Raw genomic sequence first — 57,671 nt, 5'->3', positions numbered from 1 at the left:
GGCATGATCTTTATGCCAGAAAGCCCGCGCTGGCACGTGATGCGCGGTAACAACAACGAAGCGCGCAAAGTGCTGGAGAAAACCCGCGCGGCGGATGACGTCGATTGGGAGCTGGAAGAGATCGAAGAAACCATCGAAGAGAACCGGCAACAGGGCAAAGGCCGCTTGCGCGATCTGCGTACGCCGTGGCTGCGCAAAGTGTTCCTTCTTGGCATCGGCATTGCGGCGATTCAGCAGCTGACCGGCGTCAACACCATCATGTATTACGCGCCGACCATGCTGACGGCGACCGGCTTGAGCAACGATGCCGCGCTGTTCGCCACCATCGCTAACGGCGTGATTTCGGTGCTGATGACGCTGGTCGGGATCTGGATGATCGGCAAAATCGGCCGTCGTCCGCTGGTGTTGGTTGGACAGATGGGTTGCACCGCGTGCCTGTTCTTTATCGCGGCGGTGTGCTTCTTTATGCCGGAATATCATTCGGCAGGCGACGTCAATCTGCTGCGCGCCTATCTGGTGCTGGCGGGCATGTTGATGTTCCTGTGCTTCCAGCAAGGCGCGCTGTCGCCGGTTACCTGGCTGTTGCTTTCTGAGATCTTCCCGGCGCGTATGCGCGGCATTTGTATGGGCGGCGCGGTGTTTGCGCTGTGGATGGCGAACTTCGCCATTTCGATGGCGTTCCCGCTACTGCTGGCGGCATTTGGCCTGGCCGGAGCCTTCTTAACCTTTGCGGTGATTGGTATTGGTGGATCGATGTTCGTGTTGCGCACCATCCCGGAAACCAAAGGGCGCAGCCTGGAGCAGGTCGAGCACTACTTCCATGAGTTGTATAAATGATGTTGCGTTGATGTAAATCAATCAAAGTTCTGGCAGAGCAGCAAAACGACATCGCTTACTATCGCAAGATATCGACGCGTCACAACAAAACAGAAAGTAAATAATATTACTCTTTCAGGATAGAACACACCATGACCTACAAAATAAGCCATGACCGACTCTGCGTTAATCGTAAAATTGCGCCCAACCTCAGCATCGAGCGTTTTTTCTCGCTGGTTGAAAAGTTAGGGTTAAATAAAGTCGAAATCCGCAATGATATGAAAAGTGGCAGCGTGACTGATCATTTATCCGGTGAACAAGTTCGTGAGCTGGCTAAACAACATGCGTTCACCATCGAGACTATTAATGCGGTTTATCCGTTTAACCAATTAACCGATGAGGTGCTGGAAAAAACGCGCGCTTTATTAAACGATGCGCGTGAAACCGGTGCCAAAGCGTTAGTACTTTGCCCACTGAATGACGGCACGGTTATTTCCCAGCAGCAAACTGTCGATGCGTTAAAAACGCTCGTGCCACTGTTCGCCGAATATGGCATCGCTGGTCTGGTTGAGCCGCTCGGGTTCCCGCAAAGCTCGCTGCGTTCTGCTGCTCTGGCACAGCAGCTTATCAAGCAGGCGGGCGCGCCGTTCAAAATCGTACTGGATACTTTTCACCACCACTTGTACGAAGGCGCTGAGCAAGACTTTGCCGGCGACGTCGATGTCAGCAACATCGGGCTGGTGCATCTCTCTGGCGTGACCGACACGCGTCCAACCCATCAGTTAACCGACGAAGAGCGCATCATGCTGAGCGCCGACGATCTGCTGAAATCGAAACAACAAGTGCAGCGTCTGGAAGAGATGGGCTATCGCGGTATCTACGCCTTTGAACCGTTTTCTTCCGTAATGGATGGCTGGAGCGAAGAACAGATTGCCCAGGAAATCCAATCCAGCATTGCTTATCTGAATAATTAAGGAACACGCTATGACGCTCAATATTGGTGTAATTGGCACGGGCGCGATCGGTCGCGAACACATTCGTCGCTGTAGCCAGGTGCTGCAACATTCGCGCGTAGTGGCGCTGAATGACATTAACCGCAGCAACTGCGAACAGATCATTCAAGATCTGGGGATTCAGGCGGAGATCTATGACAACGCACATGACCTGATTAATGCGCCCGAAGTGCAGGCGATTCTGGTCACTTCGTGGGGCCCAACTCACGAAGAGTTCGTGTTGGCGTCAATCAAAGCGGGCAAAGCGGTGTTCTGTGAAAAACCGCTGGCGGTCACCGCGCAGGGTTGCATGAACATCGTTGAGGCGGAAATCGCCGCCGGTAAGAAACTGGTGCAGGTTGGCTTTATGCGTCCTTACGACGCCGGTTACCGTGCGCTGAAAGCGGTGATTGAGAACGGTGACATCGGTGAGCCGCTGATGCTGCACTGCGCGCACCGCAATCCCGAAGTCGGCGATTCTTACACCACCAATATGGCTATCACCGACACGCTGGTTCATGAGCTCGATGTGCTGCGCTGGTTGCTAAAAGATGATTACGTCAGCGCGCAGGTGATCTATCCACGCTCAACGAGTAAAGCGGCTGCGCATCTGAAAGATCCGCAAATCGTGCTGCTGGAAACTGCCAAAGGCGTGCGCATCGACGTGGAAATCTTCGTTAACTGCGCTTACGGCTACGATATTCAGTGCGAAGTGGTGGGCGAAAGCGGTATCGCACGTTTGCCTGAGCCGATGTCGGTGCAGACGCGCAGCGCGGCCAAACTTTCCACCAGTATTCTTACCGACTGGAAAAAGCGTTTCATCGATGCCTATGACGTGGAGCTGCAGGATTTCATCAACAGCGTGTTATCAGGTGAGATGACCGGCCCATCCGCTTGGGATGGTTACGCGGCGCAGGTCGCGGCTGATGCCTGCGTTGCGGCGCAAAACTCCGGTGACATCGTGCCGATCACCATGCCGGCGAAACCTGCGTTCTATGAATAAGTTCTTTTCCGTTCCATAAACGCGCGTCTTGATGGCGTAATGCTCGTCAGTTAAGCGTCGTTCGGTCACCATAAATGGCGACCCTACAAAGGATTGGCGCTTTTTTCGTAGGGTGCGCATTAACGCGCACCTGCATAATGCCGCGCGTTTTATCTCGTATCACACTCTCATCTCAGCGTTTTCCCGTGTATCATCGCCGACTTTAAGCAGTTTTGTAGGGAATAAGTGATGACGGAGATGACATTGTCCCGCCGCCAGCCTTCCGTATGGTGGGGCGCGATGATTATTTGCGGCACCGTGGTGGGCGCAGGGATGTTTACGCTGCCGGTGGTGATGGCGGGCGCGTGGTTTGGCTGGGCGATGGTGTTACTGCTGATCAGCTGGGGCGGCATGTTGCTGTCCGGCTTGTTGTTTATGCGCGTCAGCCTCAAGTATCCGCCTGGCGCGGGTTACGACACCTTAACCAAAGATTTGCTCGGACGCGGCTGGGCGGCGCTTAATGGACTCAGCATCTTATTTGTTCTCGGCATCCTCACCTACGCCTACATTTCGGCCAGCGGCCCGGTGTATCAGCACTCCATCAGTCAGTTGGGATTACCGATCTCTACCGCAGAAGCCAAAATATTGCTCACGCTGTGCGTTGCTTTGGTGGTGTGGCTCGGCACCACCGGCGTCAGCCGTTTGATGACCTTCTGCGTGCTGGCGAAAATCCTGCTACTGATCGTGCTGTTTGGCGGCTTACTAACGCAGGTGAACGTGCCGTCGTTAATGAGCGGACCCGCAGCAGGCGAACATTACTGGCCTTATGCTCTTGGCGTGCTGCCGTTTTGTCTCGCGTCGTTTGGTTATCACGGCAACATCACCGGTCTGGTGAGTTATTACGAAGGTAATAAGCAGAACATTACGCGCGCGTTGGTATTGGGTACCTTGCTGTCGCTGGCGCTGTATCTGTTTTGGTTGACCAGCACCATGGGAAATCTTCCGCGCGATGCCTTTCCTGAGATTGTGAAGCAGGGCGGTGATATCGCGGCACTGATGTCGGCGCTGCGTGATCATCTGCATGTAAATGCGCTGGCGCTGATGATGTCGATCTTCTCGCATTTCGCGGTGATCGCTTCATTCCTCGGCGTTACCGCTGGTCTGTTTGATTTCATCGCCGATCGTCTGGGATTCGGGAATTCACCGGGCGCGCGTCTGAAAACCGCCAGCCTGACTTTCCTGCCGCCGTTACTCGCCTCGATTTGCTGGCCGAATGGCTTTGTCGCGGCGATTGGTTTTGCCGGACTGTTTGCCACTTTATGGGCGGTGTTAATCCCGGCCATGCTGGCGTGGAAATCACAGCAACGCTGTTCAGTGGCGGTGGTTTTACTGTTTGTCTTTGGTGCGATGAATATACTGGCCTGGCTGCTGAGCTGGTTTGGGGTGTTGCCGGAATTTGGCGGTCGTTAAAGAGAGAACAAGACAACGTCTTGCAGACGTTGTCTTGAATTTAATGCGTAGAACCGGCTAATACGTTAAGTGCATGCGAGAAGAAGTCGCGCCGACCAAAATTACCCGATTTAAGTGCCAGCGCTAGCGGCTGCTCGCTCATAGCAAAGAGGGCGGGCACGCCCGGATCGATTTCGCGGCCAACCTGCAGTGAACCCAAATTCAGCGCGCTGACCACGGCGCCCGAGGTTTCTCCGCCGCCAACCACTAAACGCTGTATGCCCTCCTCGCGCACTAACTTACGTGCCGTATCACCAAACAGCCGATCAAGGCGTTGCGAGATATTGTGCTGGCCAAACTGCTGCTGCATTTGCTTTACGGTTGCGGGATCGCCCGAGGAATAGATTAGCGGGCAACTGTCCTGATGTGTGAGGATATATTCCACGAGATCATCAGCATTAATGTGTTCCGCCATTACATCCTCAATCTCTATCGCCAGCACCGCATGCTGTTTTTGGTGCTCCTCGATTTGTCCACGCGTCGCGCCTGAACAACTGCCGACCAAAATAGCGCTGGAACCGTTAATGGCAGGAAACTCACTGTTATTACCTTGTGCTTGACCGGCGCTGATGAAGTTGTGCGGTAGGGCAAGCGCGATGCCCGATCCACCACTGATTAGCTTCTCACCCGCAGCGGCGATGCCGATCAGCGTTAAATCGTGATCGCTGATGGCATCCACGACCACCAATTGCGCTTCCTCATCTGCGCGGGCATTTAGAATCTCGCGCAGTGCTTCACTGCCTTGCACCACTTGCTGCCAGCCAATATGACTAACGCGTGTTTTCGCCTGGCGCGCCAGCAAACGGCGGATGTCCGCATCCTTCATGGGCGTCAAAGGATGATGCTCCATTCCGGATTCATTCAGCGGCCGGTCGTGTACAAACAAATTGCCCTGATAAACCGTACGGCCCATCGTGGGAAACGCCGGGCAGACAATCACACTGCGCGCGGCTAATCGCTGAGCCAGCGCGTCGAGTACCGGACCAATGTTGCCAGAGTCGGTCGAGTCAAAGGTCGAGCAATATTTAAATACGATCTGCGTACAGCCTTGCTGCAATAGCCATTCACAGGCAGCTAGCGATTGTTGAACAGCTTCCTCTGCTGGCAGAGAGCGAGATTTCAAGGCAATAACGCCAGCTTGCACCTGTTCATCTGCAGATTGATGCGGTACGCCAAGATACTGCGTCGTGCGCAAACCGCCTTCGCCCACCAATCCTTTCGACAGCGTGACGGCGATATCGCTGGCACCAGTAAAATCATCGGCGATGACCCCAATCAGCATGATGAACCTCCAATCGCTGACTGCATTTTTTTCACCGCCGCATGCGGGGCCGTTAACACTGGAATCGAAACTTTCTCCCGCACGGCGTCGGCGGCGCGCGAGGTAGAGAAGTGCGCCAGCATAATTACATCGCAGTGACTCAACTGCGGCGCGAACTCTGCGACCAGACGATTGTGGTTGCCGACATCGCCTTTACGCAGCAGGTCTATGGCATCCGGAACCAGCACGGTTTCCAGTGTCGCGGATGAACCTATTTGTTCGGCATAGTGATAAAACTCATCGCACATCGTCACGAGTGAAGGACCAAAGGTGGCCAGCATGCCGATGCGTTTGCCTTGCTGCAGTGCAGCCTCGAACATCGCTTCGTTCGGTTTCAACACCGGCACCGGCAAGGCCGCAGAGAGCTCATCAATCGCTGGACCAAAGGCTGAGCAGGTCACCAGAATACCTTGCGCATTCATTGCGTAACCGTAGCGGCCAAAAGTAACGAAGCGATCAATCAACTGCCGCGAAAGCTGTTCTTCTTTTGCGCGATCCACTGTCAAACCATCATCCAGCAAATTCACCACTTCAGCCTCTGGCCAAAGATCGTTAAAAGCTTCATGAATAGGAGACATCGCCACCGGCGTGGCATGCAGTAAAACTATGCGTTGGCTCATCATTTTCTCCGACACCAGCGATAAACAAGTGAATTACAGCACACCATATCTGAGGCAGAATTAAAATGTAAGGGCTTACATTTGTCTTAATATGGTGATGTTCGTCACATAAAAAAACTGCGCATCTGTCAGGATGTAAGTGAATGCATTCGTCTGAATGCCTAATTTGAAATCGCTTACTTTTGGCTAACCCTGAGAACGCACTATGACCATTCGTGGAGAAACCACCGCTATTAACGTTAACGTGACACCCGAAGCGCAGGTGCGCCCTGCGAATACGGTGCCACGCCATTTTCGAGATTTGCTGGCGCTGGAAGATTTTGAACGCCATGCGCGTAAGCGGTTACCGAATATGATTTATCTGTACGTAAAAGGCGGCGTGGAAACCGGCAGAGGACTTGCTGCCGCGCATGAGGCTTATCAGCAATATGTATTTGTGCCGCGTATGTTCCGCGATGTTTCTGGCCGGGATCAGCGTGTGAATTTATTGGGCCATGATTGGGCGCATCCATTCGGTGTTGCTCCGCTTGGCGGCGCGTCGTTTGTCAGTTACCGGGCTGACTTAATGCTGGCGAAGGCCGCACGGGCAATGAATGTGCCAATGATCCTCAGCGCCTCGTCGCTGATTCCGTTAGAAGAGGTGATCGCCGCTAATCCCGACGCCTGGTTTCAGGCCTATCTGGCGGGCGACCAACCGCGTATCGATCGCCTGGTCGACCGCGTTGAACACGCCGGTTATAAAACGCTGGTGGTGACCGGTGATACACCGATGCTGGGTAATCGGGAACATAACACCCGCAGTGGCTTCAGCATGCCGATAAAAATCACCCCGAAAGTGATGTGGCAAAGCGCCATGAGTCCGCGTTGGCTATTGGGCACGGTGGCGCAAACCTTTCTGCGTCATGGTGCGCCACACTTCGAAAATACCGATGCTGAACGCGGCCCGCCGATGATGTCGAGCAAAGTACGTAACACCAATGCACGCGACAAACTGAGCTGGAAGCACGTTGAAGCGATCCGCAAAAAATGGAAAGGCAATCTGGTGATTAAAGGGCTGATGTCGCCGGATGATGCCTTCATTGCCCGTGATCTTGGCGCCGATGCGGTGATTCTCTCCAATCACGGCGGCCGTCAGCTGGATCACACGGTGCCACCGCTGCATACGCTCGCTGAAATAGCGGCGGCGAAGGGCAATATGAAGGTGATTATTGATAGCGGCATCCGTCGCGGCACCGATGTGATGAAAGCGATGGCGCTGGGCGCGGACTTCGTGTTTCTTGGTCGTCCATTCCTGTATGGCGCGGTGATTGGCGCACAGGCGGGTGTAGAACATGCCATGCATATCCTGCGTGATGAAATCGATCGCGATTTAGCACTGATAGGCGTGACGCGACCTGAGCAACTCAATGCTGCGCTGCTTCGTCGAGCACCCTTTTTCGCCCGCGAGGATTAATCATGGAATTAACGATTTATAGCGCGCTCGCACTGAGTGCGCCGTTTAACACACTGGTTGCGCAATGGCAGTCGCAAAACCCCGATATACCGCTGGCGATACGCTGGCATCCCAGCACCATCATCGAAAAAGAGCTCAACGCCGGCGCCGAAGCGGATGTGGTGATCGCTACGGTTGAGACGCTGGACCGCCTAACACAATCGGGTTTGGCGGATGCGGGCACGCGTATCGAACTGGTTGATTCTCCCATCGGAATTGCAGTGCGGGCGGGCGCTGCACAGCCCGATATCAGCAATCGCGAAACGTTTATTCAGACTTTGTTAGCTGCGCGTTCGGTGGCCTGGTCAGAAGCCGGAGCCAGCGGTGTCTGGTTCTCGCAATTGCTGAAACAACTCAACATTGATACGGAGCTACGCGCGCGTGGCACGGTGATTCCTGCTGGTTTCACCGCCGAGCAACTGGTGAAGGGCAATGCTGACCTGGCCGTTCAGCAGATCAGCGAACTGCTAATGGTGGAGGGCATTGAGGTCGTCGGACCGCTGCCAGCGGGCACACAGCAGGCGATTTCACTCTCGGCTGCTGTGTTAAGCCACGCCCGTCAACCGGAGCGGGCGCAGAGTTTCCTGACATGGTTGAAAACGCCGTCAGTCACGGACGTGTTTAACCGTTTCGGCATGGATAGACGCGATTAGCGTTCCTGACGGGGCACCGAGCCGCTGCTGCCCCGGACAATCAACTCGGTACTTATCTGCGTCTGCATTGGTGCGGGTAAGTTATTCAGCGAGTTCAACAAATAGTGCGCTGCGTGTTCACCAATCGACGCTAAATCCACACGCATGGTGGTCAGCGGATGCTCCAGATGTTCAGCGTACTCATAGTCGTTGAAGCCAACGATGGAGATATCATTCGGAATGCGCAGATAACGCTCGCTCGCCGCACGCATGGCACCAAACGCCAGCAGATCGTTACCGCAGATGATGGCGGTTGGCGGCTGCGGCGCATCGAGTAAACGAAACACTGCTCTGCGCGCATCATTCATGGTGAAGGCATTATCAATCAAATGCGTATCCGGCAGCGTCAATCCATGCTGCTGCAGGGCGCGGCGTGTACCATTCAGACGTTCTGAAATACGATCGTTCGAAGGCGGCGTGCCGACAATCACCGCAAAACGCTGATGCCCTAATCCCAGCAAATGCTGCGCCAGGGTTTCAGCCGCACCTTCGCTGTCATAACCGACACAGGGTCTTTCGCTGTCTTGCGAAAAGGTCTGCACGCAGGCGATATCTTGCTGAACGATGCGCTCCCAAAGTTTGGGATGATGAGTATTGCCCACCAGCATCAAACCGTCGATGCCGTACTCAATCAGCTTGTTAACTTCTTTCAGCTCGGTTTCAGGATCGAAGTTGGAGTTGGCTAATAGCAGCGTGTAGCCGGCTTCATGAATCAGTTGCTGAAAGGCCGCAAGCGGGCGCGAAAAGGTTTCCGTCGCCAGCGTGGGTACTACCGCGCCAATCGTCATGCTGCGGCGTGAGGCGAGGGTGCGCGCGGCGCGGTTAATCACATATCCCAATTCCTCACAGGCCTTTTCCACCGCTTCACGGCGTGACGCTTTGACCGTGGTGCTGCCGTTTAATACGCGTGAAACCGTCGCCGTTGAAACACCAGAGAGACGCGCTACATCATCCAGTGATACGCGGCCAGATCCATTTTGCTTCTCACTCATCAAGTCACTCCTGCAGAAAGAGTGAGCTTGTCCACAAAAATTGCAGACACCTCACAGGTAATTTTGAAAGCGCTTACTTTTGGCTTGACTGAATTTTGTAATCGCTTACTTTTGACATCATGTTATCAGGTTGGGTGTGCCTGCTCACGTTTTTTAACACGATCATGAACTGTCACCCCCAAATTTAACCACAACGCTGACTGCAGCCGCCCTAAGGCCGCAGAACCTGTGTTAACCCTATATAAATCATAAAGGAATTCACCATGCGCAGATATCCACGAATTCGCTGGCTGATGATCGTGTTCTGCTTTTTCGCCATCGCAATCAATTACATCGATCGTATCAACCTCGCGATCGCCGCACCGCACATCAAAGCAGATTTAGGCCTCGATGACACCAGCATGGGGCTGATTCTGGGCGCCTTCTTCTGGACGTATGCGCTGATGCAAATTCCGGCTGGACGTTTACTCGATCGTCTCGGTGCACGTGCCGGACTGGCCATCGCCGTCGGCTGGTGGTCGTTGTTTACGGTGTTTACTTCGTTTGGTAAAGGATTCACTTCTCTTTTTGCGGCGCGCTTAGCATTAGGTCTGGGTGAGGCGGGGGGAAATCCTGGCTGTGTCAAAGTGGTTTACAGTTGGTTCCCGAAAAAGCAGCGTGCAACGGCAAGCGGGATCTTTGATGCCGGTCCGCGTGCCGGTAGCGCGCTGGCGCTGCCTCTGGTTGCCTGGCTGATCAGCGTATGGGATTGGGAAACGTCCTTCATCGTGACTGGCGCGTTAGGGCTGATTTGGGTGGTGATCTGGTTAGTCTTCTATCGTGAGCCTGAAGAGATGAAAGGCCTCGATGAAACAGAGCGTCAGAATCTGCTGGAAGATCGTGCTTTGCCCACTACGCAGGCTGACGCAAAAGTTGAATTGTGGTCACTGTTCCGTCATCGCAACGTGTGGGGAATGATGATTGGCTTCTTCTGCATGAACTTCGCCACCTATTTCTTTGTGACCTGGTTCCCAACTTATCTGACAGTGGCACATGGTTTTTCATTGAAAGAGCTGGGGACGCTCGGTGCGATCCCTGCACTGATGGGGATTCCGGGAAGTCTGCTCGGCGGGATTGTGTCAGATACCCTTTACCGCAAAGGATTCAGCCTGACGGCTGCACGTAAAACCTGTCTTATCAGCGGGATGTTGCTCTCCAGCGTGATTGCTTTCGCCGCATTCACCGACAGCATTACGGTGATCCTGACACTGTTCTCCATCACTTACGCCGGTTTAGCTTTCACTGCCGCCAATATCTGGACGCTGCCAGCCGATGTTGCGCCTGCCAGTAATTACGTGGCCACGCTGGGCGGCATCCAGAACTTTGCGGGCAACCTGGCCGGGATTGTTACTGCCTCGTTTACCGGCCTGATGCTGAGTCTTAGCCACGGTTCATTTGTGGTGCCGTTGCTGGTGGCGGGCGGAATCTGTGTGCTGGGTGCGCTGACCTTTATGTTTGTGCTCGGCAAACTAGAGCCATTACCGATCAGCCCTAAACCTGATGCCAACGTCATAGCTACCGCCAATCAATAAGAGGAGAAACTACATGCAAAACGAACAGTTCTTACGCGAAGAGATTTGTCAGGTGGGAGCTGATCTGTTTAACCGCGGCTATACCACCGGCACCGCAGGAAACATTAGCGCTCGGCTAGAGGATGGCTGGCTGATTACGCCAACCGATGCTTGTCTCGGACATCTCGAGCCAGGCCGTATTGCTAAGGTCAATCGCGCGGGTGAATGGGTTTCGGGCGACAAGCCGTCGAAGACTTTGCTGTTACATCGCCAGATTTATGATCGCAACCCGGAGGCGCAAGGCGTGGTACACACCCATTCCACGCATCTGGTGCAACTGACGTTAGCGGGCGTGTGGCAGAGCGACAGCATTTTGCCGCCCCTGACGCCGTATCAGGTGATGAAAGTCGGGCGGATTCCGTTAATCGCCTATCGACGCCCTGGCCATGCCGATGTAGCTGCGCAGGTTGCTGAGTTGGCTAATGACGTTCGTGGCGTGATGCTGGAGAGACTTGGCCCGGTGATGTGGGGTAAATCCGTTTCAACGGTGAGCTTTGCGTTGGAAGAGTTGGAGGAAACCGCGCGACTTTGGCTGAACTGCGTGGATAAGCCCGCCGCGCTGCCAGAACAAGCCGTATTGGAGCTGTGCGAACACTTTAATACGCGCTGGTAACACCCGCAATTTTCCCTACAAAAACGAGAACCAAAGATGAAAAAGACGGTAATAGCCGCAGGCATGATGCTCTTTGCATCAACAGTATTGGCGCAGGAAAAATCCTTTGTCTACGTATCCAATGGCGACAGCGGAACGGTGACGGCTTACGAGCTGCAAAAGGCGCAGCGCCAGCTGAAACCGATTGGTGAATACCCCAGTGGCCTGAAAAGTATGCCGATGGTGGTATCGCAGGATAAGAAGACACTTTATGTTTCCGTTCGCAGTAAGCCTTACCATGTTTCGGCCTGGCATATTCAACCTGACGGCTCGCTGCAGCATTTTGCGGATACGCCGCTGCCAGAGGCGATGGCGTATGTCGCGCTGGATAAGAGCGGGAAATTTCTGCTTTCATCTTCTTACGGCGGCGATCTGTTTAGTATCAATCGCATTGCTGCGGATGGCAAAGTTGAGAGTGCGCCGGTGCAGGTGGTGCATACCGGCAAGCGTGCACATTCAATTCAGACCGATCCCAGCAACCAGTTTCTCTATGTACCGCTGCTGGGTGCCGATCAACTGCTGCAGTACCGTTTCGATAGCCACAGCGGAACCGTCACGGCAAATACGCCTGCCTTTGTGAATATTCAACGTGAGGCGGCAACCGGGCCGCGTCATTTCACCTTTGCACCGCAGCGGGATGAGAAGGGTGAGCAGAATCTCTATGTGCTGACCGAAATGGCCGGCAACATCTCCCGCCTGACTTTGAACAAAGATGGCACCCTAACGGAACATGAAGCGACACTGTCACTCGATCCGGCCATTGCCGCCAACATGCAGCGTGGTGAAGCGCGACCACTGACAGGCGATGATGATTTGCCAAAATCCGCCAAACCGCGGTTATGGCAAGCCGATATTCATATCACGCCGAATGGACGTTTCCTTTATTCCACCGAACGCACCAGCAGTCATATTACTGCATTTCATGTTTCACCGAGCGATGGTCGATTGACGTTGATTAATAGCACGCCAACAGAAGCTCAGCCGCGTGGATTTGCTATTGATAATTCCGGACGTTATTTAATTGAGTCCGGTCAGAAGTCGACCCAGATTTCACTTTATTCCATCGATCAAGCATCCGGAAAACTGACATTAATTGAGCGCGTGCCTACCGGTAAGGGCGCTAATTGGGTCACCATCGTTGAGTAAATTTCTGCTCTAGTTAATTCATTCGTAAGAAAAGGAGTGTTTATGTCGACTATTCGCAAAACATTATTCAGCACATTATTGTGCTCGACGTTGTTAAGCGCAGGATTACCGACACAAGCGGCTGAAAAAGGGGTTGCCACCGATCTGGAACCACTGCACCACGTCATTCTGGAAAATAAATACGTTACGGTAATGCGCGTATTAATTCAACCCGGACAATCGACGCTATTTCATGAGCAGCATCTGGATTATGTTAATACGCACATTGAAGGGAGCCCGGTCAAAATAGAGTATCCCGACAAGCCGGTAAACATGACCGAAATGAAAAGCGGCAATGTTAAATTCGGTGAGCATCAAGGGAAATCGGATACGGATAAGGTCACCAATACCGGAAATAACGTCAATCATCAGGTGGCGTTCGAAATTAACATACCAGGCCCGCAACATTTTGGTAACGCTTCGCGGCCTAACAATGCCGCATTTAGTCAGGTGCTGGATAAGAAAACAGTGAGAGGCTGGAAGGTCACGCTGAAGCCTGGCGCCAGTACCGGCGAATATACGCAACACGGGCCTGGCGTGCGCGTGTTCTTTACCGAAGGGCGGGTACTGATTGCCGATCAAACTCATACCAATCGGGTAAAAGAAGTTTGGGTACATCCCGGCGATGCCTTTTTAACCGAGCCAGGTAAAGTCGATATAACGGCGGCAAGTGGCGAAAATATCATCTTCAATGATTATGAATTGTTATAGCACTGTTTGTATTTTGTGAATTGACGTTGTCAGATAATGTGCACTTCTGTGGGTTGCCACAGAAGTGCATTATTGTTTTTACCATACTAATAATTATTTACCGGAAGCAATTACAATGAAAGCAAGAAAGGTGAGACAGTGTTGTCTGCCTTTCGCGTTGAGCATTCTGATGTCTGCCACATTTTCAGCTCACGCTGAAGATGCTGCTGAGTCTGCGGCTCTTATTGCGAAAGGCAAGTATCTGGCTATTGCTGCGGACTGTGGAGCTTGCCACACCGCACCGAATCAGGGCAAGGAAATGTCGGGTGGCTATATTATCTCCTCGCCGTTGGGGAATATTGTTGCAAGTAATATCACGCCATCAAAAACCGCCGGCATTGGCGATTATAGCGAACAAGATTTTGTTAAAGCCGTGCGAAGTGGCATTAATAAACAGGGGCAGCATCTTTATCCGGCGATGCCTTACACCTCATACGCAAAAATTTCTGATGCCGATATGCACGCGCTGTATGTTTATTTTATGCACGATGTAAAAGCAGACGATAATGTACCGCCAGCAACGGATTTGCCTTTCCCATTTAATATTCGTTCAAGTATGTTCTTCTGGAATATGCTATTTGCCGATAATAAGCCGTTTATTCCGGCAAAAGATAAATCTGATGTTGTTAATCGCGGTGATTATCTGGTCAATGCATTGGCGCACTGCGATACCTGCCATACGCCACGTAACGCGCTGATGGGGCAAAACAACGATCAGGCTCTCAGCGGCGGCAGCCTGGGCAGTTGGTACGCGCCGAATATCACTCCCGATCAACAAGCTGGCATTGGCAACTGGAGCGATGCGCAAATCGCGCAATATCTCAAAACGGGCCATGTTGCAGGCAAAGCCCAGGCAGCAGGCCCGATGGCGGAAGCTGTTGAGCACAGCTTACAGCATCTGTCTGATGACGATATCAATGCGATAGTGGCTTATCTGCGGCAGATCCCCGCGGTGACTCAGGCCACGAACTCGCCGCGCGACGCGCTTGGCAAACCCGCAACAGATGAAGCGGCGCTGCGAGCGGTTAAAAATCCAGATGCAGGCTGGCAGGTTTACGCCAGTTCTTGCGCTAACTGCCATCAGGCGGATGGTGCTGGCAATCACTTCTATCCTTCGCTGTTCCACAACACCGCCACCGGCGCACCGCAGGCCGATAACCTCATTGCCACTATTGTCTACGGCGTACATCGTCAGGTTGATGGAAAAGATGTCGTCATGCCAGCTTTTGGCCCGGATGGGTTATTAACCGATCGATTAAGCGACCAGCAAATTTCCGACGTCAGCAACTACGTGCTGAAAAACTTTGGTAATGCTCAGCTGAACGTAACGCCTGAACAGGTGAAAACCGTGCGTGAAGGCGGCAAGCGCCCACTGATTGCTCGCCTGGCGCAGCCTGCTGTGTGGGGCGGTGGCGCGGTAGTTATCATTATTTTACTGGTGCTGCTGGTTTCAATTTCGCGTAAGGGGAAAAAACATGGCGCATAACCTTTCCCGACGTCGTTTGCTGCAAGGCATGGGCATTTTGTCACTCGGCGCGATGTGTAATTCCCTGTTCCCGGCGCGCGTGCTGGCTGCAGATCAGATGGCTGAAAATGGTTTTCTGACCGTTTCGCAGTTTTTGGTCAGTCGCCCGGTCGGCCCGATGCTGGGACAGCGCTACTACGATGCCTTGAATCGCCATAATGCCGAATTCACGCACCAGCTCAGCAGCCTACAGGCATTGTTGCAGCAGCATAATTTTGCCCATGTCGACGATTTCCTTGCTGCATTTGGTGCAGATAATCCTGACTGGAAAACGGCAAAACGCATCATTTCAGCGTGGTACACCGGCGTTGTCGGCGACGGCAGCGATCTGGAGTTGATCGCTTATGCCGATGCGATGATGTACCTGCCCACCAAAGATATTCTGGTGGTCCCAACCTATGGCGGCGGGCCGTTCTACTGGGCAGTAACGCAAGATGGCAAAGTGGCAACCACAGGAGAAGGCGCATGAGTGCACAAAAAGTCGATGCCGATGTGATCATCATTGGCTCGGGCGTGATGGGCGGGTTGATCGCCTGCCAGATGGCAAAAGCGGGTAAATCGGTGATCATCCTTGAAGCGGGCCCGCGAGTTTCTCGTCAGGAAATCGTCGAACGTTTCCGTAATTCCCCGTTCAAGATGTCGTTAACCAATATCAAATTACAGGGCGTGGGTTCGCCTTATCCCAATCCGCCACATATTCCGTCCACCTACGGTGACTATTTGCAGCAGGTTGGGCCGGTTAAATATCCCACCAAATACCTGCGCGTTGTCGGTGGTACAACCTGGCACTTTGGCTCTGCACTGTGGCGTATGATCCCCAACGATTTCAAACTCAACACCCTTTATGGTCGGGGCCGCGATTGGCCCTTTGGCTACGAAGAGCTGGAGGCGTGGTATGGCAAAGCCGAGTATGAGCTGGGCGTTTCAGGCGTCGATGGACAAGACGAAAGTGGGCAGGGCGGCAAAGCCTGGCCACCGCGATCTACGCCATTCCCGATGCCGGGTTTGCCAACCAGTTATCTGTTTGATCGCCTAACTGAGATGCTGGGTAAAGGCGGTTATAACCCGGTGCTGGAACCGAACGGTCGCGCGACTAAGCCGTGGGGCAAGCGCCCAATGTGTGGCGGCAATAATAACTGCAATCCGGTTTGCCCGATCGCCGCCAAATATGATGGCTCGATGCATATTGATGAAGCGGAACGTTTGGGAGCAAAACTGCTGGATAACGCGGTGGTGTACCGCATAGAGGCAGCGGATGATGGCAAAATTACCGGCATTTGGTATAAAAAGCCGGATGGTTCCGAGCACCATTTAACCGCCAACTACTTTGTGCTGGCGGCCTACGGTATTGAATCGCCGAAGCTGCTGTTGATGTCGACGTCTGAGAAATATCCCAATGGCATCGCAAACTCTTCCGATCAGGTTGGCCGCAATTTGATGGGCCACACCGGCATCAGTATGAACGTGATGATGTCGGAAGATGTGTGGCCAGGTCAGGGGCCGACCGAATTGCTGGTGTATCTGAACAACCGCGATGGCGTATTCCGCAAGGATTTCCCCAGCTACAAGATCAAAGTGCGTAACACGGTGCCAACCGCCGATTATGCTGCATCGCTGATTGAGAAAGGCGTGCTGGGCTCCAAACTGGATGCTGAGATCCGCCGCCAGTCGGCACGCTCGCTGAACTTTGCTATCGATTTTGAAACCTTGCCGCTGGCGGAAAACCGCGTTACGCCGAGCAAGACGAAAAAAGATGCGATTGGTATTCCGTTGCCGGAGATTTACTACAGCGTGACGGATTACTGGCATGCCGGAAAAGAAGCGGGGCTCAAAGATTTTCACAAGTTTGCAGAACTGTTGAATGCGGAAATATTGTCGATCGATACCAAGTTTCAGGATCGCCAGCACATCATGGGCACCACCATTATGGGCGATGATCCGCATAATTCGGTAGTAGATCGTGATTGCCGCACGCATGATCATCCCAATATGTGGATTGCCGGAACCAGCGTGATGCCGTCAGCATCTTGTATGAACCCGACCTTAACCGGCGCCGCGTTAAGCTTGCGCCTGGCTGAGCATATGTTGCAAACCATGAAGACGGAAGTAGCAGGTTAAGAGTGAATCGGTCGCCATAGATGGCGACCCTATGTTCACCCGGTGCGCATTGATGCGCACCGGGTAAAACAATCACTTTTTATTCGAAATCAGTGTGCCTTTCAGGCCGTGCGGCTCGGAACGCAGATACTGCGGTGGTGCTTTGGCCTGCGCACCCAATTCAGCGGCGGCATGCCATGGCCAGCGTGGGTCGTAAAGCACTGCGCGCGCCAGCGCAATCAAATCCACATCACCTTCCTGCAAGGCTTGTTCTGCCTGCTTGGGCTCCGTTATCAGGCCAACACCAATCACCGGAATCTTCACCTGTTTGCGAATGTCGCGGGCAAAAGGCAGCTGATAGCCGGGACCAACGGTAATTTTCTGCTGCGGTGACAGGCCGCCGCTGGAAACGTGCACGTAATCGCTGCCCGCCGATTCGAGCTGCTGGCTAAATACAATCGACTGCTCAACATCCCAGCCACCTTCAACCCAATCCGTTGCCGAAAGGCGCACGCCAACCGCCACCGAATCCGGCAGGGCGCTGCGTACCGCATGGAACACTTCCAGCGGGAAACGCAGACGATTTTCCAGCGAACCACCGTATTCATCCTCACGCTGGTTACTCAGCGGCGACAGGAACTGATGCAGCAAATAGCCGTGTGCGGCATGTAGTTCAATTAACTGAATACCGAGTTTGGCGGCACGCTGCGCGCTGTCAACAAAGGCTTGTTTTAGGCGCTCAAGGTCCTGTTTCGTCAGCGCCACCGGCGCGCGCTCTTCAGAATTAAAGGCTTGCGCGGAAGGCGCAACGGTTTGCCAGCCGCCTTGTTCCAGTGACAGCTGATTGCCACCGAGCCACGGCGCGGCACAGGACGCTTTACGTCCGGCGTGACCGAGTTGAATACCAAATGGAATGTCAGAATATTGACGGATATCGTGCAGAACGCTGGCCAGCGCCGCTTCCGTTGCATCGTCCCACAAGCCTAAATCACCGGGAGAAATACGTCCGGCCGCTTCCACTGCCGTTGCCTCTATAATCAGCAAACCGGCGCCGGAAAGCGCCAGTTGCCCGAGATGAATGCGGTGCCAGGCGCTGGCTTTGCCACTCTCAGCGGAGTATTGGCACATCGGCGCGATCACGATGCGATTATCGAGCGTTAACTTACCCAGTTGCGTCGCACTAAACAGTAAACTCATTGAAACCTCATCATCAGTGGCTGAATGGCTTTAAGCTTAGGGCCAAAAGCGCATTTTGCAGAGGGCTATGAGTTTGAATGTTGTAGCAAAAAGTAAGTTAAGCGGAATGTGCCGCCGCAAGTCGAAATGCATCAGACATTTTTTCCTGCTCACGCAGTGATAAACCTAAATGTCCGGCGACAACGCGCCATTGCGCTACGATACTGCTGAAGTTTTCAATAATGGTTTCGGCTTCAGATGCATTCAGCCGGAAGTAGGGCGCAACTTCACGTGCCAAATCGAGATCAAGTGCGTTGTCAGCTGTTGTGACATTTAACTTCAGACCATCAGCGTAGGGGACTGGATTGAGATCGTAGGCTGCAGATAAACGCCAGCCTTTGCCAGGAACCAGAATAAATCCATGATTGCGCAGATGATCATCGGTGTTAGAAACCAGCATATTAAAAACAATGCGCGACCACAGCTCACGTAAATCAGCATTGGTTTGGGAACCATGACGAATCAATACTTCCGCCAGTTCGAGATAACTCACACCGGTGGACGCATCTTCGCCATCAATGTGGCTTGTCATGGTCATCGCCGAGGCAAAGTGCAGACGCTTGCCTTCGGGCGTGCGATCGAAGCGGCGCACCATGAAACAGTGATAATCGCTGGCAAATTTTTTCGCCATCGCAGCAGCTACGTTGAGTTCACAAGCCGTGGCGAGAGCATTAACCACCATTTCCCATCCACCCACATCATATTCATCGCGGATGCTGGGAAATTTGGCTATAAATAGCTGACCCTGCTCATCAACCACACTTGCTTTGGGTCGAGCGCCACCCAGAGAACCGCCAGGCGCGATCAACATCCTCAGCCATTCATGTCCCTGAACCGCACGATTATCCGGATCGCTTTCCAGGGCGCGGCTCGCACGTTCGAGTGCGGCGATTTCGGTAAATGGCGGAGCCGCTGTTTCCAGTCTGTTATCGAGAAATTCCCCCTGATCCTCCAGTCGGTAACGCAAAGCACCAACGCGGTACAGGTCATGAACGCCCAGCAAAAAATCGGATTCAAACATGCGCGTACCAGCAGGCAATAATCCTCCACGGATATCGCGTTCCAGACGTCGTTCCATCAACAAGCGTCCCCATCGGTCAGGGCTTGAATCGCCAAACACACCAAATCCAGCACGATTGTTGGTGGGATATTGTGGCCCTTCGAATAGGTGGATGCCGGGATCCAACTGGATCAACAGCAAATCAGGATCGGTTAGCGCTTGCGGATCATACTGAAATTCAAAAGCTTCACGCGCCCGGCTGCGGCGAACATGCAGAAACCCAAGACGTTTTGGTTGTTTGAGTCCGTTCCAGTCGGCGTAGACGCTAATCATGGTCATTGTCGTGTCCTATTTTTTCTTCCCTGAAATCAACAGTGAGGCGAGACCCGCAGAGGTGACAGTCTGAGCATTTTTTTGCTCAATTCCGCGCTCATTAGCCTCTGCAACTTGTGGGCTGTTCTCATCCTCATGAACCTTATACGCTGATTTAGCCGCTAACAATTTAGTCGTCGAGGTGAGACGTGCATCCTGCAGTTGGCGACCCAACGTATCCTCAGCTGCCAGCAGATTAAGATCCTGTTCGAGTCCTAACACCTGCATCACAGCCAGATAGGCTCCGATAGTGACTCCAGCGCTTCCCGCTTCGAGCGAGCGCAACGTCATGGGTGTCATTCCTGCGCGTTCAGCTACCTGTTTAGCCGTAAGTTTTCTTCTTTTACGCGCGAGTTTTAATCGCTCGCCAAAAGCGGCCAGGATTTCGCCTGTTTGAGGAAGAAGTAGAGAAGTTCGCTGTGCCATTGTGTCACTATTTTATCTCTTTAGGGGTTTAACGGATAAAATATTAGCACTTTATGGATCTGCATTCCATTTTTAGTTATTAAAATAAAAGCGAGAAAATGCTAATAAATCATCATTTATGTATCATAAAGGATAAAATATTAGCACTTCAACTCAAAACGCCGCCGATCGCCAGCCGCGCGCTTTATCATTGCCGGTGCGCACCGCCAGCGAATGCGCTGCACGTTGCGAACGCGCCATCACCTCTTTTTGATTCAGCTGGGTAAACTTACCGGCGCGCAGCAGATAAACGCCATCGACAAACACATCGCTGACTTCGTGGCCGAGCGCTGAGTAGACCAGCGATGAAACCGGATGATGGATCGGCGTCATCGCCGGATGCGAAGTATCAACAATTACCACATCGGCGCGTTTGCCGACTTCCAGCGAACCCACCAGATGTTCGAGGCCAATGGCGCGCGCACCGTCGATGGTGGCCATCTCCAGCACTTTTTCCGCCGTCATAATAGTGGGATCGCGGTGCACGCCTTTTTGCAGCAGCGCCGCCACTTTCATCGCCTGGAAAAGATTGTGATTGTTGCTGCTGGCTGGGCCATCTGATCCTAAACCCACGGTTAAGCCGGCGGCCAGCATCTCCGGAATTGGCGGCACGCCGGAGGCGAGATAGAGATTGCTGCAGGGATTGTGCGACACGCGTGTGTCGTGATGTTTGAGCGCGCGGATGTCCCGCGAGTTGCACTGCACGCAATGTACCGCCAGCACATCCGGGCCGAGAAAGCCTATATCGCTGAGAAATTCAGTGTCGCTGGCCTGAAAACGCAACTGCGCCTGCTCAATCTCAAAATCGGTTTCCGCCACGTGCGTGGTGATCAGCACGCCGGTTTCATCCGCCAACTTACGCGTGCCGCGCAGCACTTTCTCATCCAGCGCCCAAATCATGCTCGGTGCCAGACCGACTTTTACCCGGCCATCGACTCTGTGATAACGATTAATTACTTCACGCGCATCGGCCAGCGCCTGTTCCGGCGTCTCGATCAGTTCAGCAGGAATGCCGTGCTCAGCGCCGCTGGTGAGGAAGCCGCGACACACATGACCGCGAATGCCGCTGACTTCAAAGGCTTCGATCACTTTGGCGGTTAATCCTGGCCGTGGATGCGCATACATAAAATCGACCAGCGAGGTAACGCCCGAACGCAGTGATTCCATGCAGCCGTGCAGCGCGGCGGCGTAGACATCTTCTTCAGTCAACGCCACGGCGCTGGGTCCAGTCATGCAGGTGAACCACTTTTTCAGCACCATGTCATCGCCAAGGCCTTTCAGCAACGTCTGGAATAGATGCGTATGGGTGTTCACCATGCCCGGCATGATGATGCGTTCGCGGCAGTCAATGATTTCCGCTTCCGGATAGCGCTGCTGCAAGGCATCGCGCGTGCCGATGGCGCGAATGGTCTTATCCTCAATCAGCAAACTGGCCTGTTCCAGAATCTCGCGCTGCGGATTCATGGTGATAATCCAGCCGTCGGCCAGCAGGTAACTCATGAGGCGTTCTCCAGTTGCTGCTGTAATTCGGCGGCATTGACCACAAAACCAAAGCATTGCTGCACGTTATACAGCGTGGCATCGCGGCAATAATCGGGCGAGGTGGTGGCGCTGCAATCTTCCAGCAGCAGGCAGTCGTAACCACGGAAGTTAGCGTCTTGAAGCGTACACAGCACGCATTGATCGACGTTAACGCCAGCAAACAGCAGGGTGGTGACGTTAAGATTTCGCAGGATGCTATCGAGCTCGCTGTCCTGAAAACCGGACATGCGGTATTTGTTGACGCGTATATCTTCGGCATCCGGCGTCAGTTCGTCCACCACCTCCGCCGCCCAGCTGCCGGCCTGCAACACCGGCGCGCCGGAAATCGGCAGCGGATCGCCTAATCCCACGCCATCGCCGTTCGGGTTATAGACGTGCAACAAGGCGGGACTGAGATTGAGCTTATCGGCGCGATTGCCCCAGTTGAGCCAAATCACCGGCACTTCCGCGGCGCGCAATGTCGGCAGCAACGCTTGCAGCGGTGCAATCGGTGCACGCGCGGGTGTGACATCAACGCCGATATGCCCGAGCCAGCCTTCGGGATGACAGAAGTCGTTTTGCATATCAATCACCACGATAGCCGTACGCTGCAGATCAAAAATCACCGAGCGGTCGCGCGTGGTGAGCTGCACGGTGCGCGACGCCTGCGCCGGTCGACGCGTATCAACCACTTGCGGTGAGACACGCCACTGATTATGTCGACTGCTGCCTAAAACATTCTCCGGCATATCAGGCTCCTGTTAACACACGCAAATCTTCTTCATCCAGCGTGACAGGGTCACCGCTGCGAATCAGTTCCGAGAAGCCTTCATTCGGCGTCATCACCGTTAGCGTGTAGAGTTTGCTGTTGCCGGTGTTACGAATCTCGTGATCGTTACCCGGATGCAGCAGCAACGAATCGCCTTTGCCAATCGCCAGTTCTTCGTCGTTGCAGCGCGCCACGCCTTCACCATGTAACACATAGAAGAACTCGTGCGCGGTGGCGTGCTCATTCGGTGGCGTGGCGCCGCCGACGTTGAAGATCTCCACCACGAAAATGTTCTCAATGCCGTCTAACGGCTTGTCGAACAAGATGGCGAAATAGTTGCTGCTATCCGGACTGATACGGAACGCCTTCACATCCGCAAGATTGTTGAAACGAAACGATTTCATACGTTATTCCTTTCGATAAGGCTGCGTTAACGCGCCAGGTTGCAATGTGCGTCCCACCACGCCGGACATCGCCAGAATGGTGAGTAAGTAAGGTAGCGCCAGCAGCACTTGCGGCGGCAGCGTGTTTTCAAACAGTTGCAGTGACAGTTGCAGGGCGTCTGCGGCGCCAAAGATAAAGGCAGCGACCAGCGCTTTGAGCGGGCTCCAGCGACCAAAGATGACAATCGCCAGCGCGATAAAACCTTGTCCGCTGACGATGTTGTCGCGGAACAGACCGATCTGCGCGGTGACCAGATAGCTACCCGCCAAACCGGCACCGACGCAGGAGAACAGCACACCCCACGTGCGAATCTTCAATACGTTCAGCCCGGCGGCATGCGCCGCACGCGGGTTTTCGCCCACCGCGCGCAGCGACAGGCCAAAGCGGGTGTGAAACAGACCAAAGTGCGCCAGCACCGCCAGCAACAAAGTGAGATAGAGCGGCAGCGGCTGCTGGAATAGAATCGGGCCAATAAACGGCAGCGAAGAGAGCAGCGGCACATGCCAGGGTTCGAGCATGGGGATGGTAGGCGAGGAATCGTTGCCCATTACCAGCGCGTAAATCCAGGTGGCTAATCCGGCGGCTAAAATATTGAAGACGATGCCCACCACAATCTGGCTGGCATGGGCGCGCAGGTAGAGCGCCGCCAGCACGCAGCCAACCAGCAACCCGCCAACGCCACCGGCAATAAAGCCCAGCGCGGTTGATCCGCTCTCCACCGCCATCATGTAGCTGGAGAGCGCGCCGAGCAGAATGGTGCCTTCAATGCCGATATTCAGCACGCCAGAACGCTCGGCATAGATTTCGCCCAGCGCCGCCAGTAATACCGGACCGGCAAGGCGCACGGCGGCGGCCAGCCAGCTGACGAAAAAGGCGGTATCGAGATTCATCCAAAAATTCATGATTGTTCCTCCGCCAGCTGGCTGCGCGATTTACGCCCGCCGGGCAGGTTGATGCGGTAGTAGCGCAGCAGATCGCCCGCCAGAATCAGTAACACCACCAAACTTTGCAGAATCAGCACTACCGAAGTGGGCAAGCCGGTTTGGCGCTGCATCGCGCTGCCGCCGACTTCCAGCCCGCCGTAGAGAATCGCAGTCGGGATCACCAGCAGCGGATTGAGGCGCGCCAGTAAGGCCACCACCACGCCGATAAAGCCGACGCCGCCAGAAATCCCTTCCATCAGGCGATGTTGCACACCCAATACCGCGCACAATCCTGCCAGCGCCGCCAATCCACCGCCGAGTAAAACCGCACCCATTTGACGGCGATTGACATCCACGCCGCTGTAGCGCGCCGCACGCGGATTCAGTCCGGCGATTTTGATTTCAAAACCGGCGGGCGTGGCGCGCATCAGCCAGAAGACGAACAGCGTGGCAACCAGCGCGATGGCGATGCCCCAATGTGCGCGCATGCCGTTCATCACGAACGGCAACCAGCTCTCCACCGGCAAACGGGGTGTCTGCGGCAGATCGCCCGGCGCACGCATCGGACCGGAGACCAGATATTGCACCATGAACAGCGCAACATAGTTGGCCATCAGCGAGATCAGCACATCATTGCCGCCGAACTTCACCCGTAACGCGCCAACCCAACCGGCCCAAATCGCGCCCGCCAGGAATGCGGTAATCAGCACCATCGGCCAATAGAGCAGCGCGGGAATCGCCCACGGAAAACCCTGCGGCGTGCCGGAAAGGGCGATCCAACTGGCCGCAGCGGCACCGAGTAGAAAACAGCCTTCAAAGCCGATATAACCGAGTCCGGCGCGCCACACCACGATGGTTGCCAACGCAATCAGCATCAGCGGCGTGGCTTGCACCAAACTGAGACCGAAGCTGCGCAGCGAGCCAAACGCAGCATCAAACAGGAAGCCATAAGCGGAGAGCGGATTGCCGCCAAACGGGATAAACAACAAACCGGCAATGATGAAAGCGGCCAGAATGCCGCAGAAACTGGTCAGCATCAGCGCGCCAGTTGATTCGGCGGGCGCCAGACGTCGCTCAAGCAGCTTCTTCATGATTGCCTCCGTTTTTTTTCAGGTGCGCACCTGCCATCAGTTCGCCGAGGCGTTCTGGCGTGGCGTCGCCAGCATCCAATTCACCGGCAATCTGGCCGCTGTACATCACCGCGATACGATCGGAGAGATTGATAATTTCCTCCAGCTCGGCGGAGATCATCAGAATGGCGCAGCCGCGATCGCGTGCTGCCATCAAACCTTGCCACACGCTCTCAATCGCGCCGACATCCAGCCCGCGCGTTGGTTGTTCAACCACCAGTAAGCAGGGATTGCTGGCGACTTCGCGGCCGAGAATCAACTTCTGCAGGTTGCCGCCGGAGAGTTTGCCGGCTTCAAAATCGGCATCTGGCGTGCGTACCGCAAAGCGGGCGATGATGTCGCGCGCATGCTGGCTAATGCGCTGACGGTCCAGCAGCCAGCCGCCCGCGCGGGTAAAGGTGCGCTGGCGGCCGAGCATGGCGTTATCGGTAATCGATAAATCGGTGACCGAACCGACGCCACGCCGATCTGCCGGGATAAAGCTGATGCCTTTATGGCGGCGCGTAGCGGGGGAATCGTCGCTGATGTCTTCGCCATTGAGCAGAATGCGACCGGCTTCCAGTTCGCGCAGGTTGAGCAACGCTTCCGCCAGCTCCGATTGGCCGTTACCTTCCACACCGGCAATGCCAAGTATTTCTCCAGCGGCAACGTTGAGCGAAACGCGCCAGATTTTTTGCTGTCCGCTGGCATCACGCACCGCAATGCTATCCACCTGCAACACGGTTTTGCCCGGCTGACATGGCGTTTTCTCCACGCGCAGCACCACATCGCGCCCAACCATGCGGCGTGCCAGATCGCGTTCCGAGGTGTCTTTAATGTCCACCGAATCAACCATTTTTCCGCCGCGCATCACTGAAACATGATGTGCAATCGCCATGATTTCATACAGTTTGTGAGTGACGATCACCACCGATCGGCCTTCCGCGCACAGCGATTTCAAAGTAGCGAACAGGCCAGCTTTCTCCTGCGGCGTCAACACCGCCGTCGGTTCGTCGAGAATCAGCACCTGCGCATCACGGTACAGCAGCTTGAGGATCTCCACGCGCTGCTGCACGCCAATCGGCAGATGCTGCACTTTCGCCCAGGGATCGATCGCTAACCCATGTTTATCCGACAGCGCCTGCAAACGCGCCGCCGCAGCGGGCAAATTGAGCACGCCGCTGGCGCTCTCTTTCAGACCCAGCACCACGTTTTCCACCACGCTCATTGGCTGCACCAGCATAAATTCCTGATGCACCATGCCAATGCCGCAGGCGATGGCATCGCTGGGATCGCGAAAACGCTGCGCTTTGCCATCCACCACAATGATGCCTTCATCGGCCTGATACAGGCCGTAAAGGATTTGCATCAGCGTGCTTTTTCCCGCGCCGTTTTCACCCAGCAGCGCGTGGATTTCACCGGCTTTGATGCTGAGCGAGACGTCGTCATTGGCCACCACGCGCGCAAAGCGTTTGGTGATGTTGTTTAGCGCGACGCGGATGTTTGCGGTTGCTGTCATGATGATTAAACCGTTGGCTTCAGCGCGCCGCTGTCAAGCTGCTGCCAGATCTGCTGGAAGCTCGCCCATGCGCTGGCGCTGACCAGTTTGGCGTTGTAGTGCTCGCTACCATTGACCACCGACCAGGCTTTGCCGACGGTGGGATGCCATTCGTCGCCGCCTTTGAAGGTTTTATTCGCTACCGATTCGCCAACCTGTTCCACCATCCAGTCGAGGTTCTGGCGGAAACTGCAGGCAACGTAATCGGGCGCGACATCGCGCTGATCGACATAGCAGCCGATGGCTTTGATTTTCGCCGCAGCCGCGCCTTGCATCGCGCCGAGGCCGGTAACGTCTGCTGCATGCCAAATCACATCCGCGCCGTTACCAATCATGGTAGTGGCGGCTTCACGGCCTTTGGCGGCGTTGTCATAATCGCCGGTGACTACACCCATGCCTTTAATGCCCGGACGGGTTTTCTCTGCGGCCTGAATAAAAGCACGCATCATCGCCTGCTGCGTAGGATTATCGCCGCCGCCGACAAAGCCAACTGCTTTGCCTTTTTCCGAGATCAATGCCGCCAGCGCACCGGCGGCATACGCGCCTTGCAGATAGGCGAGGTTGACGTATTCGACGTTGCCCGGTGATTTCTCGCCTGGCTTGAAGGTGGAGGCGAAGAAGTAAGTGTCAGGATATTCCGGCGCGATTTCAGCAAACGCCGAGCCGTATTCAAAGCTGTGGCCGATGATCAGCGTGTAACCATCATCAGCGTAGCCACGAATGGTTTGGTCCATCTGCGCCTGCGAAACGCTTTCGCTGTGCGCCACGGTGAAACCGGCTTTTTGCAGGCTCTGCAATCCGGCATACGCCAGTGAACTCCAGCCGCCATCGGCAACCGAGCCGGGCAACAACAGGGCGATTTTTATGGTGCTATTCGCCGCCATCGCTTTGCGCGACAACATCGGTGCCAGCGCGGGTAACAACAGCGCGCCAGCCACTAACTTCGCAAACTTTCTGCGGGATACGTCTGCCATCATGTGTTCTCCTGGTGTGGTTTTGATGTATTAATCACCGGAAGAGCATTATCTTAAAAGCATCATTTTTAGCACTTACCGATGCCTTAAAGGCAACGCAGGGGGAATATGCTGCAACATCGTTTGTTTGTGTATATCGATCAGGTGGCGCGCAGCGGTTCGATTCGTAAAGCGGCGGAACGGCTGCACATCTCGGCTTCGGCGATTAATCGCCAACTGATTGCGCTGGAAGAGGAGCTGGGCACGCCGCTGTTTCAGCGCTTACCGCGCAAAATGATCCTTACCGCCGCCGGTGAAGCGCTGATTCATCATGTGCGACAGAGCTTTAAAGAGATTGAAATCGCGCAGATGAAGATCGAGGAGCTGAAAGGGCTGCGGCGCGGCGAAGTCACGGTGGCGATGATGAGTGGATTAGCGGCGAACCTGATTCCGCGTGTGGCCTCGGAGTTTCGCCGCGCCAATCCGCGCGTGAAATTACTGCTGCAACAGCTCACCACCGGCGAGAACATCACTAACGCCGTGGCTAGCGGCGACGCCGATTTGGGGATTGGTTTTGATTTCGAGCTGCAGCCGGTGCATCGCAACATTGCCAGCGTGCCGGTGCGATTGGGTGCGGTTGTAGGCGCGGGCCATCCGCTGGCGGAGAAATCCAGCTTACGTTTGAGTGATTGCTTGCCGTATCCGGTGGTGATTGCCGACAAATCGATGGTGATTCGGCCGTATCTAAATGAAGTGTTCGCGCGCGCCTCGATCAATCTGCAGCCGGTAATTGAAACCAACTCGATCGAGGTGATGCGCCAGTCGGCGATGATGGATCAAACCCTGACGTTTCTCACGCCGATTGATATTGAATCCGACCAGCGCAGCGGCCGCTTGATCTATATTCCGGTGCGCGAACTGGCGCAGCACACGCAAACGCTGATGTTGATCGGCCACGATCGTGGCACCAGCGCGATTGGTAGCGTGTTCGCCGAAACCATTAAAGGGATGATGTCGGAATTGCGTTAATTGCCTGGTCGCCATAAATGGCAACGTTGTGGGTTTTGTAGGGAGCGCATTAACGCGCTCCTGGTCACCATAAATGGCGACCCTACGAGAACGCGGTGCGTTCTGTGAGGAAATTAATGTCGAAATTATGCACCTCGCGCGCCAGCTTCAGCAGCGCCTGCGCGGCACGATCGGTGGCAATCGCCCCGCGTTCAGCATCAGCTGCTGCGGCATTGCCGGTGGTGCCCGAAAGGTGCAGATCCTGCGCCATCCAGCCAAAACCAATGCCGCCTTCCGGCGTCAAAATCCCGCCGGTTGCTTCGAGTGCCACCGAAGTAGAAACGAAATCAGCGGCGTGCTGCATCTGGACCAATTCAGGATGCAAATGCAGCATCATGCTGGTTTCCGATTCACCACCGTGAATTCCGTGATTGAGTTCATGCGCGCTGTAAAGGTCTGACGCATCAATGGTGCGGAACCAGCTGGCGCTGACGGCAAACATGCCCAGTTCGATGCGTAGTTGACGACAAACGATTTCCATCAGCTGCGGCTGTCCGCCGTGCGAGTTCCAGAAAATCAGCTTACGAATTCCGGCGCGCCAGGCGCTTTTCGCCACCTCGAACCACACTTTGCCTAACACGTCATACGGCAGGGAAAGGGTGCCGGGATAGGCGAGATGTTCGTCCGATTTACCAATCGGCAGCGCGGGCAACACCAGCAGCGGGAGATCGTCGGGCAATAATTCCACCGTGCGTTGAATGATCCCGGCGTTGATGGCGGCATCCACACGCACCGGCAGATGCGGGCCATGTTGTTCTACTGCGCCAATCGGCAGCACGGCGACGATGTTCGCCATATCCAATTCACTGAATTCCCGGGTTGAGAGATCCCACCACCAGGGCGAAGACGGCTTGAGCATGTTTACCTCCATTTTTTACTCCAACATAGCGGGTTGGCAGTGCAATGGAAGCAACAAAATTCGCGCTTTGCGTTGCTTTAAAGGCATTGGTTAGAAGGAGGTCGCCATGAATGGCGACCCTACACAGTGGTGTTATTTCTGATTCTTACTGGTGAATTCCTGGTAATTCTCTTTGGTCACCGTTTGATATGGCACCCAGTTATAGGCTTCGGTCTTTTTACCGCTCAACATGTCGTAAGCCACATCGACTGCGCCGGTTGCCTGACCTTTCGCATCCTGGAAAATCGTCACCGCCATTTTGCCGTTCTTTATAAACTGCAAACCATCCGGCGTGCCATCAATACCGGCGACTAGCACATTGCTTTTCTTCAGCTGATCGAGCGCCATAATCGCGCCGATCGCCATTTCATCGTTATTGGCGATGATGGCATTGATGTCATTACCATCCTGCAACCATGACAAGGTTTTATCGACCGCTTCGTTGCGCTGCCAGTTGGCGCTCTGTTTCTGGATCACTTTCAAGCCGGGATGATCCTTTACATAGTCCTCAACCGCTTTGGTGCGCTGACGCGCTTCTTCAGTGGAAAGGGCGCCCATCAGAACAGCGATATTGCCTTTGTTATCCATCCGCTTGGCTAACGCTTCGATCTCCATCTTGCCGCTCAACGCCGAGTCGGAACCGACGTAGGCCATTTTGCCGGTCAGTTTCACTTCGGGTTTACGGTTAACGAAAATCAGCGGGATATTGGCTTTCTGCGCAGCGGCGATCACTGGCATCACGCCTTGCGTATCCACTGGGTTGATGATGATCGCGTCTGCACCCTGATTGATGAAATCATCTACCTGCTGAATTTGCAGGGACACATCACCTTTGGCATCGGCAAACTGGCTGTTAAGCCCTTTGTCTTTGAGCTGCTTTTCCATCTGACTGCGCAGTATGGAAACGAAATTGAGATCGAGATTAGCCAGAGCGACGCCAACCATATAGGTTTTCGCCTGGGCAGTGAACACACTGAGCAAACCGCAGATAAGCATTACTACCTTGAATAATTTCATTTTTTTATCTCTGTAGGGGAGGTTTCTATTATTTTGCATCCGGGTGCAAAATCAACGGGATTGCTGCCGCTGATTGACATCATGTTCAGACGGACAACGCGATGTGCTGTCTTCACTCTCTGGTACGGTTGAAAAATAGTCAACGCAGCAAAAATCGATTTCATCACCACGATCACAAAATCATCACGATTTGCACCCGAGTGCATAACAAAAATGCAACCGGGTGCAAAGTTTGCGAAAGTCGCCTCTTGCTAACGTGGGGAATCGCTCTATGCTCACTTTTTGCCAGGTAAATTACGGAAGGAAGCCGATGACGAGAACAGTGAAAAAGGCCACGGCCAGCGATGTGGCCATTCTCGCGGGCGTGTCGAAATGGACGGTATCGCGTGCGTTTATGCCTGGTGCTTCAATCTCCGAAAAGGCGCGGGAGAAGGTGATGCGCATCGCTAAAGAGCTGGGATATCGCCCCAATTTGCTGGCGCGCAGCCTGGTGAAAAAGAAGACGCATATCATTGGCGTGGTGATCGATGAACTGAAGAATCCACACACGCTGATGATTCTGAATGAAGCCACGCAGCAGCTGCAACGCCGTGGTTACATGGCGCTGATCCTCAACATCACTGATGGCGAACCGTATCGATCGGTGATGACGCAGGCGGATCAATTGCAGATCGACGGCGTTCTGTTTCTCGGTACGGTGCTATCGGCGCAGCTGATTAATCTGGTAGAGGATATGTACAACATTCCGCTGGTGCAGCTGTGTCGCAATACGCATGCGCAGGGCATTGATGTGGTGGCGATTGATGGTTATGCCGCCGGTAAACAAATCGCCGAACTTTTGCTGGCGCAGGGCGCGCAACGTTTTGGCTTTATGCAAGGTCCGGATACGCCGACTTCTCATCTGCTACGTAAAGAGGGATTTGAAGCGACGATTCAACAAGCGGGATTCCAGATTAATGTACTGCTCAAAGCGGGCAGTTACGATCGCGCGCGCAGCTGGCAAGCGATGAGCGATTATCTGCAACGGCCGGACCCTGTGATTGATGCGCTGTTCTGTGAAAACGATGTGCTGGCGCTCGGTGCGATGGAAGCAATGCGTGCCGCGCCGAATATGCCTAAGATTGCGGTGGTGGGATTTGATGATATCGAAGAAGCCAGCGCGCCAGGCTGCCAGCTCACCACCTTTAGTCAGCGTATTGATTTGCTGATCGCCGAAGCGTTGAACCGCTTGATTGATGGTCGCGAGAGTGCGGATGAGCGTTGGCGCCACGGTGAAATGCGTGTGCGCCGTTCGCATTTGCGTAACTGAGTCCGCATTCTATACGCTAATCAGCGTGATATCCTCAGCGCGAAAAGCGTTGTAAAACTCTTTGTTAAGTTTCTCTTCTACCACAAGAATATCGATTTCTTCGCAACCGGCTACCGAGAACCGGGCCACGCCGGGAATTTTATCCGCCGTCAGCCCAACGATGGTTTGATTGCTTTGCTTGATGGCGACTTTTTTGAATTCGCAGTCGGCAAAATCAAAACCCGTCAGCCCGGATTCAGGGCTCATCGCACAACCACCAATAAAAGCCTGATCGAAAATGATATTTCGCAGTTGCTCAATCGCCGTATGACCCACGCTGCCGCCACTGTTTTTCTGAATGTGGCCGCCGAGCATGATGACGTCTATTTTCGGGTGTTTTAACAGCGCTGCAGCGATATCGGGAGCATTGGTTGCGACGGTTAAAGAGAGTGTTTCCGGTAGCGCCAGCGCCATTGCCAGATTAGTGGTGCCCGCATCAATGAAAATGCAGGTGTCGTTTTTTACCAGGCTGGCACACTGTTGCGCGATCATGTCTTTTACTGCGTGATTTTGCTCTTTTCGGCTTTGGAAAGAACCCGCTTCAGGTATCTGTAATACCGCCCCGCCATACACCTTTTTGCACACGCCTTCTTTACTCAACTCATGCAGATCGCGCCGAATGGTGTGCTCTGAAACCTGCATCTGGGCGGCCAGATCGACGCAAACAACACGGCCCTGGTCGCGCAAAATTTGTCGTATCAGCTCTTGTCGCTGTTCTGGGAAAGCTGCATAATCGAGCATGTAAGTTCCTTAAAAAAACACAACCAATCTATAACGAGCATAATCGCGCAATGGCAAACACAATGTCAATCGCAATGTACCTCTGCAGAAATCATGCTTATTAACCGCTCAAACGAGGAGTGAAATGATTTATAAACCCCAAAGCATCACCCCAAGTCATGCCACACGACTGACGTTCTTTATCGCCGGATTTGTGACTGCGACCTGGGCGGTGATTGTGCCTTTCGCGCGCAATAACACCGGTGTTAACGAGGCGATGCTTGGCACATTGCTATTATGTCTGGGATTTGGTGCGCTAATCGCCATGCCCGTTACCGGATTGCTCACCAGCCGCTTTGGTTGCCGGAGGGTGATCATCGTTGCAATGGGGTTAATCATCCTCAGCACGCCACTGCTCGCTGTGATTGCAGATCCTTTACTGCTTGGCCTGGCTTTGCTGATTTTTGGCATTGGTGTCGGCGTGACAGATTGCGCGATGAACATTCAGGCTATTCTGGTGGAGAAACAATCCTCAGTTCCACTGATGTCTGGTTTTCACGGCATGTATAGCTTCGGCGGTATTGCCGGTGCCGGCGTAATGACATTGCTGCTGTCGCTGGGAATGACCGTTTTAGCCGGAACGCTGCTGGTGACTTTTGCGGTGATTATCCTCGCCGTGCTCAGCTATCCGGGACTTCTGACCTATGCCAATCCTAAAGAAGGACCGGCCTTCGCCGTGCCGCGCGGAAGCGTACTGCTGCTGGGACTCGTTTGCTTCGCGGTATTTCTGACCGAAGGAACGGTACTGGACTGGAGCGCCGTCTATTTGACCCAGGCGCGAAATATGCCTGAGACGCTAGGTGGACTGGGTTACACCTGCTTTGCCATTGCGATGACTGCGGCCAGGTTGACCGGCGATCGCATTATCTCCACGTTTGGGCGTTTACCTATAGTGTTGACGGGTGCAATCACTGCAGCAATTGGCTTGGCATTGGTCACTTATGTGCCATCGTGGCCGCTCTCTTTGGTGGGCTACGTTTTGATTGGCGCAGGCTGCGCCAACATTGTGCCGGTGATGTTTTCTGCCGTTGGGCAGCAAAAAGTCATGCCGCAGGCTGTCGCGGTGCCAGCAATGACCACCTTAGGTTATCTCGGCGTACTCAGTGGACCCGCAGTAATTGGCTATGTTGCGCACTTTAGTTCTCTGACTTTTGCATTTTCACTGATCATGGCGCTGATGCTAGTGGTTGCGGCATTGTCATTCACGCTAAATCTGGGCGAGAAAACAACCGCGAGGGAGAACGCATGAAAATCGCACATGTGGCATTGTGGACGCGCAACTTAAGTGCCCAAAAATCCTTCTGGCAGGATTTTTTTGCCGGGACATCCAATGAACTTTACATCAGCAAAAACCGTCCAGGTTTTCGCTCTCATTTCATCAGTTTGCTCGAAGGTCCAACCTTAGAATTGATGAGTCTTGACGATTTAGCAGCAGGACCTCATGGAAAAGAGCTGACGGGATGGGCGCATATCGCGATTCATGTCGGTTCCAGGCAAGAGGTGGATTCGATGGTTGCCAAAGCAAGCGAGCAGGGGATTTTAGTCAGTCCGGCCCGTACCACCGGCGATGGCTTTTACGAAGCCATCATTCGCGATCCGGATGGTAATCTGATCGAGATTGTCGGTTGAATCTAAACGCGCAGCCAGAACCTATCAGGCTGCGCGTTTAGATGCTTACTGTTCTATGCTGGTCAGCAGCGCATTCTGGATAATTCTTTGCGCTTTCAGTGGGTTTTGCTCGCGCTGTGCTTCCTGTAATGCGGCGATATCCAGCTTATCCAGCGCGCGATAGATATGCTTGAGAAAACGAATCGACAGATTGGCAGCTTCTACATGATCTTCGCGGAACGGGAATTGATCGAGCTGCCACACGCCGTCCCAGTTGTTGATCTTCAGTACATAGAAAAACTCAAAAATCTCGGTCATGTGCACTGTGCCCACCACCAGATCATCATCCCAGCCGCGCAGGTTGTCGTTGACGTCCATGCCAAACAGGCGGCCGCGATCGATAATCAGCTGGGCGGAATCCGCTGGCGACTCCCCAGCAAACAGCGCATGACCGAAATCCAGTAATACGCCGACGTTATCCAGGCCAATATCCTCGATGCCAAGCAGAGTACGCGCGGCCGAATCCCAGGTCATTTTCACGCGCGGTTCACGCGGCTTGTACTCAATAGCAAATTTGACGTCCGGATTGGCGCTCGCCAGTTCGCGCATGCCATCCACCGCCATCTTCCACAAGTTTTTATGATCGACCTGGAACGGATAATCCCAACCGTCCTGACCTGGCCAGACTTTCACGTAGTTAGCGCCCAACTCACGCACCACGGTGGCCGCTTCATGCATCAAATCAAACGCCTGTTTACGAATGGCGGCATCTGGATTGGTGAAGGCACCGCGTGAGAAGCGGCGCAGATAGATTTCCGGGGTCACGCCAATCGCTTTCAGTCCGGCATCGGTCAGCGCTTGTTTCACCTGCGCGACCGTTACGCCTTCGGTGAACGGATAGGGCACATCAACGTAGGAAAGGTCCTCGACGCTGCCAGCGAGTTTGATCTGATCAAGGGTGCTGAGCGCCGGTCCGTAACCATCTACGGCGTAACGATCGATATAGTTGGCAAAGTGCCACAAGCCGGCACCGAATTTCGGATACGTGTAGGAACTCATTCGACCTTCTCCTCAGATGATTGCATTCGTGAATATATATTCACATTGGATTATATATTCCATTTTGCGCCTTGATGTGCGCACTTAACCAGCAATCAATGGAGAAAATGCAACCACAATCACACAAAATTTGCTCGCAACCGTAAGGTCGTCATTAATGGCGACCTGAATTTGTGCGCAATTTGAAAGCAAAGGGGAAATCAAAAAAGAAAGGACTAACCAATAAACGAAAATACCGAATAACTTTTTCCCGAGAATTCAAACTCAGCAACCACGCTCATGCCCATATTCACATGCGCTTTAAGTGAGGCGACATTATCATTGCGAATAAACAACACACCTTCTTTTCCTGCCACACGTGGACGTAGTGCAGCGAACATCTGTTTAGCTAATCCCTGATTTCGTGCCTCACTACTGACGCAAATAGGGCCATATAAAAATGCGTTTTCGCTGCCGGAATAACTGGCGAGCATAGCTTTAATAATCGGCATGTCAGCGTTTTTGGTTAATGTCGAGGTCATTAAAAATCCCAGCACCTTATCGCCAGAACGTGCAACGATCACCGGCATTTCAGCCATCATCTCAGCAATTACCGATTCTGGAAGAGCAGCGGAGAGCGTGCCGTTATTGGCAGCGAGATTCTGTTCCTGTAAGTACGAAATTCCCTGGATATCTCGGCTTGTTCCGACACTTATTTCAATTGCATTAGTGTTCATATCAATCCTTTAAAGGCGTTCATTTTTTAAGAATCGTCCGATCGGAAATGTCCTACAAATCTATAGGACGCGTCAGACTAATCCTTCCAGTGCGACTTCCTTATAGTCCTCTTCAACAAAATCCTGCATGCCTCATACCGTTGCGAGGCGCTAGAAAATAGAGAAGAGAAACTGGAATGAATAAAGTTTATCGCGTTATCTGGAATAATTCACAGCGTTGCATGGTGGTGGTTTCTGAACTCGCGAATAGTCGCGGCAAAAGCAACAATACTGCCGGTATTATTCCCGCAGTCGTTCGATGCCCAAAAATGCTGCAGCTGATAACGGCTGGCGGATTACTGGCAGTCAGCACTGCGAGCTTCGCTTCAAACCCGCAGGTTGTTGATAACACAACGGCAACTTTCGAAGGTGAAACCGTCATGACGGCGCGTGCCGAGTCGGCGATGATCGTTAAGGGCTCAGCCGCTAACGCTATTTTTGATAATGGATTTATCAGTGCATCTGCACCTACCGCGAACGCAGTGCAAGTGCAGGATGGCGCGACTTTTGATGTTCGTAACAGCACCATGCAAACGTTCCAGACGCCTACGATGACGGTTTTGGGTGGCTCAACAGCGAAAATAGCCAATAGTGAGCTATCAACTATCTCAGGATCTGCGGCTTTAATTGTCGGAGAAAATAGTACGGTAACTGGCAATGACGTGCGCATCACCAGTAGCAAAGATGGCATGTTAGTTGACAATGCCAGTGTGAAAATCAGTGGACTTAATATTCACGCAACGGGTACCGGCGGCGGTACAAACACAGCAATCACGGCCACCAACGGCAGCAACATCGATCTTAATACGGCGACGTTGTTGACTGAAGGTGTTGGCGGGCATGGCATCTATGCCAGTGTTAGCGATATTAGTGCCACCAATATTGATATTACGACGACCAATGCCAGCGCACGTGGCGTTCTTGCATCAGGTGCTGCAACTCACGTCATGCTAAACGGTGGCTCCATCAACACGCAAGGTGCTAATGGCCATGGGATTCAGGCAACCGCAGGCGCGTCTGTAGATGTAAGCAATATGGATATTACCACTACCGCACTGCGTCAGGCGGGGAGTAACGGCGCGGCGGCAATTTTTGCTGACACTGATGCAAGAGTAAATGCCGATTCACTCAACTTAACCAGCGCAGGCAGTGCGATCTGGATTAGAAAAGCCCAGATTAATGCGAATAATCTGCATATAACGCAAACTTCGGATGCTTATGGTCCGATGATCTGGGGCTTTTCAGGTTCACAACTGAATCTAACTAACAGTGTTTTGACGCTAGGCGAAGGTCTATCAAATTCGCAGGGTATCTATGTTGATGCTGGCACGGCAAACCTTGATGGCGTCACCATCACCGGCAACAACGGCGGCACCGCTATTGTAACCCGTTATAACGGAACCCTGCATGCCAACAATCTTGATATCGCCATCAATAATGCCAATGGTGGCTTTGCAACAGGCCTTTATCTCAGTCGTGGCGCAAGCCAGACCACTGCAAATGTTAGCAACTCTAAAGTAGTCGTAAACGGAAGTAATGCGGCTGGTATTCGCTCTGAAGTTGGCGCGGTGCAAACGGTGAATCTCACCAACACTTTGATTGCCTCGGATAACGTGGCAGCCAAAGCCGATGCGAGCTCCGCGCTGCTCATCAATGCCGATGCGTCGACACTTACGGGCAAAACGCTGATTCAAGGCGGCACAACCAACAGCACCAATGCTGTTGTTGGTTTTATTCGTCTGAATGCCACCAATGGTTCACAACTGTTGGGCGATGCGGCAATCGACAAGCTTTACACCCGCGATAGCCTGATTGCGCTGGACAATGCCTCAGCATGGCAAGGTGCGGCAAAAGGCTTGCATCAACTGACGCTGGATAACGGCAGCCAATGGGCAATGACTGAGGATTCTGATGTCGGCAGCATCAATCTGAAGAACAGCCAAATCGTCTTTATGCACAACGATAGCGGTTTCAGGGAGCTAACCGTAGACGGTGATTTTAATAGTGACAACGGTACGCTGGTAATGAACAACGTGCTGGCTGGCGATGACTCGCCGCACGACCAGTTGGTGGTGAATGGCAATACATCTGGCAACACGCAGGTTGTGATTAACAAAGCGGGCGGTAACGGTGCGCAGACCTTGCAAGGTATCGAACTGATTTCCGTCGCCGGTGAATCAAATGGCGAATTTACCCAGCAAGGGCGTATCGTCGCAGGTGCCTATGATTACCATCTGCAACGTGGAATCGACAGCAACAGTAAGAACTGGTATCTGGTGAGCGGCGAAACGCCGGTTACTGCACCCGATCCCGATCCGGTAGGCGGCGATGGTGACTTTGGCGGCCCAGTAATTACGCCTCCGCCAGCAGGGAAAATGACGCTACGTCCTGAGGCCGGCAACTATATTGCTAACATCGCAGCCTCCAATACGCTGTTTAACCTGCGCCTGCACGATCGCGGCGGTGAAACACAGTATGTTGATGCCCTGAGCGGCGAGAAAAAAGTCACCAGTCTGTGGATGCGTAATCTGGGCGGTCATCAGCAGGTGCGTGACAGCTCCGGGCAGCTGAAAACCGAAACCAATCGTTATGTCCTGCAACTGGGCGGCGATCTGTTAACCACCGACAATCTGCACCTTGGCGCTATGGCGGGATATGGCAACGCGCGCAGCAACACCGATTCGAACGTGACCGGTTATCGTTCTCAGGGCCATACCACCGGTTATAATCTCGGCGTTTACGGCACCTGGTATCAGCAGCCTGAACAGCAAACCGGTGCCTATGTGGATAGCTGGTTGCAGTACAGCTGGTTTAATAACAGCGTCAATGGCGATCATTTAAGCGCCGAGCGCTATCAGTCACGTGGTTTCACCGCCTCGCTGGAAAGCGGTTATAGCTGGAAACTGGGTCAGGACCGCTATAACAACAGCTACTTTATCGAGCCTAACGCGCAGTTTATCTGGATGGGCGTGAAAACTGATGATGTGACTGAAGCCAATGGTACGCGCGTCACTAGTCAGGGCGATGGCAACGTGCAGTCACGTTTAGGCGTCCGCGCCTCAATGAAAACAGCGGGCGAAAACGGTCAGACGGTGTTCAAACCTTATCTGGAAGCCAACTGGATCAATAACAGCAAGACTTTTGCCACCTCGCTGGACGGCGTGAAAGTAAGCGCGCAGGGCGAGAAGAATGTTGCTGAGCTGCGTGTCGGTGTTGATAGCCAATTGCGTTCCAACCTCAATTTGTGGGGCAGCATTGGTCAGCAGGCAGGTAATAATCACTATCGTGATACCAGCGCGGCGATTGGTGTGAAGTTGAGCTTCTAATCGCAATAATGCTCAGTAACGTACCGGGTGAATTTCACCCGGTTTTCTCGCTGACAGTAATAGTTGTGAAAACCAGGTTAATCTTAACGGTAATAGATACGGTTAATGTTTGATTGCAAAGGGGCTAATGATGGCCGTACAGGATAGGCTGGGCATGTCGGGAACCAGCAAAATAGTGACGGCGCTCATTGTCGACGATCATCCGGTGGTACGAACAGCGGTGGAAATGTTACTCACGCGAGAGAACATTGAGGTGATTGGCAAAGTTGCAGATGGCGCTGAAGCACTGCAGATGATGCGAAATTTACAGCCGGATCTGGTGATTCTGGATATTGCTATTCCTACCATCAATGGACTTGAAGTGATTACCCGTGCTCGGGCCGCCAGTATGGCAGTTAAAATCCTGGTGTTTACTTCTCAGAGTGCCGCTTCGTTTGCTGGCCGCTGTCGCCGAGCCGGCGCGTCGGGTTTTGTGGAAAAAACGGAAACCTTAGAAGACTTACTGGATGCCATTCGCGCCGTGCGAGCGGGATACACCTTTTTCCCGGCTGAAGATTTCCTGCAGGTTGAGACGTTGCAAGCTTCATCCCATACGGAGAGTGAAAAACTCGCTACGCTTACCGATCGCGAAATGATGGTGCTGATCTACCTCGCCAAAGGTTATAGCAACATCGAAATCGCCAATGAACTGACGTTGAGCAATAAAACCATCAGTACCTACAAAACCCGATTGCTGACGAAACTCGGTGTCAAAACACTGGTAGATCTGATTGTTATCGCCAACCGCAATAATCTGGTGGGCTGATCACGCGTTATGGCTAACTCCCTGAAAAAAATCGGTCTTGCTCTGCTGCTGTTTACTTCATGCTATGTGCTGAATGAAGCGATGGTCTCCGCCGCCGAGCAGGTATTAAACCTCAAACTGCTGAGCCGTTCGCCCCAGCTTAATCATCTTCCGTCACAAGGTTTTAATACAGAACAGCAGCAGTGGCTGGCGACCAAACCGCAACTCACCGTTGGCATTGCCAGGCCTTCATATCCACCTTTTACCATCATCAACAATCATGCGGAGCTGGAAGGGATCACGGCAGACTATGTGGGACTTCTGGCGGCCATCATCAATAAACCGGTAAAAATCCGTCTGTTTTCCAGTCAAAAAGCGGCGGAAGAAGCCCTGAACGCTGGCACGGTGGATTTGCTGGGTTCCGTCACCCAATTTGATAATGATCGCAACAAGGTCGTGCGCACTGAACCCTACGCAAGTGAGCAAGCGATTCTGGCGATGCGCAGCAATAACAGCCGCACGCTAAGCAGCGATTTGGCAGGCGAACATATCGCGATGGCCAGCGGTTATCTGCCTTTGGAATGGGTTCAGCGACAATATCCGCTGGCCAGTATTCAAACCTATCCTAGCTATCAGCAAGCCATTGGCGCGGTGGCGTTTGGTGATGCCGACGTATTCCTTGGCGATCTTTATCCGATCAGTCGAAATTTTATTAATAATATTCGCGTGGTTAACTTCGCCGATTTCCCGGCTAAAGATCTCGCATTTGGCGTGCGATCGACTCATCCGCTTTTGCAGCAAATCGTTAATATTGCGCTGCAGGAGATTAACAATGAAGAGCGATTAAATATCCTGCAGCGCTGGCATGTAGGCCGCAGCGCCAGTGTATTAAATCAGCAGATATTCCAACTGAGTGATGCAGAAAAACAGTGGATAAAACAACACAACAAAGTGCGTGTCGTCGCCATTGATGGTTTTGCGCCGCTAACCTTCACCGATGACGAGGGTAATTATCGCGGCATCACCGTCGATATGCTGGCGCAAATTCGTCTGCGCACCGGACTCGATTTCGAAATGGTGAGCGCGCGTGATGTCAGCGAAATGCAGACCATGTTGAAAAATAATCAGGCCGATATGATTGGTGCATTAACGCCAAGCACAACTCGTAAGAATGACCTGATGTTCAGTCGCGCCTATTTTACCAGCGCTTTCGTGATGGTGGTGCGTCAGCAGCCCAATGCCGCGCGCAACCTGAATGAGCTCAATGGTAAAAAGCTGGCAGTAATCAATGGCACCGGCATGGCGACCTATATTCGCAGTCGCTATCCGTTGGTGAAACTGGTTGATGCGGCCAGCGCCAGTGATGCGCTGGCGATGTTGAATCGTGGCGATGTGGATGCCGCAGCCAATACGCTCGCCAACTCCGAATATCAAATCGCGCGTTATTATCGTAATCGCATGCGCATCAGCGCCACGCTGAATGAATCGCCGGCGTTTCTCTCGTTTGCCGTGCCGCCGCAATCACCAGAACTGCTGAGCATTATCGATAAAGTAATGCTCAGCATTCCGCCAGATGAAATGGATGTGATTGGTAATCTATGGCGGCCGAATAACATGGTGTCGTCAGATAATTTTTGGCGTGAGAACCGCATTTTTATATACAGCGCTGCAGCATTCGCCACGGCGCTGATCTTAGTGTCATTGCTTTGGGCTATTTGGCTGCGCCGGCAGATTCGTATCAAGATACGCGTGCAGCGCGAGTTGAACGATCAGCTGGAATTCATGAACGACATGATTAACGGCACGCCGAATGCGACCTATATCCGCGATGCCAGCGGCACATTAACCCAATGTAATGAAAGTTATCTGCAATTTCTCAATGCCACGCGTGAACAGGTGATTAATCAGTCGCTGTTTAAACGCGATGTTTTTCACGATAAGCAGCAGAACACCCAATATATTCAGGACTTTTATCAGGTGCTGAGCAGCGGCACGCCCATCTTTAAAGATCGTACCTTTGTGCATGCTTCCGGTGCGGAGAAAACGATTTTTCACTGGCTGCTGCCTTACCGCGATGCCAGCGGCAATGTGAAGGGCGTTATTGGCGGCTGGCTGGATGTCAGTGAGCGGCGCGTATTACTTGAAGCGCTGAACGAGGCCAAAGAGCAAGCCGAGGACGCTAACCGCGCCAAAACGCAGTTCCTCTCAACCATGAGTCATGAGATTCGCACGCCGCTCAATGCGGTAATCGGCATGCTGGAAATGGCGCGGAAATCAGCAGATAAAAATCGGGTGGATCATCAGGCGTTAGACGTCGCTTTTAGTTCGGCGAATGAGCTGGTGGAGCTGCTTGGCGATATTCTCGACATCGCGCGCATTGAAGCCGGCAAATTGACGCTGCAGCCAGAGCGCTGCAACGTGCAGGCACTTTGTCAGTCGGTGGTGCGCGTGTTTTCCGGCATGGCGGCGCAGAAAAACCTCGATCTGCACCTATCTGTCGATCCGCAAACCGGGCCCGCGCTGTGGCTCGATCCGCTGCGTTTTAAGCAGATCCTCTCCAATCTGATTGGCAACGCGATCAAGTTCACCGCCAGCGGCAGCGTGAGTGTGGATGTCAGGCTGACACATCATGAACGTTGGCAGATTACCGCCACCGTGCGCGACACCGGAAAAGGCATTTCTCTGGCCGATCAGCAAAAACTGTTTGCGCCGTTTAATCAGGTGGGACAAAACGGTGAGCAGGTAAAACGTGGCACCGGTTTGGGTTTGACCATCTGTAAAACACTCTGTGAAAAGATGGATGGCGATATTCAGCTGCACAGCGAACTGGGTAAAGGCAGCGAAATTGTGGTGCGCGTGATGGCGGATGCGTTTCCGGATGACATCGCTGAGGCCACGCCGATTGCTGAGCTGCCCGCCGAGCGTAGCAGCGTTCCGCTGCGCATTCTGATTGTTGATGATTCCAGCGTTAACCGTCTGCTGTTAACTCGTCAGCTGCATTTCCTCGGTCATCAGGTGATTGAAGCGGAAGAGGGCGCGCAGGCGCTGGCAGCATGGCATCAGCAAAGATTTGACGTGGTGATCACCGATTGCCGCATGCCGGTGATGGATGGTTATCGACTCGCACAGGCGATTCGTCGTGAAGAGCAGCTGCGGGATCGGCCACGCTGTTTGGTTTTAGGTTTTACCGCCAACGCCTTGCCGGAAGAGCGCGATCGCTGCCGTGAAGCCGGCATGGATGGCTGCCTGTTTAAACCCAGCACCTTGCAGGATCTGCAAAACTGGCTCGGTAAGGGCGTGCTGCAAAGCGCGGATGAGGGGCTTTTACAGCTGGCGGCGGGCGATGAACAGTGGAGCGCGCAATTACAGGCGGAATTAATCGAAAGCTATCAGCAGGATATCGTGGCATTGACGGTCGCGCTGAGTAGCGACGATCGCGAGCAGCTAGGTGAACTGGCGCATAAGATTAAAGGCAGCGCTGGCATTACCGGGGCGAACGCGCTGGTAGCGAAATGCGTTGCGCTAGAAGAGAACTGCGAGGATGAGTCGATTTCACGGGCGGTTTTGTCCGCATCAGGGCGTGAGCTGCTGGCGGAGATTCGGCTGGAGATCGCGAAGAACGGTGGTCGCCATTAATGGCGACCCTACGTTGATTACATCTTTGCTTGATAACCCATACGGCTTAACCGGCTAAATAACTCTTTATTATTGGCGCAGTTGAGTTTGCGAATAATACTTTGCCGATGATGGCTAATGGTTTTACAGCTGAGATGCAGTTTATGCCCAATATCGGTGAGATTGCTGGTTTGGCCTAGCATGCGCAATAAGCCAAATTCACGCGGTGAAAGGGTTTGTTTGGTGCGGCGAACTCCCACCGCAAATTCCGCAGACGACGGCAAACCTAATACAGCATCTGAAAGTTGCTTGAGGCTGCACTTTTTCGGCAGAAAGGTAACGCCAGGCAGCACGCCAACCACATAGCTGATTACCGCTTTCTCATGCAGATCGGTCAGCACGATAATTCGCGTTGCCGGAGATGAACGCTGCACTTTGAGTAGCAGCTCGGTGAAGTACTGCACATCGCGGCCATAAGCGGTTAATTCGCTGATAAGCACATCGGTTCCTGCTACTTTGCTTAACGCTACGTCCACATCGTCACTATCAATATTTTTAATCTGAATGAATTTCCCGGCAAAATAACGTGAAATGCCTTCAGTAATCCATCTGTTATTGTCTATCAGCGTTAATGACAACATAGTTATCCCCATCCTTATTATGTTGCTATTTAAGCGCGATGGCGGCGCGATAAATATCGGACAGGGGAAGGGAGGTTTGTATGAAATTTCCTAAATTCGTCTTTGCGCATTTTTAGGGCAGATGCTGCACCAACAGCTCACCTTTTACTCTTTTTCCTACGCACTTGACCCCGCAGTTCTCAATCCAAAGAAAGAAAATTCCGATGAAAAACCCACGAATTCCTCGCGTTAAGAAATATTGCTAGCAATAAAGCTAGAGTGGCATATCCCTTGCTTTACTCCTGACATCGCAAGATGTGTGTTCAATCAGGAGGCCGTTATGTCATCGCCGCAGGTTTTGTGGGATATCGCCAGCCACCAGCGTTACGCCTACAGCTCAATCGAACATCAGGTATTGCCCGTCTGGCCAAAAGGTAAAGGACTGGCGCTGTATATCGCCATGAATCTGGAGCATTTTGCGTTTGGCTTGCCGGAAGGCGCCAAACTGTCGCAAGGGGCGAATCGCCTCGACGTGTTGAATTATGCGTGGCGCGACTACGGAAATCGGGTGGGCGGTTGGTATCTGGCCGATCTGTTTGCCGAACTGGCTATTCCGCCAGCGGTGATCGCCAACACAGCGATCATCGATTATTGCCCACAGTTGCTGGATCGCTGGATAAGCCTGCCCGGCAGCGAACTGATCGGCCACGGTCATACTAACTCGCAGCGTCAGGGCGAACTGAGTCGTGAAGATGAGTTTGCGCTGATCGCCCGCTGCCAGCAGCGACTCACCGAATATCAGCAACGTCCGGTGGCGGGTTGGCTGTCGCCGTGGATCTCCGAAAGCCACGACACGCCTGACTTACTGCGCCAAAACGGCTTCAGCTACACGCTGAACTGGGCGCATGACGATCGTCCGGTGGCATTGCAAACTTCGCACGGCGATCTGCTGTCGGTGCCGTATCCGCAGGAGATCAACGACATTCCCACCATCATTCCTAACGGCACCTCGATAGAAACCTTCTGCAGCATGATCGAAAGCCAGTTCGCCGAGATGAAACTGCGCGCCGAACAGCGCCCGCAGGTGATGGGCATCGCGTTGCATCCTTACATCGTCGGTCAGCCGTTCCGACTTCATCATTTACGGCAGACGCTAAAGAACATTATCGCGCAGTGCGAAGACGTATGGATTACCACGCCAGGCGAGATCGCCGCGCATTCACTGAACGTAACCAACAAAGTCGCCTGATATCACTGGAGAACAGCATGACCGCAGCATCAACAGCAGTAGAGATCGTGAAAGAGTTTCTGGCGGCGTCGATGGCGCCGGATCCTGACCGAGCCGCAGCGCTGATGGCCGCGGATGTGGTCATCACTTTTACCGGCAAACGCGTAATGCCCACCGTACATGGCGTCACCGCATTTAACGCCGGGCGCTATCAATGGGTGAAAAAGCAGTTGGGCGATTTTGACTGGATGGAGAAAAGTCCCGGTCATGTGGTGGTGTACTGCACCGGCTTTCTTTATGGCGTTTGGCCGGATGGACGTGAATTCGCCGGTAATCGCTACCTCGACCGCTATGAGGTGATTGCAGGACGCATTAGCAAAATGGATGTGTGGAACGACAGCGCCGAGTGGATTCTGACGCCAGAGTTGAATCAGTCACCACGTTAATAACAAACAAATCAACTGGCATTGGCTTTGCATGCATTGCTAGCAATAACCTTAGCAAACTAATGAGAGATCAATGATGAAGCAACTTTTTCTGTCGTTGTTAGTAGCAGGTTCGTTAGGTGTGGTCAGTCACGCGGCGCTGGCGGAGAACGTGGTGCGCTGGGCAACCGATGCCGATATCCCGACGCTGGATCCGGATGCCTACGCATCCACCAAAGCGCTGACCTTTCAGAATCACATTTATGAATCGCTGGTGCAGCGCGATAACGATCTGAAAATCCAGCCGTGGCTGGCGCTGAGCTGGCAGCAGATCGATGACACCACGCTGCGCTTCAAACTGCGCGAAGGGGTGAAATTTCATAATGGCGACGAGCTGACGTCAGAAGATGTGGTGGCATCCGTGGCGAGGGTCACAGATCCGGCTTCGGGTATTCGCGCCAACGCCTCAACCATTAAAGACGCGGTGGCGGTAGACAAATACACCGTGGATATTCATCTGGTGAAGAAAACCGGCATCGCCATCAACGAGCTGACCGGCGTGATGATCATGGATAAGAAGTGGCTCAGCGAGCATAACGCGCTGAAGCCTACCGATATCAGCCAGGGCACGGAAGGTTACGCCACCAACAATACCAATGGTACCGGGCCGTTTATTTTGCAGAGCCGCCAGCGTGATACGCAGATGGTGCTGGTACGCAATCCTGACTGGTGGAATGCCGCTGCCGGCACCACCAATATCGACAAAATCATTTTCAAACCAATCTCATCCGATGCCACGCGCCTCTCTGGCCTGCTGGCGGGTGAATACGATTTGGTGACCTCGGTGCCGTTGCAGGATATTCAGCGTCTGCAAAACAATCCTGCCGTGCAGCTGCAGGTGAGCCCGTCGTTACGCGTTGATTATCTGGCGCTCAATATGCGCGACACCCTGAATGCCAAAAACGCCAAAGCGGAGAACCCGCTGAAAGATATTCGTGTGCGTCAGGCGCTATACATGGCGATCAATCACGAGGCGATCACGCAAAAAGTGATGCGCGGTCTGACTAAACCGACCAACAACTATCTGGCGCCGGATATTCCGGGTTATGACGCTAAGGCGGGCGTGGATTATCCATACGATCCAGCGAAGGCCAAAGCACTGCTGGCGGAAGCCGGTTATCCGCAAGGCTTCAACCTCAACTTTGATTGCCCGGAAGGCACCTACATCAATGCTCCGCAATGGTGCCAGGCGGTGCAGAGTTACTGGTCGAAGATTGGCGTGAAAGCGGCGCTGAATGTGCATCCGGCCAGCGTCTATGACCCGATTCTGGTCAATGGCCGCACGGATGTCGGCGTGCTCGGCTGGGCCAACCTGCCGATCATGGATCCTTATAGCGTGGCGGTACAGCTGCTGCACACCAGTAACGGGAAAAGCCTCGGCACCTTTAACATCCCGCGCTACAGCAATCCGGCGGCGGATAAGCTGATCGACGACTCGGTCGGCGAGCTGGATAACACCAAGCGCATTGCCATGCTGAGCCAGGCCGTCGCGCTGGCGAATAAAGATCTGCCTTATCTGCCGATGCACTTTGAACCCACCGTTTGGGCGATGAGCAAAAAACTGACGCTGAAACAGACGCCAGATAATGTTCAGCGCCTGTGGTACGGCAAGGTCAGCAACTAAATCTGCCAGGTCATGCACCTCAGTTAAGCGTAAATCGGTCGCCATAAATGGCGACCCTTCGGGAGGCCGTTATGGTGTTTTTTGTGCGCAAGTTACTGCAGGCATTTATGTTGCTGGCGGGTGTGGCGCTGCTCTCTTTTATTCTGTTTCAGTATCTTGGCGATCCGGTGGCCAGCATGCTGCCGGAGAGCGCCACAGAGGTGGAGCGTGCCGCGCTGCGCACCAGTCTTGGCCTCAACGATCCGGTGATTGTGCAGTTCTGGCACTACATCACGCGCCTGCTGCACGGCAATTTTGGCATCTCCTATTACAACCAGGTTTCGGTGTTTCAGCTGATCATGGAGCGCCTGCCGGCCACGCTGGAACTGGTGTTTGTTTCAGTGGTGATGGCGATGGCCATCGGCTTTCCGCTCGGGGTCTGGTCGGCCATCAGCCGCAACAAACTGCTGAAAGAGGGCGTGCAAATCCTGTCGCTGATTGGCGTTTCGCTGCCATGGTTCCTCACCGGCATCATCCTGATTATCGTGTTTTCGGTGTGGCTCGGCTGGTTTCCCTCCAGCGGTCGCGGTGAAGTGGTGAAAATCGGCTTCTGGAGCACCGGCTTTCTTACCGCATCCGGTTGGCACTCGATCGTGCTGCCGGCGCTTTCGCTCGGTTTGTCGATGGTGACCATCATCATGCGTCTGATTCGCACCGAGATGCTGGAAGTGATGAAGTCCGATTACGTCAAATTTGCCCGCGCGCGCGGCATCGAAAACTATCGCATCTGGTTTCGTCATGCGCTGAAGAACGCGCTGCTGCCGGTGGTGACGGTAATTGGTTTACAGATTGGCGGTTTGATTGCCTTCGCCATTGTGATTGAAACCGTCTTCCAGTGGCCGGGCATGGGCTTGCTGCTGATTCAGTCGATCAATTTCGTCGATGTACCGGTTCTTTCCGGCTATCTGCTGTTTACCGCCCTGATTTTTATCGTGATCAACACGCTGGTTGATCTGTTGTATTACCTGATCGACCCGCGCATGCGGGCTCAGTAAGGAGTTGCCATGATTAACGATAATGTCCCGTTACGCCGTCGTACCCGGCTGGCTCAGCAGTGGAGCGCCTTTACCGATAGCGATCTGCTTTGGCTGTTCTGGCGCAGCAAAAGCACGGTGGTGGCCTTCACTTGCTGCCTGCTGATTTTGCTCTGCTCGCTGACCAGCCACTGGATTGCGCCACACAACGTGTTCGATACCACTACGTTTGACCTGATGGATTCGGAATTGCCGCCATCGTGGATGAGCGGTGGCGACGCGCGTTTCTGGCTGGGAACCGATGTGCAGGGCCGCGATATTCTGTCGCTGATGCTCTACGGCCTGAATATCTCGCTGATTATTGGCGGGATCAGCGTGCTGTTATCGGTGGTACTCGGCGTGGCGCTGGGCGTGTTGAGCGGCTATTTCGGTGGCTTGGTGGACACGCTGATCATGCGTTTTGCCGATGCGATGCTGAGCATTCCCACCATTATGTTCACGCTGCTGGTCAGCGGTGTGGCGCGCGTGGTGATCCCCAAAGAGCTGATGGGGCACTTCGCGCCGGCCATTCTCACCGGCGCGATTGCGCTAACCGGCTGGATGCAATATGCCCGCACCGTGCGCGGCTTGACCATGCTGGAGAAAGGGCGCGAATACGTGATGGCTTCGCGCATCAGCGGCGCCAATCATCTGCACATTATGCTGCGCCACATCGTGCCGAACGTGCTGCGTCCGGTGCTGGTGATGGCCACGCTGCATCTGGGCGTAGCGATTCTGACTGAAGCGACACTCTCGTTTCTTGGCGTCGGCATGCCGCCGGATCAACCTTCGCTAGGTACCTTAATCAATGAAGGTAACCAGTATCTGTTCTCCGGACAGTGGTGGATTGTGGCTTTCCCTGCCGCGCTGCTGGTAATCCTGTCTCTCTCATTCAACATGCTGGGCGATTGGTTGCTGGACGCCCTTAACCCGAAATTACGATAGGAGCCTCAGGATGCAGCCAGCCAACCAGACGTTACTGGACGTCAGAGATCTCAGCATTGAATTTCTCCATCGCAAGGGCAATTTGCAGGCGATACACCATCTGTCGCTCAGCATGCAGCCGGGAGAAGTGCTCGGCATGGTCGGCGAATCCGGCGCGGGGAAATCGCTGACCGGCGCGGCTATCAGCGGCCTGTTGCAGGAGCCCGGCCGCGTTAAGAACGGCGAGATTTGGTTTCAGGGCCAGCGTATTGATAACCTGGATGATGACGCGCGTCGCCAGCTGCGCGGCAAAGCCATCAGCTGTATTTTTCAGGATCCGCTCACCAGCCTCAATCCGGTGCTGACCATCGGCCAGCAACTGACTGAAACCATCCGCACCCATTTACCGCTCTCGGCGGCGCAAGCCAGTGAACGCGCCATCAACCTACTCACCGAAGTGGGGATGAGCAGCCCGGCGCAGCGTATGCATCAATATCCGCATCAGCTTTCCGGCGGCATGCGGCAACGTGTGGTGATTGCGCTGGCACTGTGCGTGGATCCGCAGTTGGTGATCGCCGATGAGCCCACCACCGCGCTGGATGTGTCAGTTCAGGCGCAGGTATTACGCGTGCTCAAACGTCTCTGTCAGCAGCACGGCACCGCCGTGATGCTGATCACCCATGATATGGGCGTGGTAGCGGAAGTGTGCTCGCGAGTGGCGGTGCTCTACGCCGGTCGCATCGTAGAAATGGGGCCAGTGGAAGAGGTAATTCGTTCGCCCAAACATCCGTATACGCGCGGCCTGATTAACTCGATTCCTTCCATGCGCGAACGGCATGAGTTTCTGGCACAGATCGACGGTGCGATGCCACGCCTTAATACGCTGCCGGGCGGCTGCGCCTTTCATCCTCGCTGTCCACATGTCACTGAGCGCTGTCAACGACAACAACCGGAGATGCAGTTCAGCCATTTGTCACAAATCGCCTGCTTTTATCCGTATGGAGAGACGCCATGAAAAGTGAAAAAGCACTGCCGCCGGAAGTTTTAAGCGTGCGCGATCTGCACATTCGTTTTCATCTCGGACGCGAAAAGCGGACTTCGCTGTTTCGGCGCGGAGCGAAGCGCGAACTGCATGCGGTGCGCGGCATCAATATCTCTATCCGCCAGGGCGAAACCTTTAGCATTGTCGGTGAATCCGGCTGCGGAAAATCCACCATTGCGCGGGCGCTGGCCGGGCTTTATACGCCATCAGAAGGCTCGATAAAATTTGCCTGGCAAGGCGAGGTGAGCGACAGCCACAGCGCGCAAAATGGCACCCAGATGATCTTCCAGGATCCCTATGCCAGCCTCAATCCGCGCTGGCGCATCGGACGTTCGCTGGCCGAGCCGTTAGTGCTGAATAAAAAGGTCGGCAGCACGCGGCAGGCAAGAAGCTATTGTGGACAACTGCTGGAGCAGGTTGGGCTTTCCGCTAACGATCTGGATAAGTTTCCGCATGAATTCTCCGGCGGCCAGCGTCAGCGCATCTCGATTGCTCGCGCGCTGGCCACGCAGCCAGGCTTTCTGATTTGTGACGAACCGACGTCAGCGCTCGACGTTTCGGTGCAGGCGCAGGTGTTAAATCTGATGCGTCGGTTACAGCAACAGCACGGGCTGACCTACTTTTTCATCAGCCATAACATGGCGGTGATTTCCCACATCTCCGACCGAGTTGGCGTGATGTACCTTGGCCGTATTGTCGAGCAAGGCACGGTGGAGGAGATTTTTTCTCGTCCCGCGCACCCGTACACGCGTCTGCTGATTGCCGCGATTCCACAGTTCGATAATCCCTCGACTGAACGTGAACCGATCGTCGGCGAAGCGCCTAATCCGATGTCGCCGCCGCTCGGTTGTGCCTTTGCCGCCCGCTGCAGCCACGCCCAGCCGCTGTGTCAGCAAGCGATGCCGCCGGTGCATGATCTTTCTGATGAGCATCAGATTGAATGCCATTTCCCTGCGGCCGTCGCCGCAGCTTAATCATCACAAGGAGATCGCCGATGGAAAGTGTGTTAATTCAAAATGTCATGCCGTTTGATGAAAATCAGCGCGTAGACCTGTTGCTGGAAAATGGCGTTATCGCGGCGCGTGGCCCCAATTTACCTGAGCCTGCAGGCGCTAAAGTCATCGATGCCAGCGGTATGCAGGCATTTCCTGGCTTAGTCGATGGCCATGCTCATCTCGACAAAACCTTGCTGGGACGTGACTGGTACCGCAACGAAGTGCCGCGCAATCTGGCGGCGATCATCGCCAACGAACGTGATTATCGCCGCGAGCAGCAGCCCGATCCGCAGTTGCAATCAGAACGTATCACGCGCCGCGCCATCGCGGCAGGTACCTCATTTATTCGCACCCATGTCGATATTGATAACGAAATCGGTCTGGCGAATCTCGAAGGGGTGTTGGAAACACGGCGTCGCCTGGCCGAACAGGTGGATATTGAGATAGTGGCGTTTCCGCAAAGCGGCATCCTGCAAAGTCCCGGCACCGAAGCGCTGCTGGATCGCGCGCTGCAGATGGGCGCCGAGCTGGTGGGCGGCTTAGATCCCTGCTCATACGATAAAGATCCGGTACGCCATCTGCAGATCATCTTCGAGCTGGCGGTTCGTCACGGCAAAAAAGTGGATATTCATCTGCACGAACGCGGTGAACTGGGTGCGTTTAGCCTTGAGCTGCTGATTGATTTTACCCGCCGCTATCAGATGCATAATCGCGTCACGCTCAGCCACGGCTTCTGTCTCGGCATGGTCGAACCGGCGCGCCAACAGCAGTTTGCCGAAGAGATGGCGGAGCTGGGAATGTCGGTTGCAACAACCGCACCGGCGGATATCGCGGTTCCGCCTTATGAATTGCTCACCGACGCTGGCGTCGCGTTTTGCGCTGGTAATGACGGCGTGCGCGATACCTGGAGCCCGTACGGCAGCGGCGATATGCTGCAACGCGCGGTCACCATGGGACTGCGCTATCGCTGGCGTCAGGATCGCGAGATTATGCGCGCCGCGCACACCATTACCTTTGGCGGAGCTCGCGTGATGGCGCTGGACAATTATGGTTTACAGCCCGGCAATCGCGCCGATTTGGTGTTGATTCCCGGCCGCAGCATGGTGGAAGCGCTGGTGGAGTTGCCGCGTGACCGTAAGGTGATCAAAGGCGGCAAACTGATCGCCGCTGACGGGGAGTGCCTGTTCTGATGAGCGAAAAAGTAACCCGACTGCGCGCCGCGTGGGTGGTGGGCTATCGCGATGGCGATCACTGCCTGCTGGAGGATGGCGAAGTGGTGTGGCAGGGCGAACGCATTCTGTTTGTGGGTTTTGATTATCCCGGCGAGGTGGATGAAGAGATCAACGCCGGGAATTGTCTGGTGGGACCGGGATTTATTGACCTTGATGCACTCGGCGATCTCGATACCACCGTGCTGGCCTTCGACAACCAGCCCGGCTGGAAAAAAGGGCGCATTGTCGCCGCCGACTGGCAGCGCCGCGACCTCTACAGCCGCGAGCAGCTTAACTTCGCCAAGCATTATGCCTACAGCCATTTGCTGCTTAACGGCATCACCAGCTTTGCGCCCATCACCTCGATTCTTTATCGCGAATGGGCCGAAGATGTTGATGAATACCTGTATGCCGCAGATGTGGCCGAATCATTAGGCGCGCGAGCGTGGCTGGGGCCGGCTTTTATGGCGGGTTACTACGCCAGCGATGAGCAGGGACAATTTTCGTGGATAGGCAACCGCGATCGCGCGAAAAAGGGGCTGGACGATGCGGTGAAGTTCTATCAGCGTCTACAGCAGCGCGGCGTTTCAACCTTAAGCGGCATGCTGGCTCCCGACCGTATTGAGGGCGGTGATGCCGTTTGGCTGAAGGATTTGGGTGACATTGTCACGTCACTCGCCTGTCCAACGCGGCTGCATTGTTGCCAGAGCGAGCTGGAAGTGCGGGAAATCGCCCGTCGCTATCAAGGCCGCAGTTCGCTGCAAGTGCTGGCCGACAACGATTTGCTCAATCGCCACATGTTGTTGCCACACGGCCAGTTTCTCGGTGGATTGAACGCCGACGCAGCGCGTGTAGCAGAGGACATCGCGCGGCTGGCGCAGTCAGGTGCTTCAATCGTGGCTTGTCCGCTGGTATCCGGTCGCCACGGCAAATATCTCGAACATTATCCATCGCTTAAAGCCGCTGGCGTTAATCTGGCGCTTGGCACCGATACGTTCCCGGCCGATATGTTCACCAATATGCAGATGGGCGTGGTGCTGACGCGCGTGGTCACCGGCGATATCTCAGCGGCCAGCGCCGCCGATTATTACCGCATGGCAACCCTGGGCGGCGCACAGGCGTTGGGACGCGATGATCTTGGCCGACTGGCGGCTGGATGTCAGGCCGATATGATGATGGTCAATCTTGACCAACCCGCGCTGGGACAAGTGTTCGATCCAATTACCACGCTGGTTTTGAATGGCAATGGTCGCGATGTCACCGGCGTGATTGTGGCTGGACGCAAAGTGGTGTGGGAACGCGAACTGGTTAACAGCGGGCAGGGTGCGGCAGCGTTACACGCCGCATCGCAGCAGGTATTTTCGCACATTGTCTCAACTTATCCCGAACGAACCGTTGGGCATCCGCCTGTTGAGGAGATCGTGTCCTCCTCGTTTCCTCGCGTGAACAGAGGCGTAAACCATGACTGATCACTACTTGCTCACCAACGTCAGGCTTGAAACCGGGTTTATCGAAATTAACGGCCATATTCAGGGCACCCAATGCGATCTCTTCACCATAGAAATCAAACACGGGCGGATAGTGGCGATTCACGGGCAGAGCGAGGTGCAAAGCGCGCTGCCACAGCGTGATGCTGGCGGCATGCTGATGCTGCCAACTCTGCGCGATATGCATATCCATCTCGATAAAACCTTCTACGGTCGCGCATGGCGAGCGGCTAAACCAAATAACGAGCAGGATATTTTCCAGATGATCGCGCTGGAACAGCAGCTGTTGCCGACGCTGCTTGCCGATTCGGTCGAGCATGCGCAGCAGTTGATCACCTTGCTATTGAGTAAAGGCACCACGGTGATTCGCAGCCACTGCAATATCGATCCGGTCAGCGGGCTGCGCAGCCTGGAGCATCTGTTGCAGGCGTTAGACGCGTTTAACGGGCAGATAGCGTGTGAAATCGTGGCGTTTCCACAACACGGTTTACTGCGTTCTGGCGTGACTTCACTGATGCGCGAGGCGCTGGCGCTCGGCTGCCAGTGGACCGGCGGACTCGATCCTTCGAAGGTTGATGGCGATATGGCGCGTTCACTCGACACCATGCTGAGTCTGGCGCATGAGAGTGGCACCGGCGTGGATATTCATCTGCATGAAGCCGCCAGCAGCGGCATTCCGTGTATTGATTATCTGTTGAACGCGCTGGAACATGCGCCTGAACTGCAAGGCCGAGTGACACTCAGCCACGCTTATTGTCTGGCACAAATCAGTGATATTGAGGTGCAGGCGCTGGGTGAACGCATGGCCGCGCTGGGCGTGAGCCTGGCGTCTGGTTTGCCGCTGGGCAAAAATGTAATGCCGCTTCCGCTGCTAAAACAGTGTGGCGTAAAACTAATGACCGGCACCGACAGCGTCATCGATCACTGGTCGCCCTTCGGCACCGGCAGCATGCTGGATAAAGCCAATTTATGGGCACAGCTTTACGGACGCGGCAGCGAATTTTCGCTGAACAGGGCGTTGGCGATTGCCACCGGCGATATTTTGCCGCTGGATGAGCAGGGCGCGCGTATCTGGCCGCTGGCTGGCGACGCGGCTGATTTTATCCTGATTGACGCCAGTTGTTCCGCCGAAGTTGTGGCGCGTCAGCCAGCAATTTCAGCCAGTTACTTCCGTGGCCAGCAGGTTTACCGCGCATAAATGATGTATATTTCTGGGGACTATTATGACCGATACAGGATTGAGTATGGGCGCGAAGCAAACCCCCAGACAAAAAGAGATCGCTCGCATTTATGAGTCGCTTACCATGGCGATTGCCCAGCACAAGCTGCGCCCCGGCACGCGCTTAATTGAGGCGCAGATTGTCGATGCGCTGAAAGCCAATCGCAACCATGTGCAGGCGGCACTGCAGCGCATGGCGTTGCAGCACATCGTCACCATCGAACCCAATGTCGGCGCGATTGTTGCGCAGCCGTCAGCCACCACCGCGCGTGAGATCTTCACCGCCCGCCATGCCATTGAATCGGCCATAATTGCCTGCATTACACCGCAAAAAATGACGGCGTTTGCCGTGCAATTGCAGCAGCAACAAAAAGAAGAACATGAAGCGATTCACAGCCAGGAACGGCAACGCGTGGTGTATCAGCTTGGCGCCTTTCATCTGCTGTTAGGCAAAATTGCCGATAACAAAGTGCTGGAAGATATTCTCAATAATTTGATGGTGTTAAGTTCATTAATTGTGATGCTGTATCAGCGCAATGAGATGCCGGTTTGTCAGTGTGACGAGCATCAGCACATCATCGATGAACTGATTGCCGGAAATACCGCTAAGGCGCAGCAACTGATGCGCGATCATCTTATTGAGCTGGAGCAGCAGCTGGATATTTCTGAAGCGTCACCGTATGCCATGACGCTGGTGCAAGCTCTTCATAAAGCGGAGGAATAATGGAATTAGAAACAACCCGACTGCGGCTGGAACCCTTTGAACTCGCGCATTTTGACGGACTGCGGGCGATGGAAAACGACCCGGAAATTATGCGTTATATCAGTAATGGCGTGGTTAAAACGCCAGAAGAAACCCTGGCGAGTATTGAACGCGTTCAATCGCGCTGGCAGCAATATGGTTTTTCCTGGTGGGCGATGCGGGAAAAAGAGTCTGGCGAAATCGTTGGTGCGTGTTGCCTGCAGCATTTAGCCAATCAGGATGGTGCGCCGTTGGAAATTGGCTGGCGTCTTAATGCTAATTATCACGGTAAAGGTTTTGCCACAGAAGCAGCGCAGGCGATGGTTAAGTTTGCAGTTGAACATGTCGGCGTAAAATATCTGGTCGCGGTGGCCGATCCTGAAAATGCCGCTTCGCAAAAGGTGATGCAGCGGCTGGGCATGACCTACAAAGCGATTGAACAACATTACGATGTGCCTTGCGTGGTGTATGAGCTGCATATTTAGGCATTCATGAACAAATGCCATCAAAGATTTATGACATATTCCAGTTCTGATGATTTCACAGGAATGGAATATGGAACAGCACGATATTGGTTTTAGCCACATAGCGCTGCAAGTCAGAGATTTAGAACGCAGCATCGACTTCTATCAACGTTACGCAGGGATGCAGGTGATCCATGAGCGTGAACCAGGCATTGCAGAAGCGCAAAAAGTCGCATGGCTTTCTGATTTAACACGTCCATTTGCGCTGGTGCTGGTGCAATCTCAAACCACCGTGGATACGCCTTTGGGGCCGTTTGGTCACATTGGCGTTGCGTGTGACAGCAAAGAAGAGATTGATGCCAAAGTTATTTTGGCAGAACGCGAAGGCGTGTTACGCCGACCCGCGCAGCAATCATCCGCACCAGTGGGTTATTGGGCATTCTTCGCCGATCCTGATGGCAATACGCTTGAGCTTTCATACGGCCAGCAGATTGGCCTTGAGATAATTACCAGTCGCCTTAATGCAGATGTTTGAACAAAAGCGTCACTCGAAAGGGTGACGGTTGATCTAGGGAATAGGCGTGGTTTGAGTGCGCTTAGATACTTCATTTAACATAATCATGATTATGCGCACCGAATATGAGGAGGCAAAGTAGTAATGTCCGCTTTGAGCTAAGCTGACATGGCCGCTTCGGGTGACCTGCTGAGGAACCTGTTATGGCGGCTTCTGGTGTG

The 57,671-nt window shown here is 53.9% G+C and carries 52 protein-coding genes (1 of these 52 running past the window's edge); 33 read left to right on the top strand and 19 right to left on the bottom strand.

Features of this window, described 5'->3' with window-relative positions:
• The 4 genes from BM323_RS15180 to BM323_RS15165 all read left to right on the top strand — a co-directional run.
• A protein-coding gene (locus BM323_RS15180) for a sugar porter family MFS transporter (protein ID WP_008106285.1) crosses the window boundary here: on the top strand, positions 1–837 show its 3' portion. It extends 600 nt beyond the left edge of the window; only the last 837 of its 1,437 coding nucleotides appear in the window; the start codon falls outside the window, past its left edge; its stop codon occupies positions 835–837.
• Positions 838–968: 131 nt separating this feature from the next.
• Positions 969–1,790: a TIM barrel protein gene (locus BM323_RS15175; RefSeq protein ID WP_008106284.1), complete on the top strand. Its 822-nt coding sequence runs from the start codon at positions 969–971 to the stop codon at positions 1,788–1,790.
• Positions 1,791–1,800: 10 nt separating this feature from the next.
• Entirely contained in the window at positions 1,801–2,811 is a 1,011-nt protein-coding gene (locus tag BM323_RS15170; protein ID WP_008106281.1) for a bifunctional inositol 2-dehydrogenase/D-chiro-inositol 1-dehydrogenase, read from the top strand.
• 228 nt (positions 2,812–3,039) lie between these two features.
• Positions 3,040–4,260 (top strand): aromatic amino acid transporter, encoded by a 1,221-nt coding sequence (locus BM323_RS15165; protein ID WP_008106279.1) that lies wholly within the window; start codon positions 3,040–3,042, stop codon positions 4,258–4,260.
• A gap of 40 nt (positions 4,261–4,300) precedes the next feature.
• Here the strand turns inward: BM323_RS15165 and otnK are convergent, their stop codons facing one another.
• Positions 4,301–5,581, bottom strand: coding sequence for a 3-oxo-tetronate kinase (gene otnK, locus BM323_RS15160; protein WP_008106277.1), 1,281 nt, complete (start codon positions 5,579–5,581; stop codon positions 4,301–4,303).
• Complete coding sequence (locus BM323_RS15155) at positions 5,575–6,240, bottom strand: aspartate/glutamate racemase family protein (RefSeq protein WP_008106275.1); 666 nt, start codon at positions 6,238–6,240, stop codon at positions 5,575–5,577. The genes otnK and BM323_RS15155 overlap by 7 nt, the downstream gene beginning before the upstream one ends.
• Positions 6,241–6,445: 205 nt before the next feature.
• Between BM323_RS15155 and BM323_RS15150 the strand changes: the two genes are divergently transcribed.
• Positions 6,446–7,693, top strand: a complete 1,248-nt coding sequence (locus BM323_RS15150; RefSeq protein ID WP_091004122.1) for an alpha-hydroxy acid oxidase — start codon at positions 6,446–6,448, stop codon at positions 7,691–7,693.
• Positions 7,694–7,695: 2 nt separating this feature from the next.
• The gene (locus BM323_RS15145) at positions 7,696–8,385 is read left to right on the top strand and encodes a molybdate ABC transporter substrate-binding protein (protein WP_008106271.1); all 690 of its coding nucleotides are present in this window, start codon (positions 7,696–7,698) and stop codon (positions 8,383–8,385) included.
• Here the strand turns inward: BM323_RS15145 and BM323_RS15140 are convergent.
• Positions 8,382–9,416, bottom strand: coding sequence for a LacI family DNA-binding transcriptional regulator (locus tag BM323_RS15140; protein ID WP_008106269.1), 1,035 nt, complete (start codon positions 9,414–9,416; stop codon positions 8,382–8,384). The genes BM323_RS15145 and BM323_RS15140 overlap by 4 nt on opposite strands.
• A 263-nt stretch (positions 9,417–9,679) precedes the next feature.
• Between BM323_RS15140 and BM323_RS15135 the strand changes: the two genes are divergently transcribed.
• The 7 genes from BM323_RS15135 to BM323_RS15105 all read left to right on the top strand — a co-directional run bounded on the left by BM323_RS15135 (position 9,680) and on the right by BM323_RS15105 (position 17,256).
• On the top strand, positions 9,680–10,987 hold the full coding sequence (locus tag BM323_RS15135; protein ID WP_008106267.1) for an MFS transporter: 1,308 nt from the start codon (positions 9,680–9,682) through the stop codon (positions 10,985–10,987).
• A 13-nt stretch (positions 10,988–11,000) separates the two neighbouring features.
• Positions 11,001–11,639 (top strand): 3-oxo-tetronate 4-phosphate decarboxylase, encoded by a 639-nt coding sequence (locus tag BM323_RS15130; protein ID WP_008106264.1) that lies wholly within the window; start codon positions 11,001–11,003, stop codon positions 11,637–11,639.
• A 36-nt stretch (positions 11,640–11,675) separates the two neighbouring features.
• Positions 11,676–12,824 (top strand): lactonase family protein, encoded by a 1,149-nt coding sequence (locus tag BM323_RS15125; protein WP_008106262.1) that lies wholly within the window; start codon positions 11,676–11,678, stop codon positions 12,822–12,824.
• Positions 12,825–12,866: 42 nt separating this feature from the next.
• The gene (locus BM323_RS15120; protein WP_008106259.1) at positions 12,867–13,574 is read left to right on the top strand and encodes a hypothetical protein; all 708 of its coding nucleotides are present in this window, start codon (positions 12,867–12,869) and stop codon (positions 13,572–13,574) included.
• Positions 13,575–13,689: 115 nt separating this feature from the next.
• A complete protein-coding gene (locus BM323_RS15115) occupies positions 13,690–15,099 on the top strand; it encodes a c-type cytochrome (protein WP_008106257.1) in 1,410 nt (469 codons plus the stop codon).
• Positions 15,089–15,607, top strand: a complete 519-nt coding sequence (locus BM323_RS15110) for a sugar dehydrogenase complex small subunit (protein ID WP_008106254.1) — start codon at positions 15,089–15,091, stop codon at positions 15,605–15,607. The genes BM323_RS15115 and BM323_RS15110 overlap by 11 nt, the downstream gene beginning before the upstream one ends.
• On the top strand, positions 15,604–17,256 hold the full coding sequence (locus BM323_RS15105; protein ID WP_008106252.1) for a GMC family oxidoreductase: 1,653 nt from the start codon (positions 15,604–15,606) through the stop codon (positions 17,254–17,256). Before BM323_RS15110 ends, BM323_RS15105 begins: the two co-directional genes overlap by 4 nt.
• Positions 17,257–17,328: 72 nt before the next feature.
• Here the strand turns inward: BM323_RS15105 and BM323_RS15100 are convergent, their stop codons facing one another.
• The 10 genes from BM323_RS15100 to BM323_RS15055 form a co-directional block, all read right to left on the bottom strand.
• Positions 17,329–18,432, bottom strand: coding sequence for an NADH:flavin oxidoreductase/NADH oxidase (locus BM323_RS15100; RefSeq protein ID WP_008106250.1), 1,104 nt, complete (start codon positions 18,430–18,432; stop codon positions 17,329–17,331).
• A 97-nt stretch (positions 18,433–18,529) separates the two neighbouring features.
• Complete coding sequence (locus BM323_RS15095; RefSeq protein ID WP_008106248.1) at positions 18,530–19,810, bottom strand: type II toxin-antitoxin system HipA family toxin; 1,281 nt, start codon at positions 19,808–19,810, stop codon at positions 18,530–18,532.
• A gap of 9 nt (positions 19,811–19,819) precedes the next feature.
• Positions 19,820–20,269: a helix-turn-helix domain-containing protein gene (locus tag BM323_RS15090; protein ID WP_036648844.1), complete on the bottom strand. Its 450-nt coding sequence runs from the start codon at positions 20,267–20,269 to the stop codon at positions 19,820–19,822.
• Between the two features lie 153 nt (positions 20,270–20,422).
• Complete coding sequence (locus tag BM323_RS15085; protein WP_008106245.1) at positions 20,423–21,808, bottom strand: amidohydrolase family protein; 1,386 nt, start codon at positions 21,806–21,808, stop codon at positions 20,423–20,425.
• Entirely contained in the window at positions 21,805–22,578 is a 774-nt protein-coding gene (locus BM323_RS15080) for a cysteine hydrolase family protein (RefSeq protein ID WP_008106243.1), read from the bottom strand. The genes BM323_RS15085 and BM323_RS15080 overlap by 4 nt, the downstream gene beginning before the upstream one ends.
• A gap of 1 nt (position 22,579) precedes the next feature.
• On the bottom strand, positions 22,580–23,002 hold the full coding sequence (locus BM323_RS15075) for a cupin domain-containing protein (RefSeq protein WP_008106240.1): 423 nt from the start codon (positions 23,000–23,002) through the stop codon (positions 22,580–22,582).
• Positions 23,003–23,005: 3 nt separating this feature from the next.
• Positions 23,006–23,944 carry an ABC transporter permease gene (locus tag BM323_RS15070; protein ID WP_091004125.1) on the bottom strand — a complete coding sequence of 313 codons (939 nt, stop codon included), beginning with the start codon at positions 23,942–23,944 and terminating at the stop codon, positions 23,006–23,008.
• A complete protein-coding gene (locus BM323_RS15065) occupies positions 23,941–25,056 on the bottom strand; it encodes an ABC transporter permease (protein WP_008106236.1) in 1,116 nt (371 codons plus the stop codon). Before BM323_RS15065 ends, BM323_RS15070 begins: the two co-directional genes overlap by 4 nt.
• On the bottom strand, positions 25,040–26,593 hold the full coding sequence (locus tag BM323_RS15060; RefSeq protein WP_008106234.1) for an ABC transporter ATP-binding protein: 1,554 nt from the start codon (positions 26,591–26,593) through the stop codon (positions 25,040–25,042). Before BM323_RS15060 ends, BM323_RS15065 begins: the two co-directional genes overlap by 17 nt.
• 5 nt (positions 26,594–26,598) lie before the next feature.
• Positions 26,599–27,609, bottom strand: a complete 1,011-nt coding sequence (locus BM323_RS15055; RefSeq protein WP_008106232.1) for a BMP family protein — start codon at positions 27,607–27,609, stop codon at positions 26,599–26,601.
• Positions 27,610–27,714: 105 nt separating this feature from the next.
• Between BM323_RS15055 and BM323_RS15050 the strand changes: the two genes are divergently transcribed.
• Positions 27,715–28,614, top strand: a complete 900-nt coding sequence (locus BM323_RS15050) for a LysR family transcriptional regulator (protein ID WP_008106231.1) — start codon at positions 27,715–27,717, stop codon at positions 28,612–28,614.
• An 82-nt stretch (positions 28,615–28,696) separates the two neighbouring features.
• On the opposite strand, the gene BM323_RS15045 is transcribed toward BM323_RS15050, so the two are convergent.
• The gene (locus tag BM323_RS15045) at positions 28,697–29,512 is read right to left on the bottom strand and encodes a creatininase family protein (protein ID WP_008106229.1); all 816 of its coding nucleotides are present in this window, start codon (positions 29,510–29,512) and stop codon (positions 28,697–28,699) included.
• Between the two features lie 132 nt (positions 29,513–29,644).
• Positions 29,645–30,568 carry a substrate-binding domain-containing protein gene (locus BM323_RS15040; RefSeq protein WP_036648831.1) on the bottom strand — a complete coding sequence of 308 codons (924 nt, stop codon included), beginning with the start codon at positions 30,566–30,568 and terminating at the stop codon, positions 29,645–29,647.
• Between the two features lie 310 nt (positions 30,569–30,878).
• Between BM323_RS15040 and BM323_RS15035 the strand changes: the two genes are divergently transcribed.
• Positions 30,879–31,877 (top strand): LacI family DNA-binding transcriptional regulator, encoded by a 999-nt coding sequence (locus tag BM323_RS15035; protein ID WP_008106226.1) that lies wholly within the window; start codon positions 30,879–30,881, stop codon positions 31,875–31,877.
• Positions 31,878–31,886: 9 nt separating this feature from the next.
• Here the strand turns inward: BM323_RS15035 and BM323_RS15030 are convergent, their stop codons facing one another.
• The gene (locus tag BM323_RS15030; RefSeq protein ID WP_008106224.1) at positions 31,887–32,657 is read right to left on the bottom strand and encodes a DeoR/GlpR family DNA-binding transcription regulator; all 771 of its coding nucleotides are present in this window, start codon (positions 32,655–32,657) and stop codon (positions 31,887–31,889) included.
• Positions 32,658–32,781: 124 nt separating this feature from the next.
• On the opposite strand from BM323_RS15030, the gene BM323_RS15025 reads away from it, so the two are divergent.
• Together BM323_RS15025 and BM323_RS15020 are read left to right on the top strand one after the other, a co-directional pair.
• Positions 32,782–33,945 (top strand): MFS transporter, encoded by a 1,164-nt coding sequence (locus BM323_RS15025; RefSeq protein ID WP_008106222.1) that lies wholly within the window; start codon positions 32,782–32,784, stop codon positions 33,943–33,945.
• Positions 33,942–34,325: a VOC family protein gene (locus BM323_RS15020; protein WP_008106220.1), complete on the top strand. Its 384-nt coding sequence runs from the start codon at positions 33,942–33,944 to the stop codon at positions 34,323–34,325. Before BM323_RS15025 ends, BM323_RS15020 begins: the two co-directional genes overlap by 4 nt.
• A 45-nt stretch (positions 34,326–34,370) precedes the next feature.
• Here the strand turns inward: BM323_RS15020 and BM323_RS15015 are convergent, their stop codons facing one another.
• Both BM323_RS15015 and BM323_RS15010 read right to left on the bottom strand, forming a co-directional pair.
• The gene (locus BM323_RS15015) at positions 34,371–35,363 is read right to left on the bottom strand and encodes a sugar phosphate isomerase/epimerase family protein (RefSeq protein WP_008106218.1); all 993 of its coding nucleotides are present in this window, start codon (positions 35,361–35,363) and stop codon (positions 34,371–34,373) included.
• 215 nt (positions 35,364–35,578) lie between these two features.
• Positions 35,579–36,079 carry a GNAT family N-acetyltransferase gene (locus BM323_RS15010; RefSeq protein ID WP_008106216.1) on the bottom strand — a complete coding sequence of 167 codons (501 nt, stop codon included), beginning with the start codon at positions 36,077–36,079 and terminating at the stop codon, positions 35,579–35,581.
• Positions 36,080–36,255: 176 nt separating this feature from the next.
• On the opposite strand from BM323_RS15010, the gene BM323_RS15005 reads away from it, so the two are divergent.
• The 3 genes from BM323_RS15005 to BM323_RS14995 all read left to right on the top strand — a co-directional run bounded on the left by BM323_RS15005 (position 36,256) and on the right by BM323_RS14995 (position 43,864).
• Positions 36,256–39,444: an autotransporter outer membrane beta-barrel domain-containing protein gene (locus BM323_RS15005; RefSeq protein ID WP_008106214.1), complete on the top strand. Its 3,189-nt coding sequence runs from the start codon at positions 36,256–36,258 to the stop codon at positions 39,442–39,444.
• Positions 39,445–39,574: 130 nt separating this feature from the next.
• A complete protein-coding gene (locus tag BM323_RS15000; RefSeq protein WP_238541722.1) occupies positions 39,575–40,249 on the top strand; it encodes a response regulator transcription factor in 675 nt (224 codons plus the stop codon).
• Positions 40,250–40,258: 9 nt separating this feature from the next.
• On the top strand, positions 40,259–43,864 hold the full coding sequence (locus tag BM323_RS14995) for a transporter substrate-binding domain-containing protein (protein ID WP_091004129.1): 3,606 nt from the start codon (positions 40,259–40,261) through the stop codon (positions 43,862–43,864).
• 17 nt (positions 43,865–43,881) lie between these two features.
• On the opposite strand, the gene BM323_RS14990 is transcribed toward BM323_RS14995, so the two are convergent.
• Entirely contained in the window at positions 43,882–44,484 is a 603-nt protein-coding gene (locus BM323_RS14990; protein WP_008106208.1) for a helix-turn-helix transcriptional regulator, read from the bottom strand.
• Positions 44,485–44,803: 319 nt separating this feature from the next.
• Between BM323_RS14990 and BM323_RS14985 the strand changes: the two genes are divergently transcribed.
• From BM323_RS14985 to BM323_RS14925, 13 genes are all read left to right on the top strand, one after another.
• Positions 44,804–45,712 (top strand): polysaccharide deacetylase family protein, encoded by a 909-nt coding sequence (locus BM323_RS14985; RefSeq protein WP_008106207.1) that lies wholly within the window; start codon positions 44,804–44,806, stop codon positions 45,710–45,712.
• Positions 45,713–45,729: 17 nt separating this feature from the next.
• Complete coding sequence (locus BM323_RS14980) at positions 45,730–46,137, top strand: nuclear transport factor 2 family protein (RefSeq protein WP_008106206.1); 408 nt, start codon at positions 45,730–45,732, stop codon at positions 46,135–46,137.
• Between the two features lie 76 nt (positions 46,138–46,213).
• The gene (locus BM323_RS14975; RefSeq protein ID WP_052026001.1) at positions 46,214–47,800 is read left to right on the top strand and encodes an ABC transporter substrate-binding protein; all 1,587 of its coding nucleotides are present in this window, start codon (positions 46,214–46,216) and stop codon (positions 47,798–47,800) included.
• A gap of 71 nt (positions 47,801–47,871) precedes the next feature.
• A complete protein-coding gene (locus BM323_RS14970) occupies positions 47,872–48,834 on the top strand; it encodes an ABC transporter permease (RefSeq protein WP_008106202.1) in 963 nt (320 codons plus the stop codon).
• Positions 48,835–48,843: 9 nt separating this feature from the next.
• Positions 48,844–49,797, top strand: coding sequence for an ABC transporter permease (locus tag BM323_RS14965; RefSeq protein ID WP_008106200.1), 954 nt, complete (start codon positions 48,844–48,846; stop codon positions 49,795–49,797).
• A gap of 10 nt (positions 49,798–49,807) precedes the next feature.
• A complete protein-coding gene (locus BM323_RS14960; protein ID WP_008106198.1) occupies positions 49,808–50,791 on the top strand; it encodes an ABC transporter ATP-binding protein in 984 nt (327 codons plus the stop codon).
• Positions 50,788–51,792, top strand: a complete 1,005-nt coding sequence (locus BM323_RS14955) for an ABC transporter ATP-binding protein (protein WP_008106196.1) — start codon at positions 50,788–50,790, stop codon at positions 51,790–51,792. The genes BM323_RS14960 and BM323_RS14955 overlap by 4 nt, the downstream gene beginning before the upstream one ends.
• A 20-nt stretch (positions 51,793–51,812) precedes the next feature.
• Complete coding sequence (locus tag BM323_RS14950) at positions 51,813–53,003, top strand: amidohydrolase family protein (RefSeq protein ID WP_008106194.1); 1,191 nt, start codon at positions 51,813–51,815, stop codon at positions 53,001–53,003.
• Positions 53,003–54,493, top strand: a complete 1,491-nt coding sequence (locus tag BM323_RS14945; RefSeq protein ID WP_008106193.1) for a chlorohydrolase family protein — start codon at positions 53,003–53,005, stop codon at positions 54,491–54,493. The genes BM323_RS14950 and BM323_RS14945 overlap by 1 nt, the downstream gene beginning before the upstream one ends.
• Positions 54,486–55,709: an amidohydrolase gene (locus BM323_RS14940; protein WP_008106191.1), complete on the top strand. Its 1,224-nt coding sequence runs from the start codon at positions 54,486–54,488 to the stop codon at positions 55,707–55,709. Before BM323_RS14945 ends, BM323_RS14940 begins: the two co-directional genes overlap by 8 nt.
• Before the next feature lie 46 nt (positions 55,710–55,755).
• Complete coding sequence (locus BM323_RS14935; RefSeq protein ID WP_008106189.1) at positions 55,756–56,454, top strand: GntR family transcriptional regulator; 699 nt, start codon at positions 55,756–55,758, stop codon at positions 56,452–56,454.
• Positions 56,454–56,957 (top strand): GNAT family N-acetyltransferase, encoded by a 504-nt coding sequence (locus BM323_RS14930; RefSeq protein ID WP_008106186.1) that lies wholly within the window; start codon positions 56,454–56,456, stop codon positions 56,955–56,957. The genes BM323_RS14935 and BM323_RS14930 overlap by 1 nt, the downstream gene beginning before the upstream one ends.
• A 70-nt stretch (positions 56,958–57,027) precedes the next feature.
• Positions 57,028–57,471, top strand: a complete 444-nt coding sequence (locus tag BM323_RS14925) for a VOC family protein (protein ID WP_008106184.1) — start codon at positions 57,028–57,030, stop codon at positions 57,469–57,471.
• The last annotated feature ends 200 nt before the right edge of the window (positions 57,472–57,671 follow it).

The sequence above is a fragment of the Pantoea sp. YR525 genome (genome assembly GCF_900116775.1).
Lineage (GTDB): Bacteria > Pseudomonadota > Gammaproteobacteria > Enterobacterales > Enterobacteriaceae > Pantoea > Pantoea symbiotica.
This window is presented reverse-complemented; position numbering and strand designations above follow the sequence as displayed.

Excerpts from the sequence above, each read along its gene's own strand:
- BM323_RS14985 (WP_008106207.1), top strand. The coding sequence starts at position 44,804 with ATGTCATCGCCGCAGGTTTTGTGGGATATCGCCAGCCACCAGCGTTAC.
- BM323_RS14990 (WP_008106208.1), bottom strand. The coding sequence starts at position 44,484 with ATGTTGTCATTAACGCTGATAGACAATAACAGATGGATTACTGAAGGC.
- BM323_RS15145 (WP_008106271.1), top strand. The coding sequence starts at position 7,696 with ATGGAATTAACGATTTATAGCGCGCTCGCACTGAGTGCGCCGTTTAAC.
- BM323_RS14930 (WP_008106186.1), top strand. The coding sequence starts at position 56,454 with ATGGAATTAGAAACAACCCGACTGCGGCTGGAACCCTTTGAACTCGCG.
- BM323_RS15025 (WP_008106222.1), top strand. The coding sequence starts at position 32,782 with ATGATTTATAAACCCCAAAGCATCACCCCAAGTCATGCCACACGACTG.
- BM323_RS15000 (WP_238541722.1), top strand. The coding sequence starts at position 39,575 with ATGGCCGTACAGGATAGGCTGGGCATGTCGGGAACCAGCAAAATAGTG.
- BM323_RS14925 (WP_008106184.1), top strand. The coding sequence starts at position 57,028 with ATGGAACAGCACGATATTGGTTTTAGCCACATAGCGCTGCAAGTCAGA.
- BM323_RS15165 (WP_008106279.1), top strand. The coding sequence starts at position 3,040 with ATGACGGAGATGACATTGTCCCGCCGCCAGCCTTCCGTATGGTGGGGC.
- BM323_RS15085 (WP_008106245.1), bottom strand. The coding sequence starts at position 21,808 with ATGAGTTACCTGCTGGCCGACGGCTGGATTATCACCATGAATCCGCAG.
- BM323_RS14965 (WP_008106200.1), top strand. The coding sequence starts at position 48,844 with ATGATTAACGATAATGTCCCGTTACGCCGTCGTACCCGGCTGGCTCAG.
- BM323_RS15170 (WP_008106281.1), top strand. The coding sequence starts at position 1,801 with ATGACGCTCAATATTGGTGTAATTGGCACGGGCGCGATCGGTCGCGAA.
- BM323_RS15055 (WP_008106232.1), bottom strand. The coding sequence starts at position 27,609 with ATGATGGCAGACGTATCCCGCAGAAAGTTTGCGAAGTTAGTGGCTGGC.
- BM323_RS15045 (WP_008106229.1), bottom strand. The coding sequence starts at position 29,512 with ATGCTCAAGCCGTCTTCGCCCTGGTGGTGGGATCTCTCAACCCGGGAA.
- BM323_RS15040 (WP_036648831.1), bottom strand. The coding sequence starts at position 30,568 with ATGAAATTATTCAAGGTAGTAATGCTTATCTGCGGTTTGCTCAGTGTG.
- BM323_RS14995 (WP_091004129.1), top strand. The coding sequence starts at position 40,259 with ATGGCTAACTCCCTGAAAAAAATCGGTCTTGCTCTGCTGCTGTTTACT.
- BM323_RS15140 (WP_008106269.1), bottom strand. The coding sequence starts at position 9,416 with ATGAGTGAGAAGCAAAATGGATCTGGCCGCGTATCACTGGATGATGTA.
- BM323_RS15010 (WP_008106216.1), bottom strand. The coding sequence starts at position 36,079 with ATGAACACTAATGCAATTGAAATAAGTGTCGGAACAAGCCGAGATATC.
- BM323_RS15130 (WP_008106264.1), top strand. The coding sequence starts at position 11,001 with ATGCAAAACGAACAGTTCTTACGCGAAGAGATTTGTCAGGTGGGAGCT.
- BM323_RS15115 (WP_008106257.1), top strand. The coding sequence starts at position 13,690 with ATGAAAGCAAGAAAGGTGAGACAGTGTTGTCTGCCTTTCGCGTTGAGC.
- BM323_RS15090 (WP_036648844.1), bottom strand. The coding sequence starts at position 20,269 with ATGGCACAGCGAACTTCTCTACTTCTTCCTCAAACAGGCGAAATCCTG.
- BM323_RS15030 (WP_008106224.1), bottom strand. The coding sequence starts at position 32,657 with ATGCTCGATTATGCAGCTTTCCCAGAACAGCGACAAGAGCTGATACGA.
- BM323_RS15150 (WP_091004122.1), top strand. The coding sequence starts at position 6,446 with ATGACCATTCGTGGAGAAACCACCGCTATTAACGTTAACGTGACACCC.
- BM323_RS15080 (WP_008106243.1), bottom strand. The coding sequence starts at position 22,578 with ATGCCGGAGAATGTTTTAGGCAGCAGTCGACATAATCAGTGGCGTGTC.
- BM323_RS15125 (WP_008106262.1), top strand. The coding sequence starts at position 11,676 with ATGAAAAAGACGGTAATAGCCGCAGGCATGATGCTCTTTGCATCAACA.
- BM323_RS14950 (WP_008106194.1), top strand. The coding sequence starts at position 51,813 with ATGGAAAGTGTGTTAATTCAAAATGTCATGCCGTTTGATGAAAATCAG.
- BM323_RS15070 (WP_091004125.1), bottom strand. The coding sequence starts at position 23,944 with ATGAATTTTTGGATGAATCTCGATACCGCCTTTTTCGTCAGCTGGCTG.
- otnK (WP_008106277.1), bottom strand. The coding sequence starts at position 5,581 with ATGCTGATTGGGGTCATCGCCGATGATTTTACTGGTGCCAGCGATATC.
- BM323_RS14970 (WP_008106202.1), top strand. The coding sequence starts at position 47,872 with ATGGTGTTTTTTGTGCGCAAGTTACTGCAGGCATTTATGTTGCTGGCG.
- BM323_RS14975 (WP_052026001.1), top strand. The coding sequence starts at position 46,214 with ATGAAGCAACTTTTTCTGTCGTTGTTAGTAGCAGGTTCGTTAGGTGTG.
- BM323_RS15050 (WP_008106231.1), top strand. The coding sequence starts at position 27,715 with ATGCTGCAACATCGTTTGTTTGTGTATATCGATCAGGTGGCGCGCAGC.
- BM323_RS14960 (WP_008106198.1), top strand. The coding sequence starts at position 49,808 with ATGCAGCCAGCCAACCAGACGTTACTGGACGTCAGAGATCTCAGCATT.
- BM323_RS14935 (WP_008106189.1), top strand. The coding sequence starts at position 55,756 with ATGGGCGCGAAGCAAACCCCCAGACAAAAAGAGATCGCTCGCATTTAT.
- BM323_RS15155 (WP_008106275.1), bottom strand. The coding sequence starts at position 6,240 with ATGAGCCAACGCATAGTTTTACTGCATGCCACGCCGGTGGCGATGTCT.
- BM323_RS15105 (WP_008106252.1), top strand. The coding sequence starts at position 15,604 with ATGAGTGCACAAAAAGTCGATGCCGATGTGATCATCATTGGCTCGGGC.
- BM323_RS15015 (WP_008106218.1), bottom strand. The coding sequence starts at position 35,363 with ATGAGTTCCTACACGTATCCGAAATTCGGTGCCGGCTTGTGGCACTTT.
- BM323_RS15135 (WP_008106267.1), top strand. The coding sequence starts at position 9,680 with ATGCGCAGATATCCACGAATTCGCTGGCTGATGATCGTGTTCTGCTTT.
- BM323_RS14945 (WP_008106193.1), top strand. The coding sequence starts at position 53,003 with ATGAGCGAAAAAGTAACCCGACTGCGCGCCGCGTGGGTGGTGGGCTAT.
- BM323_RS15120 (WP_008106259.1), top strand. The coding sequence starts at position 12,867 with ATGTCGACTATTCGCAAAACATTATTCAGCACATTATTGTGCTCGACG.
- BM323_RS14955 (WP_008106196.1), top strand. The coding sequence starts at position 50,788 with ATGAAAAGTGAAAAAGCACTGCCGCCGGAAGTTTTAAGCGTGCGCGAT.
- BM323_RS15100 (WP_008106250.1), bottom strand. The coding sequence starts at position 18,432 with ATGAGTTTACTGTTTAGTGCGACGCAACTGGGTAAGTTAACGCTCGAT.
- BM323_RS15060 (WP_008106234.1), bottom strand. The coding sequence starts at position 26,593 with ATGACAGCAACCGCAAACATCCGCGTCGCGCTAAACAACATCACCAAA.
- BM323_RS15035 (WP_008106226.1), top strand. The coding sequence starts at position 30,879 with ATGACGAGAACAGTGAAAAAGGCCACGGCCAGCGATGTGGCCATTCTC.
- BM323_RS15020 (WP_008106220.1), top strand. The coding sequence starts at position 33,942 with ATGAAAATCGCACATGTGGCATTGTGGACGCGCAACTTAAGTGCCCAA.
- BM323_RS14940 (WP_008106191.1), top strand. The coding sequence starts at position 54,486 with ATGACTGATCACTACTTGCTCACCAACGTCAGGCTTGAAACCGGGTTT.
- BM323_RS15110 (WP_008106254.1), top strand. The coding sequence starts at position 15,089 with ATGGCGCATAACCTTTCCCGACGTCGTTTGCTGCAAGGCATGGGCATT.
- BM323_RS15005 (WP_008106214.1), top strand. The coding sequence starts at position 36,256 with ATGAATAAAGTTTATCGCGTTATCTGGAATAATTCACAGCGTTGCATG.
- BM323_RS15095 (WP_008106248.1), bottom strand. The coding sequence starts at position 19,810 with ATGACCATGATTAGCGTCTACGCCGACTGGAACGGACTCAAACAACCA.
- BM323_RS15075 (WP_008106240.1), bottom strand. The coding sequence starts at position 23,002 with ATGAAATCGTTTCGTTTCAACAATCTTGCGGATGTGAAGGCGTTCCGT.
- BM323_RS15065 (WP_008106236.1), bottom strand. The coding sequence starts at position 25,056 with ATGAAGAAGCTGCTTGAGCGACGTCTGGCGCCCGCCGAATCAACTGGC.
- BM323_RS15175 (WP_008106284.1), top strand. The coding sequence starts at position 969 with ATGACCTACAAAATAAGCCATGACCGACTCTGCGTTAATCGTAAAATT.
- BM323_RS14980 (WP_008106206.1), top strand. The coding sequence starts at position 45,730 with ATGACCGCAGCATCAACAGCAGTAGAGATCGTGAAAGAGTTTCTGGCG.